57 protein-coding genes, 1 other RNA gene and 1 riboswitch (2 of these 59 running past the window's edge) are annotated in these 55482 nt (G+C 66.2%); of the genes, 41 read left to right on the forward strand and 17 right to left on the reverse strand.

Going from position 1 to position 55482, the window contains the following annotated elements; translation table 11 throughout:
* From C936_RS0108285 to C936_RS0108295, 3 genes are all read right to left on the reverse strand, one after another.
* A protein-coding gene (locus tag C936_RS0108285) for a Na/Pi symporter (RefSeq protein WP_018174748.1) crosses the window boundary here: on the reverse strand, positions 1-327 show its 5' portion. It extends 1344 nt beyond the left edge of the window; 327 of the gene's 1671 nt are visible here — the first part of the coding sequence; the start codon lies at positions 325-327; the stop codon falls past the left edge of the window.
* Between the two features lie 214 nt (positions 328-541).
* The gene (locus C936_RS0108290; protein ID WP_018174749.1) at positions 542-1933 is read right to left on the reverse strand and encodes a sodium-dependent transporter; all 1392 of its coding nucleotides are present in this window, start codon (positions 1931-1933) and stop codon (positions 542-544) included.
* A gap of 22 nt (positions 1934-1955) precedes the next feature.
* Positions 1956-3593 carry an alpha-D-glucose phosphate-specific phosphoglucomutase gene (locus C936_RS0108295; protein ID WP_018174750.1) on the reverse strand — a complete coding sequence of 546 codons (1638 nt, stop codon included), beginning with the start codon at positions 3591-3593 and terminating at the stop codon, positions 1956-1958.
* Between the two features lie 250 nt (positions 3594-3843).
* Between C936_RS0108295 and C936_RS0108300 the strand changes: the two genes are divergently transcribed.
* Positions 3844-4326 (forward strand): DUF1249 domain-containing protein, encoded by a 483-nt coding sequence (locus C936_RS0108300; protein ID WP_012982156.1) that lies wholly within the window; start codon positions 3844-3846, stop codon positions 4324-4326.
* 30 nt (positions 4327-4356) lie between these two features.
* Here C936_RS0108300 and fabA read toward each other — a convergent pair whose 3' ends face one another.
* Positions 4357-4869, reverse strand: coding sequence for a 3-hydroxyacyl-[acyl-carrier-protein] dehydratase FabA (fabA, locus tag C936_RS0108305; RefSeq protein WP_012982157.1), 513 nt, complete (start codon positions 4867-4869; stop codon positions 4357-4359).
* Between the two features lie 108 nt (positions 4870-4977).
* Positions 4978-5292 carry a hypothetical protein gene (locus C936_RS0108310; RefSeq protein ID WP_018174751.1) on the reverse strand — a complete coding sequence of 105 codons (315 nt, stop codon included), beginning with the start codon at positions 5290-5292 and terminating at the stop codon, positions 4978-4980.
* A gap of 194 nt (positions 5293-5486) precedes the next feature.
* Between C936_RS0108310 and C936_RS0108315 the strand changes: the two genes are divergently transcribed.
* The 9 genes from C936_RS0108315 (at position 5487) to mnhG (ending at position 13638) form a co-directional block, all read left to right on the forward strand.
* Positions 5487-6875 carry a hypothetical protein gene (locus C936_RS0108315; protein ID WP_018174752.1) on the forward strand — a complete coding sequence of 463 codons (1389 nt, stop codon included), beginning with the start codon at positions 5487-5489 and terminating at the stop codon, positions 6873-6875.
* A gap of 129 nt (positions 6876-7004) precedes the next feature.
* Positions 7005-7694, forward strand: a complete 690-nt coding sequence (locus C936_RS0108320) for a TIGR04211 family SH3 domain-containing protein (RefSeq protein ID WP_018138673.1) — start codon at positions 7005-7007, stop codon at positions 7692-7694.
* A gap of 220 nt (positions 7695-7914) precedes the next feature.
* Positions 7915-10218, forward strand: a complete 2304-nt coding sequence (locus C936_RS0108325) for a putative monovalent cation/H+ antiporter subunit A (RefSeq protein WP_018138674.1) — start codon at positions 7915-7917, stop codon at positions 10216-10218.
* Positions 10215-10640 (forward strand): Na+/H+ antiporter subunit B, encoded by a 426-nt coding sequence (locus C936_RS0108330; protein ID WP_012982162.1) that lies wholly within the window; start codon positions 10215-10217, stop codon positions 10638-10640. Before C936_RS0108325 ends, C936_RS0108330 begins: the two co-directional genes overlap by 4 nt.
* Complete coding sequence (locus C936_RS0108335) at positions 10640-10987, forward strand: Na+/H+ antiporter subunit C (protein WP_012982163.1); 348 nt, start codon at positions 10640-10642, stop codon at positions 10985-10987. Before C936_RS0108330 ends, C936_RS0108335 begins: the two co-directional genes overlap by 1 nt.
* A complete protein-coding gene (locus C936_RS0108340) occupies positions 10984-12489 on the forward strand; it encodes a Na+/H+ antiporter subunit D (RefSeq protein WP_018649001.1) in 1506 nt (501 codons plus the stop codon). The genes C936_RS0108335 and C936_RS0108340 overlap by 4 nt, the downstream gene beginning before the upstream one ends.
* Entirely contained in the window at positions 12486-12959 is a 474-nt protein-coding gene (locus C936_RS0108345; RefSeq protein WP_012982165.1) for a Na+/H+ antiporter subunit E, read from the forward strand. Before C936_RS0108340 ends, C936_RS0108345 begins: the two co-directional genes overlap by 4 nt.
* A 15-nt stretch (positions 12960-12974) precedes the next feature.
* Positions 12975-13250 (forward strand): cation:proton antiporter, encoded by a 276-nt coding sequence (locus tag C936_RS0108350; protein WP_018138677.1) that lies wholly within the window; start codon positions 12975-12977, stop codon positions 13248-13250.
* The gene (gene mnhG, locus C936_RS0108355) at positions 13243-13638 is read left to right on the forward strand and encodes a monovalent cation/H(+) antiporter subunit G (RefSeq protein ID WP_018138678.1); all 396 of its coding nucleotides are present in this window, start codon (positions 13243-13245) and stop codon (positions 13636-13638) included. Before C936_RS0108350 ends, mnhG begins: the two co-directional genes overlap by 8 nt.
* A 121-nt stretch (positions 13639-13759) precedes the next feature.
* On the opposite strand, the gene C936_RS0108360 is transcribed toward mnhG, so the two are convergent.
* Positions 13760-14212, reverse strand: a complete 453-nt coding sequence (locus tag C936_RS0108360) for a hypothetical protein (RefSeq protein ID WP_017925939.1) — start codon at positions 14210-14212, stop codon at positions 13760-13762.
* 199 nt (positions 14213-14411) lie between these two features.
* Here C936_RS0108360 and C936_RS0108365 point away from each other — a divergent pair, with 199 nt between their 5' ends.
* The 3 genes from C936_RS0108365 (at position 14412) to C936_RS0108375 (ending at position 17499) form a co-directional block, all read left to right on the forward strand.
* Entirely contained in the window at positions 14412-15080 is a 669-nt protein-coding gene (locus tag C936_RS0108365) for a metalloregulator ArsR/SmtB family transcription factor (protein WP_018174754.1), read from the forward strand.
* A 341-nt stretch (positions 15081-15421) separates the two neighbouring features.
* Positions 15422-16156, forward strand: a complete 735-nt coding sequence (locus tag C936_RS0108370) for an MBL fold metallo-hydrolase (RefSeq protein WP_026278824.1) — start codon at positions 15422-15424, stop codon at positions 16154-16156.
* 23 nt (positions 16157-16179) lie between these two features.
* On the forward strand, positions 16180-17499 hold the full coding sequence (locus tag C936_RS0108375; RefSeq protein WP_018648999.1) for an MFS transporter: 1320 nt from the start codon (positions 16180-16182) through the stop codon (positions 17497-17499).
* Between the two features lie 15 nt (positions 17500-17514).
* Here the strand turns inward: C936_RS0108375 and C936_RS0108380 are convergent, their stop codons facing one another.
* Complete coding sequence (locus C936_RS0108380) at positions 17515-17973, reverse strand: DUF6231 family protein (RefSeq protein WP_018174757.1); 459 nt, start codon at positions 17971-17973, stop codon at positions 17515-17517.
* Between the two features lie 103 nt (positions 17974-18076).
* On the opposite strand from C936_RS0108380, the gene C936_RS0108385 reads away from it, so the two are divergent.
* The 5 genes from C936_RS0108385 (at position 18077) to C936_RS0108405 (ending at position 23542) form a co-directional block, all read left to right on the forward strand.
* Positions 18077-18559 (forward strand): Crp/Fnr family transcriptional regulator, encoded by a 483-nt coding sequence (locus C936_RS0108385; RefSeq protein WP_012982173.1) that lies wholly within the window; start codon positions 18077-18079, stop codon positions 18557-18559.
* 17 nt (positions 18560-18576) lie between these two features.
* Positions 18577-19365 carry a YdcF family protein gene (locus C936_RS0108390; RefSeq protein ID WP_018648998.1) on the forward strand — a complete coding sequence of 263 codons (789 nt, stop codon included), beginning with the start codon at positions 18577-18579 and terminating at the stop codon, positions 19363-19365.
* A gap of 26 nt (positions 19366-19391) precedes the next feature.
* A complete protein-coding gene (locus C936_RS0108395; protein ID WP_018648997.1) occupies positions 19392-21428 on the forward strand; it encodes a hypothetical protein in 2037 nt (678 codons plus the stop codon).
* A gap of 86 nt (positions 21429-21514) precedes the next feature.
* Complete coding sequence (locus C936_RS0108400; protein ID WP_038038620.1) at positions 21515-22147, forward strand: YdbL family protein; 633 nt, start codon at positions 21515-21517, stop codon at positions 22145-22147.
* A 36-nt stretch (positions 22148-22183) separates the two neighbouring features.
* The gene (locus tag C936_RS0108405) at positions 22184-23542 is read left to right on the forward strand and encodes a YhjD/YihY/BrkB family envelope integrity protein (protein ID WP_018648996.1); all 1359 of its coding nucleotides are present in this window, start codon (positions 22184-22186) and stop codon (positions 23540-23542) included.
* Between the two features lie 23 nt (positions 23543-23565).
* Here C936_RS0108405 and C936_RS0108410 read toward each other — a convergent pair whose 3' ends face one another.
* Both C936_RS0108410 and C936_RS0108415 read right to left on the reverse strand, forming a co-directional pair.
* Complete coding sequence (locus C936_RS0108410) at positions 23566-24180, reverse strand: YceI family protein (RefSeq protein ID WP_018174761.1); 615 nt, start codon at positions 24178-24180, stop codon at positions 23566-23568.
* Positions 24177-24953, reverse strand: a complete 777-nt coding sequence (locus C936_RS0108415) for a CDP-alcohol phosphatidyltransferase family protein (protein WP_018138687.1) — start codon at positions 24951-24953, stop codon at positions 24177-24179. Before C936_RS0108415 ends, C936_RS0108410 begins: the two co-directional genes overlap by 4 nt.
* A gap of 110 nt (positions 24954-25063) precedes the next feature.
* Between C936_RS0108415 and C936_RS0108420 the strand changes: the two genes are divergently transcribed.
* From C936_RS0108420 to C936_RS0108440, 5 genes are all read left to right on the forward strand, one after another.
* On the forward strand, positions 25064-26041 hold the full coding sequence (locus C936_RS0108420; RefSeq protein WP_018174762.1) for a zinc-binding alcohol dehydrogenase: 978 nt from the start codon (positions 25064-25066) through the stop codon (positions 26039-26041).
* 31 nt (positions 26042-26072) lie between these two features.
* The gene (locus C936_RS0108425; RefSeq protein ID WP_018138689.1) at positions 26073-26471 is read left to right on the forward strand and encodes a 6-carboxytetrahydropterin synthase; all 399 of its coding nucleotides are present in this window, start codon (positions 26073-26075) and stop codon (positions 26469-26471) included.
* A gap of 3 nt (positions 26472-26474) precedes the next feature.
* On the forward strand, positions 26475-27518 hold the full coding sequence (locus tag C936_RS0108430; protein ID WP_018138690.1) for a glycosyltransferase family 4 protein: 1044 nt from the start codon (positions 26475-26477) through the stop codon (positions 27516-27518).
* A gap of 1 nt (position 27519) precedes the next feature.
* Positions 27520-28320: a hypothetical protein gene (locus C936_RS0108435; protein WP_018174763.1), complete on the forward strand. Its 801-nt coding sequence runs from the start codon at positions 27520-27522 to the stop codon at positions 28318-28320.
* Between the two features lie 523 nt (positions 28321-28843).
* Positions 28844-29086, forward strand: coding sequence for a hypothetical protein (locus C936_RS0108440; RefSeq protein ID WP_017925927.1), 243 nt, complete (start codon positions 28844-28846; stop codon positions 29084-29086).
* 86 nt (positions 29087-29172) lie between these two features.
* Here C936_RS0108440 and C936_RS15190 read toward each other — a convergent pair whose 3' ends face one another.
* Positions 29173-29964, reverse strand: coding sequence for a hypothetical protein (locus tag C936_RS15190; RefSeq protein ID WP_018138693.1), 792 nt, complete (start codon positions 29962-29964; stop codon positions 29173-29175).
* On the opposite strand from C936_RS15190, the gene C936_RS0108450 reads away from it, so the two are divergent.
* The 7 genes from C936_RS0108450 (at position 29963) to C936_RS0108480 (ending at position 35423) form a co-directional block, all read left to right on the forward strand.
* The gene (locus C936_RS0108450; protein WP_018138694.1) at positions 29963-30676 is read left to right on the forward strand and encodes a hypothetical protein; all 714 of its coding nucleotides are present in this window, start codon (positions 29963-29965) and stop codon (positions 30674-30676) included. The two genes, C936_RS15190 and C936_RS0108450, sit on opposite strands and share 2 nt — an antisense overlap.
* Positions 30677-30890: 214 nt before the next feature.
* Positions 30891-32480, forward strand: a complete 1590-nt coding sequence (locus tag C936_RS0108455; RefSeq protein WP_018138695.1) for a dynamin family protein — start codon at positions 30891-30893, stop codon at positions 32478-32480.
* 86 nt (positions 32481-32566) lie between these two features.
* Complete coding sequence (locus C936_RS15025; protein WP_018138696.1) at positions 32567-32710, forward strand: hypothetical protein; 144 nt, start codon at positions 32567-32569, stop codon at positions 32708-32710.
* A gap of 116 nt (positions 32711-32826) precedes the next feature.
* The gene (locus C936_RS0108465; protein ID WP_018138697.1) at positions 32827-33297 is read left to right on the forward strand and encodes a DsrE/DsrF/DrsH-like family protein; all 471 of its coding nucleotides are present in this window, start codon (positions 32827-32829) and stop codon (positions 33295-33297) included.
* A gap of 205 nt (positions 33298-33502) precedes the next feature.
* Positions 33503-34396, forward strand: coding sequence for an aldo/keto reductase (locus C936_RS0108470; RefSeq protein ID WP_018648995.1), 894 nt, complete (start codon positions 33503-33505; stop codon positions 34394-34396).
* 25 nt (positions 34397-34421) lie between these two features.
* On the forward strand, positions 34422-35114 hold the full coding sequence (locus C936_RS0108475; protein WP_018138699.1) for a DUF6064 family protein: 693 nt from the start codon (positions 34422-34424) through the stop codon (positions 35112-35114).
* Positions 35115-35147: 33 nt separating this feature from the next.
* The gene (locus C936_RS0108480; RefSeq protein ID WP_018138700.1) at positions 35148-35423 is read left to right on the forward strand and encodes a cupin domain-containing protein; all 276 of its coding nucleotides are present in this window, start codon (positions 35148-35150) and stop codon (positions 35421-35423) included.
* Between the two features lie 323 nt (positions 35424-35746).
* On the opposite strand, the gene C936_RS0108485 is transcribed toward C936_RS0108480, so the two are convergent.
* The 4 genes from C936_RS0108485 to ssrS all read right to left on the reverse strand — a co-directional run bounded on the left by C936_RS0108485 (position 35747) and on the right by ssrS (position 37772).
* Positions 35747-36424 carry a glutathione S-transferase family protein gene (locus C936_RS0108485; protein ID WP_018138701.1) on the reverse strand — a complete coding sequence of 226 codons (678 nt, stop codon included), beginning with the start codon at positions 36422-36424 and terminating at the stop codon, positions 35747-35749.
* Between the two features lie 4 nt (positions 36425-36428).
* Positions 36429-36893 (reverse strand): EVE domain-containing protein, encoded by a 465-nt coding sequence (locus tag C936_RS0108490; protein ID WP_018138702.1) that lies wholly within the window; start codon positions 36891-36893, stop codon positions 36429-36431.
* Positions 36894-36925: 32 nt separating this feature from the next.
* Entirely contained in the window at positions 36926-37561 is a 636-nt protein-coding gene (locus tag C936_RS0108495; protein ID WP_038038657.1) for a 5-formyltetrahydrofolate cyclo-ligase, read from the reverse strand.
* Between the two features lie 25 nt (positions 37562-37586).
* Positions 37587-37772, reverse strand: a non-coding RNA gene (ssrS, locus tag C936_RS14610) — 6S RNA.
* 226 nt (positions 37773-37998) lie between these two features.
* On the opposite strand from ssrS, the gene C936_RS0108500 reads away from it, so the two are divergent.
* Entirely contained in the window at positions 37999-39165 is a 1167-nt protein-coding gene (locus C936_RS0108500; RefSeq protein WP_018138704.1) for an aldo/keto reductase, read from the forward strand.
* 148 nt (positions 39166-39313) lie between these two features.
* Positions 39314-40903 (forward strand): DNA mismatch repair protein MutS, encoded by a 1590-nt coding sequence (locus C936_RS0108505; RefSeq protein WP_018648994.1) that lies wholly within the window; start codon positions 39314-39316, stop codon positions 40901-40903.
* 15 nt (positions 40904-40918) lie between these two features.
* Here the strand turns inward: C936_RS0108505 and C936_RS0108510 are convergent, their stop codons facing one another.
* The 3 genes from C936_RS0108510 to fnr are packed head-to-tail and all read right to left on the reverse strand — an operon-like array spanning position 40919 to position 42745.
* Positions 40919-41488 carry a DUF2058 domain-containing protein gene (locus tag C936_RS0108510; protein ID WP_018138706.1) on the reverse strand — a complete coding sequence of 190 codons (570 nt, stop codon included), beginning with the start codon at positions 41486-41488 and terminating at the stop codon, positions 40919-40921.
* Positions 41489-41535: 47 nt separating this feature from the next.
* A complete protein-coding gene (locus C936_RS0108515; RefSeq protein WP_018648993.1) occupies positions 41536-42021 on the reverse strand; it encodes a TIGR02444 family protein in 486 nt (161 codons plus the stop codon).
* The gene (fnr, locus tag C936_RS0108520; protein WP_018138708.1) at positions 42014-42745 is read right to left on the reverse strand and encodes a fumarate/nitrate reduction transcriptional regulator Fnr; all 732 of its coding nucleotides are present in this window, start codon (positions 42743-42745) and stop codon (positions 42014-42016) included. The genes C936_RS0108515 and fnr overlap by 8 nt, the downstream gene beginning before the upstream one ends.
* A gap of 230 nt (positions 42746-42975) precedes the next feature.
* Between fnr and C936_RS0108525 the strand changes: the two genes are divergently transcribed.
* The 9 genes from C936_RS0108525 to C936_RS0108565 form a co-directional block, all read left to right on the forward strand.
* On the forward strand, positions 42976-44214 hold the full coding sequence (locus C936_RS0108525) for a cyclopropane-fatty-acyl-phospholipid synthase family protein (RefSeq protein ID WP_018138709.1): 1239 nt from the start codon (positions 42976-42978) through the stop codon (positions 44212-44214).
* 110 nt (positions 44215-44324) lie between these two features.
* Positions 44325-46223, forward strand: a complete 1899-nt coding sequence (locus C936_RS0108530; RefSeq protein WP_018648992.1) for a hypothetical protein — start codon at positions 44325-44327, stop codon at positions 46221-46223.
* A gap of 45 nt (positions 46224-46268) precedes the next feature.
* A riboswitch (cobalamin riboswitch) is annotated at positions 46269-46518 on the forward strand.
* A 142-nt stretch (positions 46519-46660) separates the two neighbouring features.
* Positions 46661-48478, forward strand: a complete 1818-nt coding sequence (locus C936_RS0108535) for a TonB-dependent receptor domain-containing protein (protein ID WP_018174772.1) — start codon at positions 46661-46663, stop codon at positions 48476-48478.
* A 3-nt stretch (positions 48479-48481) separates the two neighbouring features.
* Complete coding sequence (locus C936_RS0108540; RefSeq protein ID WP_018174773.1) at positions 48482-49036, forward strand: cob(I)yrinic acid a,c-diamide adenosyltransferase; 555 nt, start codon at positions 48482-48484, stop codon at positions 49034-49036.
* A gap of 124 nt (positions 49037-49160) precedes the next feature.
* Positions 49161-53630, forward strand: a complete 4470-nt coding sequence (locus tag C936_RS0108545) for a cobaltochelatase subunit CobN (RefSeq protein WP_018174774.1) — start codon at positions 49161-49163, stop codon at positions 53628-53630.
* Between the two features lie 136 nt (positions 53631-53766).
* Complete coding sequence (locus C936_RS0108550) at positions 53767-54210, forward strand: MotA/TolQ/ExbB proton channel family protein (RefSeq protein ID WP_018174775.1); 444 nt, start codon at positions 53767-53769, stop codon at positions 54208-54210.
* Positions 54207-54497 (forward strand): DUF2149 domain-containing protein, encoded by a 291-nt coding sequence (locus C936_RS0108555; RefSeq protein WP_018138715.1) that lies wholly within the window; start codon positions 54207-54209, stop codon positions 54495-54497. The genes C936_RS0108550 and C936_RS0108555 overlap by 4 nt, the downstream gene beginning before the upstream one ends.
* 52 nt (positions 54498-54549) lie before the next feature.
* Entirely contained in the window at positions 54550-55164 is a 615-nt protein-coding gene (gene cobO, locus C936_RS0108560) for a cob(I)yrinic acid a,c-diamide adenosyltransferase (RefSeq protein ID WP_018648990.1), read from the forward strand.
* Positions 55161-55482, forward strand: the 5' portion of a protein-coding gene (locus tag C936_RS0108565; protein ID WP_018174777.1) for a cobyrinate a,c-diamide synthase. It continues 971 nt past the right edge of the window; 322 of the gene's 1293 nt are visible here — the first part of the coding sequence; the start codon lies at positions 55161-55163; its stop codon lies off the right edge, out of view. The genes cobO and C936_RS0108565 overlap by 4 nt, the downstream gene beginning before the upstream one ends.

A 55482-nucleotide genomic window follows, 5' to 3' on the forward strand; every position in this document is an offset into this window, starting at 1 on the left:
CGCGGCGATCAGGACCAGCAGCGAGGTGCCCAGGTTGGCGTAGTTGATCACCGGCTGGGCACGGCGGGCGTCGAGTACGCCGGCGGTGACCAGCGAGATCAGCACAAAGATGACCGCGTGGATGCTTTGTGTAATCGCCCCGCCGACCAGGCCGAGGAACGCGGCCGCCCGGTTGGAGCCCGTGGCGCGCCCGACCAGTGCCCGCAGGCGCTGGTCCGCGAGCTGGCGCAGGTGCTCGCTGATCAGGCGTATGCCGACGAAGAACAGGCCGAGCCCGGCAAACAGCGTCGCCGCGATCTCGAAGGTGATCATCCACTCGCCATTCATCCGCGCATTCTAACGGGGCCTTTTGTGGTCTGCGTCCGCGTCCGTGAGGTGGTCGTGACAAGGAACGCCGGTAACGGCAAAGGGGAACACCCTCAGCCAGGCCGAGCAGTCCGATGGTGGTCCCCCATCCGGTGGCCCCGGTGCTCGGGGTGGCGGTGGTTCCAAGGGCGGCTCCGTAATCAGGGTTCCGCGCGGGGTGCCGGGACGTGGTCGTTTAGGTCAATGGCAGGTGGTTGACGATCACCGAGTTCTGCCAGAACAGGGTCAGCAGGACGATCGGCGCGATATAGCGCAGGATCAGACGCCAGATATGAAAGGCTAGTGGTGGCCGCCCCAGCTCGTCGCGTGTGATCCTCACCGGCAGGATCCAGCCGGCAAACAGTGCGATCAGCAGGCCGCTGACCGGCAGCAGGATGTTGATGGCCGTGTGTTCCAGCAGGTGGTAGAGCGTCGGCAACTCGCGCCCCAGCACGACCAGGTCGATCTGGGCCCAGCCGGCCCCGGTAAACGAGAACATGGTGATCAGGCTGAAACCCCAGATGCCCAGCGCGCTGCCCAGGGCGGCCTGCAGGTTGGAGATGCCGAAGTGGTCGTGCAGCAGGTGCACGAATACCTGGACGTTCGCGATCATGGTGCTGAAGGCCGCCAGGCTTAGCGTTACGAAGAACAGCGTCGTGAGCAGGACCCCTGCCGGGATCGCGGACAGGGCCAGCGGCAGGGCCTCGAACATCAGGCCGGGCCCGGCGGCGGGATCGAGGCCATAGCCAAAGACCACCGGGAAGATCGCGACCCCTGCGATCAGTGCGATCACGGTGTCGGCGATCGCAACCCCGATGGCCGTGCCGGCGATGGAGGTTTTCCTGGGAAGATAGGCGCCAAACATCATCAGCACGCCGGCTGCCAGGGTCATGGTAAAGAACGCGTGCCCGACCGCGATCAGCAGGCTGTGTCGGTCGAGGGCGGAGAAGTCCGGGCGGAACATGAAGTCCAGAGCGGTTTCGGCGTCGCCGACCCAGAGACCGCCAACCATGGCGGCCAGCAGCAGCCCGAACAACAGCGGCATCACCAGTGCTACACCGCGTTCCAGCCCGTTGCGTAGCCCCAGGGCCACAATCGCGAAGGTCGCCGCAAGGACCAGCGTAGTCCACAGCAGCATCCCCGAAAGCGACGTCTGAACGCCTTCGAAGATCGCGATGACCTCGGGCGCGTCTACCCCGGCGAAGGCCCCGCTGGCGGCCCGTGGCACATAGGAGAAGACCCAGCCGGTGACCACGGCGTAGAAGGTCATGATCACGAACAGGGCGATGATCCCGATCCAGCCGACCATCTGCCAGGCGTCGCGGACACGCGCCTCGCGGGCGACGGCCAGTGCCGCGTATCCCGGAGACCGGCGACCGCGCCGCCCGATCATGACCTCGGCCATCATGATCGGGATGCCGATCAGCGCAATCGTCAGCAGGTACACAGCCAGAAAGGCGCCGCCGCCGTTCTGGCCGAGGATGTAGGGAAACTTCCAGATGTTGCCGAGCCCGACCGCCGAGGCGGTGGCGGCCAGCACGAACGCATAGCCATGCGTCCAGCGCTGCCGGGTGGCGACGATGTCCATCAGCGGTGGACTGAAGGTCGGGTCAGGTAATCACATCGGGTTGGTCGCGCCCGGTCAGGCCCGGCAGGTCACCCAGCCGCACGGCAGCCTCGATCAGCGGACGCAGCAGCTCCTGCGGCTCGCGGTCCAGGTGCTCCGGGTGGGTCTCGTACTGCTCGATGTAGATGCGCAGGGTCGCTCCTTCAGTGCCAGTCCCGGAGAGGCGGAACACGATGCGCGCGCCGCCCTCGAACAGGACCCGCAGGCCCTGGTGCTCGGTCACGCTGCCATCCACCGGGTCGCGGTAGGCGAAGTCGTCCGCCTCCGTGACACGCATGCCGGCGAGCGACTGCCCCGGGAGGCTCGAGAGCTGTTCGCCGATGCGCGCCATCACCTGTTCGGCGCGGGCGGTGTCCAGCCCTTCGTAGTCATGCCGCGTGTAGTAGTGGCGGCCGTAGTCGCGCCAGTGATCGCGCACGATCTCTTCCACCGACTGGCGGCGGGCGGCCAGCAGGTTCAGCCAGAACAGCACGGCCCACAGGCCATCCTTCTCGCGCACATGATCGGAGCTGGTGCCAAAGCTCTCCTCGCCGCACAGGCGGATGCGGCCGTCGTCCAGCAGGTTGCCGAAGAATTTCCAGCCGGTGGGTGTCTCGAAGCAGGGGATGCCGAGCGCCTCGGCGACCACGTCCACCGCCTGGCTAGTCGGCATGCTGCGCGCCACACCCTTCAGCCCGTCGGAGAACGCGGGGATCAGGTGGGCGTTGGCCGCCATGATGGCCAGGCTGTCGGACGGCGTGACGAAGAAATTCGGGCCCAGGATCAGATTGCGGTCGCCGTCGCCGTCGGAGGCCGCGCCAAAGTCCGGCGGGTTGCGCCCGTACAGGGCCTCGCACAGCTCGCGGGTATGGGCCAGGTTCGGGTCCGGGTGGCGTCCGCCGAAATCGGCCAGTGGTTCCGCACGCAGCAGGGTTTCGGCGGGGGCGCCCAGGCGGTTGATCAGGATTTCCTCGGCGTAGGGTCCCGTGACCGCATGCATCGCGTCGAAGCGCATGCGGAAAAAGTCCGAGCGCAGCAGTTCGCCGATGCGTTCGAGGTCGAACAGTGTCTCCATGTGGTCGGCGTAGGCACCCACGGGGTCGACGACCTCGATCGACATCTCGCCGAGATGGGTGGTGTGCAGATGATCGATATCGACGTGCGGCGTGCCGCTGGCGATGCGGTAATGGGTGAGCGACTTGCTGTGCTCGAAGATGGCATCGGTGACGCCGGGCGGTGCGGGCCCGCCGTTGGCCGTGTTCAGCTTGACACCGAAGTCTCCCTCCGGCCCTCCGGCGTTATGGGAGGCCGAGAGGATGATGGCGCCGGTGGCACCGCGCGAGCGGATCAGGTGGCTGGCGGCCGGGGTCGACAGGAGTCCGGCATAGCCGATCGCGACCTTCTTGACGTCGTTGGCCGCGGCCATGCGCAGGATGGTCTGGATCGCCTCGCGGTTGTGGAAGCGGCCATCCCCGCCGAGGATTAGCTCCCCTTCGCACAGGCTCGGGTGTGCCTCGAAAATGCTCTGGATGAAGTTTTCCAGATAGTGAGGCTGCCGGAACTGCCGTACCCGCTTGCGCAGGCCCGAGGTGCCGGGCTTCTGGTCGTTGAATGGCCGGGTCGTGACGACACTGATATCCATGAAGTCGTGAGTCCTTTTAGGTTGCACGCCGGGGATTCTCTTCTGGTTTGACGGTACCAAAAAGGGCTCGGGGTGTCCCGTGCCGGGCGAAGGGTTTGCGCATGGTTTTCGACACCCGCTGCGTGCCGCGCGCCTCGGAAGCGATGGATTCGGCTTGTATCGAGGCGGAAAGTCGATCGTGCAGAACCGGACATTATTCCTTGCGGGTACATTGGCCTGTGGTTGCCCGGGGGCTGTTAGACTGCGCGGCATGTTGCTGGATACCCGCACCCCCGCCCACCTCGAGCCGCGCCCGGTGACCTTCGCGGCGCTGATGGAGATGTACGAGGAGAACTACCTGTCCATACGGCGTCTGTGCCCCGAGTTGCACTGTCAGCCGGTGCACTCGGTCTCGCGGGTCGAGGGGGCGCTGGATCTGCATCTGGAGGTGCTGGAGCGCACGCGGTACACGACCACGCTGCGACTGACCTATGCCTTTGCCGGGCGCGATGAACCGCGCCTGCAGCCGGATGCCCGGGTGCGCCTGTTCCACGATGCGCGGCAGGCCGAGGTGCTGGGGCGTCACTGCCGGCGCAGCGGCGAGGACCTGGTGATCGACACGATCGCGGGGCACCCGGGGCTGGGCTGCCGCTGGCGGCATAACCGCTTTCTGTTCAAGTGGCTGCGCTACTGCCTGCGCCAGGGCCACCGCTTCTACCCGGACGCCACGCCCGCGCCGCTGGCGACGGACTAGTGCCCTGCCGGAGCAGGCTTGCCGGTCAGGTCAGAAGTTTTCGGTGGAGGTAAACAGGCCCACACGCAGGTCATGGGCCTCGTAGATCGGCCGGCCATCGACCTCGACGATGCCGTCGCCAATGCCGAGCACCAGCTTGCGCGAGATCACCCGCTTCATGTCGATGCGGTAGGTGACCTTCTTCGCGGTGGGCAGGACCTGACCGGTGAACTTCACTTCGCCCACACCCAGGGCGCGGCCGCGGCCGGGGTTGCCCAGCCAGGCCAGATAAAAGCCGACCAGCTGCCACATCGCGTCCAGCCCCAGGCAGCCGGGCATCACGGGATCACCGGGGAAGTGACAGGCGAAGAACCACAGGTCTGGATTGATATCCAGCTCGGCGATCATCTGGCCCTTGCCATGCTCGCCGCCATCGCTGTTGATCTCCAGGACGCGATCCATCATCAGCATGTTGGGGACCGGCAACTGGGCGTTGCCCGGGCCAAACATGTCGCCGTAGCCGCAGGCCAGGAGTTCGTCGCGATCGTACTGATTTTTCTGCATGGGGGGCGTCGCTCGGGGAAAAGCCCGGTATTGGACCGAAACCCGCGCCTAAAAGCAATTGTGCCGGGCGAGGGCGCTGGCCGCCGGGCGGCGCCAGAGACGCAAGAATCAGGCGTCGGACGGGTAGCGCAGCAGCTCGGCCAGGGTGTAGAAGCGCGACCCGCGCAGGTAGCCGGCCTGGATGTCGGCCACCAGGGCACCGGGGCGGCCCTCGGCGTCGCGCTCGGCGATCCAGGACGCGGGCAGGGTGTCTAGGATGTGCGTGCAGGCCAGTCGACCATCTTCCAGGTGGCTGGCATGCACCTCGCCCGTACCTCGATGACGGAACGCGGGCAGCCAGCCGGCGGTGAAGCCGGCATCCAGCCAGCCGGGTTGTTCCGTGCGTTCTGGGCCGGCGATGGGAAGCAGGTCGGTCTGCAGCATTGGGATTCTCCGGAGATTTACCCTCCCTATCGGCGCGCTTGTCGCAAACTTGAGCCAGGGGGGCGCGCACCGGATGGTTGGATCGGCCATAATCGCGGCGGGGAGAACCGGCGACAGGTGAGTGCCGGTTGCAAGCAGGGTAGGTGTGGGGCCCGGCGTGTCCGGGCGACAGGCAGGACCGACGAGGGGGTGGCGTGGCGATCACAATCCTGATGGTGACTCTGGCGATCGTGGTCGCCATCGTGCTGCTGGACTGGGCGCGGAATCCGGTGCGCACGGTGCTGCTTGCGATCACGGGCGGGCTGGTCCACCTGGTATGTGCGCTGCGCCGGCATCTCGTACATGTGCGGGATGCCGTGACCGGTTGGCATCGCCGGTATCTGGCACGGCTGGAGGCCGATCGTATCCACGGGGCGGTGGAGGCCCTGGAACGTCGGTATGCCCACCTGGTGGGGCATGACCTGGCGCAGATGCCGCAGCTTCGCCAGGAGTCCACTGAAACCTTGCGCGCCCTGCGCGAGGCCTACGAACGGGACGAGACCCGCCTGCTCGAGGAACCCGCCTGGGTAAGCCGTCTCGAGGCACTGGCCAGCACCCCCGTCAGTGATACCCCGCAGAGTCAGCGTCTCGCGCAGGATCTCCAGGAGACGATCCTGCGTATCGCGCGGCTGGGCATGGAGGAACACCGGCAGCTGGCGCAGGGCATGCTGGCCGCCCGGCGGCGGCTGGAGAGCCCGGTGGATCAGCTGGTCGGCCGTCTGGAGGGTCTGCAAAGGCGTCTGGGCGACCTGCAGCGTCAGGGGGGCCGCCTGGACCACGCCCTGACGCGCTGCGAGCAGACCGAGCCTTCGATCCGCCATCAGATGCCTTCGTATATCCAGGCCGTCAGCCAGGGTTTGCTGGGCCTGCTGGGGCTTGCGCTGACGGTGCTGGCGGTCACGGTGTACCACCAGCTCTTCGGGCCGCCGTTTGACGGGCAGTTCCCGGGTGCCGAGGACGCGGGGCCCGGGACGCTCTCGGATCGGATCATTGCGCTGCTGCTGGGGATTGCGCTGGTAAGCGGGTGGCTGCTGGCCGAGAGCCGCGGGGCGGTCCGGCTGCTGCCGCAGGCGGTGATGGAGCGCGACAACTGGGCCCGAATGGGCCTGGTGGTCACGGCATTGCTGGTGCTGGCCGCCGTGGTGGTGCTGTCGGGCCTGGCCGGTTATCACCTGGAGTGGGTCCGCTATCGCAACGATTTGCTGGAGACCCTGATGGCCGGGGAGGTCGCGCCACCGCCCACGCTGTACTGGACCGAGCAGATGGTTGGTGCGGCGGTCGGGCTGGTGGTGCCGCTGGTGGTGGCGCTTGCGCCGCTGTGGCTGGTCTCCCTCCTGCAGGCGATACGGGTGCTGGTCGGAGGGCTGCTCGGCATCCTGCTGGCGCTGCTGACGGGTGTGCTGCACCTGCTTGCCGTGATTGCATTGCAGCTGCGCAGGCTGCTGCCGGCCCTGTTCGAGCTGGTCACATTCCCGGCGCGCGCGGTGCGCGAACGGCTCGCGGACCGTTCGACGTCGGCCCGGGATGCGGATGCCGGAATGTGACGCGGATCACCCCGCAGGCGGTGCGTTGCCGCGAGCCACGAATGCCACTGTAGAATGCGCCCCCGGCCATGCAGGCGACGTTGACTCCATGGTCGGATCAGGCAACCAGGCGAGAGGCAGGACATGGGCATGCAGATGCAGCGGGTGATGCGCGGACTTACGGTATCCGGGATTCTGATCCTGGGCGGCTTGACCGCGACGGCAGTGATGGCCGAGACCACGCGTTTCGTCAGCGACGAGCTGGAGGTCGGGGTGCGGAATGGCACCGGGCCGAACAGCCGCATTATCAGTTCAGTGCGCTCGGGTCAGGAGGTCACGGTGCTCGAGGAGAGCGGCGATGGCCATACCCGTATTCGCCTGCCCAGCGGCACCGAGGCCTGGATCCTGACCCGTTACCTGCAGGACGAGCCGCATTCCCGTGAGCGCCTGGAAGAGGTCGAGGCCGAGCTGGCCGAGATTCGCTCGGGTGCGGACGACCAGGAAGGCCGGATTGCCGAACTGCTGGATACCCGCCGCGAACTCGAAGCCGAGCGCGATGGCCTGGAGACGCAGGTGGCGGACATGGAGTCCGAGCTCGAGGAGCTGCGCGACGTCGCGGAACGGCCGCAGGAGATCCAGCGCGAAAACCGGCGCCTGGAAAGCGAGCTGGTAGAGGCCCGTGATTCCGCGGACGAGTATCGCCGCCAGGTGGAGGTGATGCAGGCCGACAGCCAGCGGCGGTGGTTCATGACGGGTGCGGCGGTGACGGTTGGCAGCCTGATTCTTGGCATTATCCTGACGCGCATCCCATTGCGCCGCCGCCGCAGCGACTGGTACTGATCCCCCCTTCCGTCTCCGGGGTTGCCCGGGGACGCGCGCCGAAACGTGCCCCCATACGCGTTTCTTGCGTGCCGGCGATCGAGCCATTAGGCTTTCGCAGCTGTTTTGAAGCCGTCGCCGGTGGTCCTTGGTGGCGGACGCAACTCCAGGAGCGTGATTCCGGGCAGGTCGTACGGGGTCACGCGGATAACGCCCGACGCAAAAGGACTCAGCTGGCCGGATGCTCTACGCAATTCTGTCAACATTCCTGGTGGCCGCGATCGCACCCGCGGTCCATCGTGTCACCGGTCGCGCCAGCGGCTGGGTGCTGGGGCTCCTCCCGGCGGCGCTGTTCCTCTATTTCCTGAGTTTCCTCCCTGCGGTCTCCGCCGGCGAGTCCATCGTGCTCAGCTGGCCCTGGCTGCCGGGGCTGGATATCCACCTGTCGTTCCTGGTGGACGGCCTGTCGCTGCTGTTCGCGCTGCTGATCTCGGGTATCGGGTTCTTCATCGTCACCTATGCCGGGCGCTATCTCGAGGGGCACCGCGACCTCGGGCGCTTCTACGTGATTATCCTGGCCTTCATGGGCTCCATGCTGGGGCTGGTGCTGGCGGACAACCTCATTGCGATGTTCGTGTTCTGGGAGCTGACCAGCATCACGTCCTATCTGCTGATCGGCTATAACCACGAGAACGCGGACGCCCGGAAGTACGCACTGCAGGGCCTGATTGTCACGGTCGGTGGCGGCCTGGCGCTGCTCGCCGGGATCATCATGCTGGCGATGGCCGGCGGCTCCTACGAGCTCTCCGAGATCCTGGCCAACGGCGATGTCGTCCGCGAACACGCGCTGTACCTGCCTTTACTGATTCTGATACTGATCGGGGCCTTTACCAAGTCGGCCCAGGTCCCGTTCCACTTCTGGCTGCCGCGTGCGATGGCCGCGCCGACGCCGGTCTCCGCCTATCTGCACTCGGCCACCATGGTGAAGGCCGGGGTGTACCTGATGGCGCGCCTGAATCCTTCGCTGGGTGGGACCGATATCTGGTTCACCACGCTCGCGCTGTTCGGCGCGATCACGATGTTCACGGGCGTCTTCCTGGCCTTCCGCAGCACGGGCGTGAAGCAGGTCCTGGCCTATTCCACCGTGATGGCGCTGGGCACGCTGACCATGCTGATTGGTATCGGCACCGAGACCGCGCTGATGGCCGCGATGGCCTTCCTGCTGGCGCATTCTCTGTACAAGGGCGCGCTGTTCATGGTCGCCGGCATCCTCGACCACGAGGCTGGGGCCAAGGACTTCCTGCAAACCGGGGGGCTGCGCACCGCGCTGCCGATCACGGCCGCCTTCGCGATTCTTGCAGCGTTGTCGCTGGGTGGGGTTATTCCGCTGTTCGGCTTTGTTGCCAAGGAGCTGATGCTGGAGTCGGTGCTCGAGGCACCGGGTCTGGTGGGTATCCTGACGCTGCTGGCGGTACTGACCGCGATCCTCGGGGTGGCGGTCGCCGCGATCGTCGGCATCCGGCCGTGGTTCGGGGCTCGGGTGGAAACACCCAAGACCCCGCACCACGAGGCACCGCCGGCGATGCTGGCCGGCCCGGTCGTGCTGGCGAGCCTGGGACTGATCTTTGGCCTTGGGCCGGGGCTGGCGGACGACGGGCTGGTCAACGCCGCGGCGGCGAGCGTGCAGGGCGCGCCGGTGGATGGTTACCTGGCGCTGTGGCACGGCATTAACTGGCCGCTGGCGATCTCCGCGTTCAGCCTGGTCGCGGGTGGTCTGCTCTACTGGCGCTGGGAGCAGGCGCGTCGGGCCCTGGCCTGGGTCGATCGGGCCGCTGAATACGGCCCGGAGAAGGGCTACTTCAAGATGATGGATGGCCTGGTCTGGATCTCCGAATGGCAGACCCGGGTCCTGCAGAACGGCTATCTGCGCTACTACGTGATCGTGATCGTCGCGATGACCGCGGGCCTGGTCGGAGTGACCGCGCAGCTGTTCAACGTGAGTGTCGGCACGGCGCACTTCGAGCGCCTGCAGATCCACGAGATGGCCATTATCGCCATCCTGGTGGCGTCGATGCTGTTCGCGGTGCTGACGCGCTCGCGTCTGGGCGCCGTGGCAGCGCTGGGCTCTCTGGGCTTTACGGTCGCCCTGGTGTACGTGCTGTACAGCGCGGCCGATGTGGGGATCACCCAGGTGCTGGTTGAGACCCTGACGGTAATCCTGCTGGTGCTGGTGCTGTTCCGCCTGCCGGGTTTCCTGAATCTGTCGTCTACCGCGCTGCGGCTGCGCGATGCCGGTATCGCGCTGGTCACCGGCGGCATGATCACGCTGCTGATGCTGAGCACAATGGATGCGCGCCTGTTCGACTCGATCTCGCAGTACTTCATCGAGGAGTCGGAGCCCTCGGGCTATGGCCGTAACATCGTGAACGTGGTGCTGGTGGACTTCCGGGCACTGGATACGCTGGGCGAGATCTTCGTGCTGGCCCTGGCCGCGATCGGGGTGTACGCGATGATTCGCTTCCGTGCGGAGGACCACCGCCGATGAACATGCACTCGCTGATCCTGCGCACGGCCGGGCACTTTCTGCTGCCGCTGCTGCTGCTGTTCTCCGTGTTCCTGCTGCTGCGCGGCCACGACGAGCCGGGTGGCGGGTTTATCGGTGGCCTGGTCGCGGCGGCGGCGATCGTGTTGTACCTGTTTTCCATGGACATCCGCTCCGCGCGCAAGGTGCTGCGCGTGGACCCGCGCGACCTGCTGGGTGCCGGCATGGTGCTGGCGGTCGTGAGCGCACTGCCCGCGGCCTTCCTGGGGCAGGCGTTCTTCACGGCCCAGTGGTGGGAATTCACGGCCCCGGTCTTCGGCGAGATCAAGCTCTCTACCGTGCTGATCTTCGATATCGGCGTCTATCTCGTCGTGATCGGGTCGGTGCTGACGATCATGCTCAACCTGGCGGAGGCAGAAGACTGATGGAAGTCGTCATGGCCTTCGTGGTCGGCGGTATGTACGCCGCGGCCATCTACATGATGCTCCGGCGCTCGATCGTCAAGCTGGTGATCGGCCTGGTGTTGCTGTCGAACGCGGCCAACCTGCTGATCTTTACGCTGGCCGGCATGCTGCCGGGCGCGCCGCCGCTGATCCCGCCGGGTGCCACGGTTCCTGAAGGGCTGTCGGCCGATCCGCTGGCGCAAGCCGTGGTGCTGACCGCGATCGTGATCGGCTTCGGCGTACTGGCATTCGCCGTAGTGTTGATACATCGCGCCTACGAGGTGGTGAAGGTCGATGATCTGGACCAGATGAAGGACACGGATCGATGAATATGTCCGTTGCCCTTCCGGTCATCATCCCGCTGCTCGCCGGCGCGCTGTCGGTGATGTTCTGGCGCTCGCATTTCGCGCAGCGTGCGCTGGGCGTGCTCGGCACTGGCGCCATGCTGGCGGCCACCGTCTGGCTGCTGATGGAGACCTGGGAGAACGGCCATGTCGTGATGGAGATGGGCTCCTGGCCGGCGCCGTTCGGGATCGTGCTGGTCTCCGACATGCTGGCGGCGATCATGGTGGTGCTGACTGGCATCATCGGCTTTGCGACCGCGATCTATTCGCTCTCGGGCATCGGCAAGATGTCGGAGAAGTTCGGCTACTACCCGTTGCTGCATCTGCTGCTGGCGGGCGTGAACGGCGCGTTCCTGACCGGCGACATCTTTAACCTCTATGTCTGGTTCGAGGTGATGCTGGTCGCGTCGTTTGCGCTGCTGATCCTGGGTGGCGAGCGCTCGCAGATGGAAGGGGCGATCAAGTACGTCACCCTGAACCTGCTGTCGTCGATGATCTTCCTGACTGCGATCGGCCTGACCTACGGCCTGACCGGCACGCTGAACATGGCGGATATCGGCGACAAGCTCTCCACGGTGGAGGACACCGGGCTGATCACCGTGATCGCGATGCTGTATCTGGTCGCGTTCGGGGTGAAGGCGGCGGCGTTCCCGTTCTTCTTCTGGCTGCCGGCCTCTTATCACACGCCGAAGGTCGCGGTCTCCGCGCTGTTCGCGGGCCTGCTGACCAAGGTTGGGGTGTACGCGCTGTACCGCGTGTTCACACTGATCTTCAACCAGGATGTGGACTACACCCACGAGATCCTCCTGTGGGTGGCCGCGGCCACGATGCTGACCGGCGTGCTTGGGGCGGCCGCCCACTACGAGTTCCGGCGCATTCTGTCGTTCCACATCATCAGCCAGATCGGTTACATGATCATGGGTCTGGCACTGTTCACACCGCTGGCACTGGTCGGTGGGGTGTTCTACATCATGCACCACATCATCGTGAAGGCGAACCTGTTCCTGATCAGCGGGATCACCTTCGTGATGAAGGGGACCCATGAGCTCAAACTGATGGGCGGGGTCTACCGGACGAACCCGATGCTGGGCGTGCTGTTCCTGATCCCGGCGCTGTCACTGGCGGGTCTGCCGCCACTGTCCGGGTTCTTCGCCAAGTTCATCATCATCCGCGCTGGCATCGAGGCCGAGGCCTACTGGGCGGTGGGCGTGGCTCTGCTGGTGGGTCTGCTGACGTTGTATTCGATGATCAAGATCTGGGCCGAGGTGTTCTGGAAGGCGCAGCCGGAGGGCGTTGAGGGCGAGCTCCGTGATGTCAGTTCGGGCCCGATGATCTGGATGTGGGTGCCGGTGATTATGCTGGCGCTGATGACCGTGGCCATTGGCCTGTACGGCGAGCCGATCTACCAGATGGCGGCGATGTCCGCCGAGCAGCTCCTGGATCCGTCGCAGTATATTGAGGCCGTGCTGGGAGAATCACGGCAATGATCGCGCTGACCTGGAATATCGCGCTGGCCCTGATCTGGGTGTTCCTGACCGGGAACTTCACAGGGGGCAATCTGCTGATCGGGTTCTTCCTCGGCTATGTCCTGCTGGCGTTCGCGCTGCGTGACAAGCCGGCCTTCGCGAGCTACGCGCGACGGGTGCCCAAGTTCATCGCCTTCATTGGGTTCTTCCTGTGGGAGCTGTTCCTGTCGAACCTGAAGGTCGCCTACGATGTGATGACGCCGACGCACCACATGGTGCCGGGCGTGATTGCCTTTCCGCTGGATGCGCAGACCGATGGCGAGATCACGATCGTCGCGAACCTGATCTCGCTGACACCGGGCACCCTGAGCCTGGACGTCTCGACCGACCGGAAGGTGCTCTACATCCATGTAATGTACCTGGAAGACCGCGATGCGGTGATTCGGTCGATCAAGTATCTGGAACACCGGGCCCTGGAGGTCCTGCGCTAGGCGCGGGGGACACAGATGTTCGAAATCGCCATCATCGTGGCCAATGTACTGCTCAGCATCTCCCTGGTGCTGGGGTTCTGGCGTCTCTATCTCGGGCCGACGCTGCCCGATCGCGTGGTGGCGCTGGAACTGATCGCGTCCCTGACCATTGGCTTTATCGCGGTGTACGTGATCTCCAGTGGCCGGACCCCGTTTATCGACGTGGCGATGGTGCTGGCTCTGACCGCCTTCCTCGCCGCGGTCGGATTTGCCCGCTATCTCGAGAAAGGGGGGCACCGCGAAGATGATTGAGCTACTGACGGCGTTGTTCCTGGTGTCCGGGGCCGCTTTCATGGTGGTGGCCGCGCTGGGGCTTGTCCGCATGCCGGATTTGCCGATGCGCCTGCACGCCACCACCAAGGCGGGTGTGCTTGGGGCCGGCCTGATGATGGTGGGGGTCGCCGTCTATTTCGGCGACGGGGGCGTGACCACCCGCGCCGTGGCAGTGATTGGTTTTCTGCTGCTGACGGCCCCGGTGGCCGCGCATGCGATCGGCCGTGCAGGGTATTTTGTCGGGGTGCCGTTGTGGGAACACACACGCTCCGACGAACTCAAGGGTCGCTACGACAACAAGACCCACACCCTTGCCTCGCCCCCGGAGATGAACGAGTCCTCCTCGGACGACGAACCCCGACGCTAAGTCCGACCTGGCTGGCATCGTGGTCGGTCAGCCATAAAAAAGCCGGGACGCAAGGTCCCGGCAATGGGCACAGTCGCAGGAGAGAAATACGACTGGAGGTCACTCCGCCATCAGTGCAGGTTCAGGCCGCCTGATGGGTTTCCTTCGCCTCGCGAGCGGCCTTGGCCTCTTCCGGCGAATAGGCCGCGCCAGACCAGAGCATTTCGTAGGCAATCTCTTCGTTACCGTTTTCGCACAGCTCCAGGACCTCCTGGAACAGCGGCTGGAAGGTCTCGCTGCGATGCGAGGCTTCGTGTTCTTCGAAGCTGCGCCAGAAGGTGATGATCAGCGCCTCCTTGTCCTTCATCGGGCTCTCCACGGCCTGGCCGATGGTCGAGCCCTCGTTGGAGACGGCGCCGGAATTCAGCGCGACAAAGCCGCCGACGAAGCCGGTGTCCGAGTGATAGGTCTTTACGTTCTCGCACAGCATGGCGACGCGCTCCTGCAGGTCGTCGATGCTGTACTCCGGCTTCAGGATCACGCGGTTGATGGTGACGACGCCGTCGGCCGGGAAGTTGTGGATCAGCTGGCTCATGGTTGTCCTCCTTTCGGGAACGGGTACCCCTCGGTTGGGGCACGGCTTGTTGGTTAGTTTGTTACCAACTGCTGATGAATAGTTCCTGAGTAATCTAGTCAAGAAAAAATTCGGTGCAACAAACCCGCGTTCCTGTTCAGGCCTTGCGCGTCAGGGCAGGGCGGTCTACCTTGCCGACTTCCCCATCAGGAATGCGTTCATGTCTGATCGCGAACTGAAAGATTTGCTCTATGACCAGGTCGCCCGGATCGGCAAGGCGGCGTCCAGCCCGAAGCGGCTGGAACTGATCGAGATCCTGGTGCAGGGGGAGAAGAGCGTCGATCAGCTCGCGGCGGATGCCCAGATCAGCGTCAAGCTGGCCAGTGCCCACCTGAAGGACCTCCGCCAGGCCTGCCTGGTGGAGTCCCGGCGCGATGGACGGCGTATCTTCTACCGGCTGGCAGACCCACGTGTGGCCGATTTCTGGGTCGTGCTGCGCGAGCTGGCCGAGAGCCGCTTGCTGGAGTTGCAGGGCGCTGTGCGCGACATGGCGGCCAGTGCCGGCGACATGGTGCCGCTAGGTGGCCAGGAGTTGCTGGAGCAGGCACGCAAGGGTGAGTTGATCGTGCTGGACGTTCGCCCGGACACCGAGTACGCCACCGCGCATCTGCCGCACGCCCGCTCCATCCCGCTGCGCGAGTTGAAGCAGCGTCTGGACGAATTGGCGCCGGATGTCCCGGTCGTTGCCTATTGCCGGGGACCGTACTGCCTGATGGCGCGCGATGCGGTCGCGATCCTGGGCGAGCACGGCTTCCGCGCCGTCCGGTTGGACCACGGTGTCGCCGAATGGCGCCATCAGGGTCTGCCCCTGGAACAAGGGAAACACTGATCAGTCTTTCCCCGGGTCTCTCAGACCGCTGAGCCCACCTCGGCTGGCGGACCGCCCGCCAGTTCGTTTACTCCCACAACAGCGCCTCCAGCGGAGGCCTGTGGGCTATGTGCAATCGGACGTTCGTCCGTGTGCTGCGGTGGAGCCCCATCCGCATACGCCAGCACGTATTTGACATCCCTTCGGCCGCGGACTAGGTTACGTTCTAACGAACGTTAGAATGAATGCTGTGTCAGGTGGATTCCGTTCGATTGTGGGGCGAGGTTCCCGGAACGGAACCACTCGATTCCCCATTCTCGGCGATCTCTGGCCGTCATCATGGATGATCCAGGAGGTGTCTCATGTTTTTCCGTCAGTTACCGACTACAGAATCTTCATTGTCGTATCTGTTTGGATGCGGGTCGCTCGGCAAGGCGATTGCTGTGGACGTCGTCGAGGGTGACCAGGAGTGGTTCCTGGAGCAGGCACGCCAGATTGGCGTCGAGATCACGCACGTGATCGATACCCATGTCCATGCCGATCACTATTCCGGTGGTCGTGATCTTGCAGAGCGCACCAGCGCGAAGTACTGCCTTCATGAATCGGATCGCGAGGTGGTCGAGTTTGATTTTCATCCCCTGCGCGATGGCGACCGGATCGAGGCCGGTAATGTCGAAGTAGAGGTCCTCCACACGCCGGGCCATACGGAGGACAGCGTGTGTCTGCTGGTGACCGACAAACGTCGCGGCGGGCAGCCCTGGTTCGTGCTGACGGGGGACACGCTGTTTATCGGGAGCGTCGGGCGACCCGATCTGGCCGGGCAGGAGCGCGAGATGGCCGGGCGGCTCTACGACAGCCTGCATCAGCGGCTGCTGGGGCTGCCGGATGAGCTCGAGATCTATCCGGGCCATTACGCTGGAAGCGCCTGCGGCGCGGGCCTGTCGGGCAAGCCGTCCTCCACCCTGGGTTTCGAGAAACGCTTTAATCCGGGGCTCGCATTCAGCGATCGCGATGCGTTCGTCGACTTCCTGACGAGTGATATCCCCCCGCGACCGGCGGGCATGGACGCCTATGTAGCCGCCAATATCGCGGCCTGAGTGGCGCAAGACAAGGAACTCTGATGAGCGATCCATCCAGGGCCGCCCAGGCCTATGAACACCTGACCCACGGGATTCGCGAGAACCTCGGGCAGTTTGGGCAGCAACTGATCCAGGTCTTCTTCGTGGGCCTGACGATCGGGATGATGCGCACCGTCATCCCGGCGCTGGCCGAGGACGAGTTCGGCGTGGCCGAGGGCTCGTTCATGCTGCTGACCGCGTTCGTCGTCGCGTTCGGCGTGGTCAAGGGCGTGCTCAATTTCGTTGCCGGGCGGCTGTCCGAACGCATGGGGCGCAAGACCGTTCTGATGCTCGGCTGGATGGCGGCCATCCCGATCCCGTTCATGATCCTCTACGCGCCATCCTGGAGCTGGATTGTGGCCGCGACCGTCCTGTTAGGCGTGAATCAGGGGCTCGCCTGGTCGATGACCCAGACCGCGAAGATGGACATCACCCGGGGCGACGAACGCGGCTTCACGATGGGCATGAACGAGTTCTCCGGCTATGTCGGGGTGGCCGTGGCCGGGATCGTGACCGGCTATATGGCCGCTGCCCTCGGGCCGCGCATGGGGGTGTTCGTGTTCGGCATAGTCGTGATCGCGATCGCGGTCCTGATGACTGCACTGTGGGTGCGCGAGACCCTGGACTGGGCCAAGGCCGAGGGGGCCCGGCATGCGGCCGGGCAATCCACCGGGCCACAACCGCGCTATCCCAAATCGATCGCCGATACGCCGACCACCTGGGAGGTGTTCACGCTGATGTCCTGGCGTGACCGGCGCATGGCCGCGTTCAGCCAGGCGGGCCTGGTGGAGAAGTTCGTCGATGCCCTGGTCTGGGTGTTCTATCCGGTGTTCCTGTATCAGCAGGGGCTGAGCCTGGCCGCGATTGGCTGGGTCGTGGGGATCTACGGCTTTGTCTGGGGTGGCTCGCAGTTCGCCACTGGCAAGCTCTCCGACCATGTGGGGCGGTTGCAGCCCATCGTTTGGGGTATGTGGATTTGCGGTGCTGGCGTGGCCCTGACGCTGCTCGGCGAGGGGGTCGTCTGGTGGTCGTTCGCGGCGGCCGTAACCGGCCTTGGGATGGCGCTTCTGTATCCCAATCTGAGCGCGGCGGTCGCCGATATCGCCCATCCGAACTGGCGCGGCTCGGCGATCGGGACCTACCGCTTCTGGCGGGACCTGGGCTATGGCATCGGTGCACTGGCCCTGGGGGTCGTCGCCCACATCGGCGGTTCGGTCACCTGGGGCTTCTGGTTCGTGGCCATCGCCATGTTCCTGTCCGGTGCGCTGGTACTGCTGTGGGGGGAGGAGACCCACCCGCGGCTGAACCCCGAGAAGGATTAGGCACCCGCCGCGCGCCTACCAGCGCGCCTTGTCCCACATGCCCGGGTTGGCCCAGAAGCGGGCATTCAGCCAGTCGGGCGTCAGCTTGTAGTCATACAGGCTGGTGCGGTAGACCGCATGATCCGGCGCGGCGGATTCGGCGTCCGGGTCCCGGCGAAAGCCCAGCGCAAGAAACTCGTTCAGCCCCCAGCGTTCATCGTCCAGCCGATGCAGGATCAGCACCTCGTCCGCCCAGCGATCCCGCAGCCCGCCGAGCAGGTTCTGGCCGGTCGGCCTATCCAGCGCGCTGAGGGTGTCCAGCAGCAGGACCAGTGGCACGCGGGATTCGGGCGGGTGTTCGAGAAAGTCCTCCACGGTGATCTGTTCCAGCCCCGGTGGGCTGTCCGGTGGCTTGGCCCCGGCCGCGAGCAGAACAGCCCGGCCCTCGCGCAGGCGGCGCGGCAGATGTCGGCGCAGGGCATCAATGTCGATCAACGCAGGCCTCCTTGGTAATTCCCGTCGCCTGTGCCGACGGCGTGTTCGTTATACTCTAAATGACTCCCACTGCTACTGCGGACCCGTTAGAAGGAAGCCCCTCATGTCCAAGGAACTGCTGACCGAATTCCTCTCCAAGCACCCGATCTCCGCGTCCCTGACGCCTGCGGAGGTGGAAGTCCTGCTCGAATACCTGGAGGTGGTGGAGACCCACCACAAGCAGGTGATCGCGGATATCGGCGAGGTGGGCGAGTCGCTGTTTTTCGTGGTGAGCGGGACGGCCGCGTTGTATCACGACGACGGCAGCCAGGAGATCGAGGTGGGCCGCATGCAAACCGGCGAGCTGGCCGGGTCGATGTCGTTCTTTGACCGGGTGCCGCGCGGCGTGCGCATGCGTGCGCTGAGCGACAAGACGCGGCTGCTGCGCCTGTCGCGCTCGATGTACGACCGCCTGCGTGTGGAGAACCCGTATATCGCGGTGAACCTGCTGGAGTTCGCGATCATCAGCCTGGATCACCTGATCCGCCGTGTCTCGGAGGACGTGGCGACCTACGCCCACTACCTCTACTCCCCGGGCAAGAAGTAAGCCCCCCGGGACCGCCCATGCTCGCGTCCCTGCAAACCATTGCGGAACACCTGCTGTTGCCGCCGGGGCTGGGTATCGCCCTGACGGTGTTGGGCGTGCTGTTGTGGCGGGCCGACTGGCGTGGTGGCCCGCCGCTCCTGGCGCTGGGGCTGCTGGCGCTGGTGCTGCCCAGCCTGCAGGTCGTGGCACAGCCCCTGGCGGATACCCTCGAGCGCGAGGTGCGCGACAGCGTACTGGCGACCGGGCGGGCGGATGCGATCGTCATCCTGGGCGGTGGCCGCTGGGTGGGGCGCGCGGAGGACGCCGGACACGACGCCCTGAACCCCCGCACCCACGAGCGTGTGCGCGAGGGCGCGCGGCTGCATCGTGCCACCGATCTCCCCATTGTGGTCTCGGGCGGGGTACCGAGGGCCCTGCCCGGGCGGCGCTCGGAGGCCGAACTGATGGCCGCGACCCTGCAACAGGATCTCGGTGTCTCGGCACGCTGGCTCGAGAACACCTCGCGCAACACCTGCGAGAATGCCACGCATACACGCCAGCGCTTGCAGGGGCAGGGCGTGGATACCGTGCTGGTGGTGACCCAGGCGATGCATCTGCCGCGGGCCCTGGAGTGTTTCGAGCGCGCCGGGTTCGACGCCTACCCGGCGCCCGCCGGTTTCCGCGGTGCCACCGGTGACCCGCGTAGCCTGCGGGACTTCCTGCCCACGACCGAGTCTATCGAGACCTCGCGCTTTGCCCTGCGCGAGTGGCTGGCGCGGGCGGCATTGCCCCTGCGCGAGCGTCAGCGCGGCAGTTCGGGAGACTGAGGCCCGTGCCCCGTCCGGTGCGCTGGATGCTGGCGGGGCTTTGCGCGGGCGGCATCGTGGCGATGCCGTTTCCAGTGCTGGCCGAGTCCGATGTGTCTTTTGGGGCCGATCTGAATATCGAATCGCTGATGCACGAGGCCCTGAGCGCCGAGGGGCTGAGCTCCCGCATTGGCTGGCGTGACGGGCGCCTGAGCCTCGAGCTGCGTGCCGAGCGCATCGAGCTGCCGGAGCCGGTGGGCACCCTGACGGCCGCGCGGGTGGAATGTACCGAGCTGCGCCTGACCCGGCGCGAGGTGGCCTGTGACGACGCGCGTCTGTGGGGACGCTCGGGCGACCTGCGACTGGACGGGCACCCCCTGTCGCTGGCCTGGGGCCGCGACAGCGGCGATCTCCGACTGGCTGGGGACTGGCCCGGTTGGTTCGGCGGGCGCGGGAGCCTGCGCGCGGATTTCGCCCCCGAACGCGGCTGGGATGTCGATGCCCGGTTGCGAGGATTGGATCTCCAGGCGCTGGCCGCATTCGACCGCTTGCCTCTGGAACTCCCCGTCGCCGTCGACGGGGGACGGGCGGACCTCGATCTGCGGTTGCGTCCGGATGGCCGGCTCACCGCACGTCTGGGGTTGGAAGATGTTGCGTTCAGCGATCCGCTGGGCCTGCAGGCCGGCGAGGAACTGCGCGGCCAGGCGCAGTTGTCCGGGGACGGCACGCGCTGGGACCTGGATCTCGCCCTGGAGGGTGGCGTGATCTACATCGACCCGTGGTTTGTGGACCTGGACGACGAGGGGCCGGTGGAGATTTCCCTCAATGGGTTGGAGGGGGACCCCGGGCCCCTGACGTTCCGGATGGATGTCCTGGGTCTGCGCTACGGCGCTGCGCTGGAGGCTCGCGGCGAGGCGGTGGCCTACGATCCGGAGGCGGGGCTGGATGGCGTATTTCACGGGCGGGTCCATGCGCTCGCCCCGGTCTACGATTCCTTGTTGGCGCCCTGGCTGGCCGGGACGGTACTCGGCGATCTGGCCACCGGGGGGCAGATCGCAGGGCATGTGGAGCTGGCGGGCTCGCAGCCCCGGCGCGCGGATCTCGAGTGGGCGGAACTGGATGCCAGCGACCGGCGGGGGCGTTTCGGCCTGGCCGGTGCGCGCGGGGCACTTGACTGGTCGGCGGACGAGGCGGGCAGCCCCGGGACCTTCGCGTTGGATGCCGCGCACCTGTATGGGCTGCCGTTCGATGCGTTCGAGGCGCAGGTCCGGGCCCTGCCAGCCGGCATGGAGCTGCTGGCCGAAACCGAGATCCCGATCTTCGATGGCGGGTTGCGGGTCGGGGCCTTCGAGTTGCGCCAGACCGACGCAGGACCGGATGTGCGCTTCGAGGGTGGTATCCGCGCGATCAGTCTGGAGCCACTGACCGAGGTGCTGGGCTGGCCGCGATTCTCCGGGCGGTTGGCCGGCATGATCCCCCGGGTGCGCTACGAGCGGGGGGATCTGAACGTGGATGGCCGTTTGCTGGTCCAGGTGTTCAACGGCGAGGTGGTGTTGCGCGATGTGTATATCCACGACCTGCTGGGCTATGCCCCGGAGCTGGGCCTGTCGGCCGAGATCCAGCGGCTGGATCTGGATCCGTTGACGCAGGCGTTCGACTTCGGTCGCGTCCAGGGCCGTATCTCCGGGCATGTGCGCGATCTGGTGATGGTGGACTGGTCGCCGGTGCGCATGGATCTGGAGTTGATGACGCCGGAGCGTGATCGCGGGCGCCGACGGATCAGCCAGCGGGCGGTGGAGAACATCACCGAGCTGGGCGGAGGGCTGCAGGCCGCGGCTTCGTCGGTCTTCCTGCGGGTGTTCGAGAACTTCAGCTACCGCCGTCTCGGGTTTCGCTGCGAGTTGCGTGGCGAGGTCTGCACCGCCTCCGGCGTGGCCGACCGCCCGGATAGCGGCTTCGTGCTGGTGCAGGGCGGGGGCATCCCGCAGATTCAGGTGATTGGCTACAACCGCCGGGTCGACTGGCCCGAACTAATCAACCGCCTGGCGACCATCCAGGCCGGAGAGGGCCCGGTGGTGCAATAAGCGGCTTGGCGTTTGGTTGCCGTTCAGGGTGTTGGTGTAGATTGGGCATCATGCGGGTTGAACCGCCTCGACAAGGGAAGTACGGCATGAAGGCTTTATGGAGTGTTCCGGGATTGGCGCTGGTGTTCGCTCTGATGGCGGGCTGCGTGACCATCAATATCTATTTCCCGACGGCCGCGGCCGAGGAGGCGGCGCGCGCGATCGTGCGCGACGCGCTGCAGGTCGAGGAGGGTACCCGGGAGCCGGAAGCGTCGTCTGAAGCCGAGCCCGGTGCGATGCTGATGCCGCGCAACAACCCGGCGAACGCCAACCTGCCGGTGCTGGCCTGGGTGCTGGATCGACTGGTGAGCCCGGCCTCCGCGCAGAGCCCCGACCTGCAGATCCAGACCCCCGCGATCAACCGTATCCGCGCCTCCATGCGCGAGCGGGCGCCGCAGCTCGCGCCGCATTTTCGCAGCGGGGCAATCGGCTTTGGGCGCAACGCCGATGTGGTGATCCGTGATTTGTCCGAGGTTCCGCTGCGCGATCGCAGTACCGTGCAGCGGCTGGTGAGCGAGGAAAACTCGGACCGCGACTCGCTTTACCGCGAGATCGCGCGCGCGAACGACCGCCCGGACTGGGAAGACCGGATTCGCGAGACCTTCGCCCGGGTCTGGGTGGAAGAGGCGCCCTCCGGTTACTGGTACCAGGACCGCAACGGCCAGTGGCAGCAAAAATAGCCCGCTCATGAGCCTGCCAGGCACAGGGAGTGGTTCGTGCCGGCGCTGACGCTGGCCGAACGCATCGAGGCCCAGCGCCAGCGTCTGGTATCGCTGGTGCAGGATACCGACCTGACGCGGCTCCCGCGCTGGAAGGCCCTGCTGCTCGGGATCGTGCGGGGTGCGGGCGCGATCGTGCACGAGGCCAAGGAAGGCCAGCTCACGCTGCGCGCGATGAGTCTGGTCTATACCACGCTGCTGTCCATCGTCCCGCTGATCGCGTTGTCGTTCTCCGTACTCAAGGCCTTCGGCGCGCACAACGCAGTCGAGCCGGTGGTGCTCGGGTTTCTCGAGCCGCTGGGGGAGCAGGGGGTCGAGATCGCGAACAACGTGATCGAATTCGTCGACAACATGCGGGTCGGCGTCCTCGGTTTTGTCGGTCTGCTGTTCCTCGTCTACACCGTGATTGCGCTGGTGCAGAAGATTGAACTGGCGTTCAACACCATCTGGCGGGTCGAGAACAGTCGCAACTTCGCCCAGCGCTTCTCCAACTACCTGTCGGTGATCCTGATTGGTCCGCTCCTGGTGGTCTCCGCCCTGGGCATCACCGCGACGGTGATGTCCACCACGGCCATGCAGACTCTGGCCGGGATCGAGCCGTTCGGCACGCTGATCACTGGCGCCTCGCGCATGGTTCCGTATCTATTGATCATGGCCGCGTTCACTTTCATCTACGTGTTTGTGCCAAACACTCGAGTACGGTTGTTCCCGGCCCTGGTTGGGGCTGTTGTGGCCGGCTTGCTGTGGCAGAGCGTGGGCTGGGGGTTCGCGACCATGGTGGCCGGTTCCACTCGCTATGACGCGATCTATTCGGGCTTCGCGATCATGATCCTGTTGCTGATCTGGATCTATCTGGCCTGGCTGATCCTGCTGATCGGGGCCAATGTGGCCTTCTACGTACAGCACCCCGAGTACATGACGGTGCGCGGCCTGCGCCTGCGCCTGTCCGGCGCGGCGCGTGAACGCATGGGCCTGCATCTGATGCAGCAGGTGGGTCAGCGTTTCCTCGACGGCCGCTCGCCGCCAACACTGGACCATGTGGCGCATGACCTGTCAGTGCCGGGCAATGCCCTGGGCGAGGTCGCGCAGGCGCTCGAGTCAGCGGGGCTGCTGGTGCGTGCCGGTACCGATGCGACACGCTATGTGCCGGGGCGGGACCTGGAACGCATCCGGGTGGAGGAGATCCTGGAGGCCCTGCGCCAGGACGCGGATGCCCGTGCCCTGCGCCGCCTGGCGGGCGATCCGGCGGTCGAGGCCACGCTGGAGGAACTGGAGGCCGCACGCCGTGACCGCCTAGACGGCCGTACCCTGCGCGACCTGCTGAACAGCGAGGGGGCCGCGCCGGCCACCACCTGAGCGCCGGCGTCCGGCGCCGGGCTTCACTGGCGCTGGGCCTCGAACTCGATGATCAGTTCGACTTCGTCTCCCACGATGTCGCGCGTCAGGCCGTAGGTCATGCCGAAGTCCGAGCGGTCGAAGCTGCCGCGCATCGAGGCCCCCAGCACGTAGGGTCGGCCGAACATCCCGCCGAGCGGAAACGGATAGCGGCCCACCTTGTTGATCGTGACGTCCAGGGTGACCGGCCGGGTCTCGCCCAACAGTTCCAGGTCGCCGGTCAGACGCCCGGTATCATCGCCGGTGGGCTCGTACTGGGTGGCGGTGAAGCGCATCTCCGGATATTCCTCGACATTCAGGAAGTCATCGCTGCGCAGGTGGTCGTCGCGTTCCTCGTGGTTGGAGAACACGCTGTCGGTCTGCACGACGAAATACCCCTCACGCAGCTCCCGCGTCTCCGGGTCGAAGGTGAATTCGCCCTCGGCTTCCAGGAACATGCCCAGGACCTTGGCGTAGCCGGCATGATCGACCAGAAAGCCGACCGCGAAGTGCTCCGGGTCGATCTCCCAGCGATCGGCCTGGGCCAGCGCGGAAACGGGGAGGGCCAGGGCCAGCAGACCGGCCAGGAGCAGGGAGCGTGGGGTGCGGGCGTGGATCATGTCGAACCTCCGGGACGATGACGGTGTAGCCAGTGGATGTCGGTGGCGAACGAGCTGGTCAGGGCCGCAAGCCCCGCCAGGGCGACGGCGATCGCCGCCATCGGGGGCAGGCTCGGGAGCAGGGCGACCAGGAGTACGCCGGTCTGTAGTACGCAGACCGTCTGGCGCCGCCGGCTCGGGGGCAGGTCCGCGCCCAGCCAGGGCCAGATGCGCTGCGCACCCAGGAACAGATAGCGCATGGCACCGATCAGCACGACCCAGGCCCCGACCGCGGTCATCCACCAGACCAGAATCGAGAGGACGAGGATGATGGCCGCGTCCAGTTCCATGTCAAAGCGGGCGCCGAAGGCCGTGCGACTGTTTGTGCGGCGGGCAACGGCACCATCCACGCCGTCCAGGATCAGGGCCGCTCCGGCCAGGCCCAGGATCCACAGCATGACAGTGGTACCGGGGACCGCGCCCGAGGTCAGGACGAGCGCCCCCAGGGGCGTGGCGATGGCAGCACGGGCCAGCGTTACACGGTTGGCCGGGCCGGGTCCGCGGTGCGCATCGGTCAGACCGCCCTGCGGAGTGTTCAGGACCAGCATCAGCCCCAGCAGGATCCAGATCCCTGCGTGTGCGACCAGCAGGGCGGCCACGGCACCGATCTGCCAGCCCAGCAGTGCGGAGAGTACGAGCCCGCCCGCGCCGGCCAGCGCCCAGTCCCGCGCCCAGGTGCGCAGGCCCGTGCGCGCGCGTTCCGGCCAGCGGTTGGAGCTCAGCGTGGAATCCATGGCTCGAGTGTAGTCGCCTCGGGGAAACACGGTGGAAACGCCCGCGAGTTGCCGGGAATCACGACCATCGACCACACTGGCCCTATGTTTGACGATGATCGAACCGCTCCGTGAGCGCTCCCTCTGCCACCGCCTTCTGGGTCATCGGACCGGGCCAGGGCGAGCTGCGTGATGAGCCCCTGGAGGCACCCGGTGTCGACGAGGTGCGGGTGCGCAGCCGCTATTCCGCGATCAGCCGCGGGACCGAGTCTCTGGTGTTTCATGGCCGCGTCCCCCCCAGCCAGTACGCCGCGATGCGCGCGCCTTTTCAGGCGGGCGAATTCCCGGCGCCGGTCAAGTACGGCTATATCAGTGTCGGCGACGTCGTCGAGGGCCCCGGGGCGGGGCAGATGGTGTTCTGCCTGCACCCGCACCAGTCCGACTATGTTGTTCCGACCCAGGCTGTAGTGCCGGTGCCGGCGGGCGTCCCGGCCGAGCGTGCCGTGCTGGCGGCCAACATGGAGACGGCGATCAACGCGGTCTGGGACAGCGCCGCCGGCCCCGGGGATCGCATCGCCGTGATCGGCGCGGGTGTGGTGGGCCTGCTCGCCGCCTGGTTGTTGCGAAGGATTCCCGGAACCGAGGTCTCCGTGATCGACCCCAACCCTGCGCGCGAAGACATCTGTGCCGCACTGGGCCTGGCCCTTCTGGCCCCGGAGCAGGCCGCCTCCTTGCAGGACCTGGACCTCGTGGTGCATGCCAGTGGAAACCCGGCTGGCCTGCGCCAGGCGCTGACCTTGGCGGGTGTCGAGGCGCGGGTGGTGGAGATGAGCTGGTACGGTGACGCAGGCGTGGATCTGCCGCTGGGGGAGGGCTTTCACGCGCGTCGCTTGACCTTGCGCAGCTCGCAGGTCGGGCGCATCCCGCCCGAGCGGTCGTCGCGCTGGGATTACCGTCGCCGGCTGGCGCTCGCACTCGAACTGCTCGATGACCCGGCGCTGGACGGCCTGATTACCGGTGAGGATGCGTTTGCCAATCTCCCGGCCGTGATGCAGCGGGTGACAGGGCCAGAGGCGGACCGTACGCTGTGCCACCGAATTCGCTACTGATCCTGCTCACCCAAACGCGCAAGGAAACCGCATGTACAGCCTGAATGTCCGTGACCACTTCATGATCGCCCATAGTTTCTCCGGCGACACGTTTGGTCCGGCGCAGAACCTGCACGGCGCCACCTATGTGGTGGACGTGACCTTCCGCCGCGTGGCACTGGATGCCGATGGGCTGGTGGTGGATATCGGCCGGGCAAGCGAGGTCCTGCGGGCCATCCTGGCCGAGCTCAATTACCAGAACCTCGACGATCGTGAAGACTTCCGTGGTCAGAACACGACCACCGAATTTCTCGCTCATGCGATCCACCAGCGCGTGGCGCAGGCCATCGCCCAGGGGGAACTCGGCGAGTCGGCCCGGGGACTGGACGCCGTCGCGGTGACGCTGCACGAGTCCCATGTGGCCTGGGCGAGCTACGAGGGCGCTCCCTGAGATATGCCCGAGCTTGGTTTCGTGGTCCCGGGGGCACTGGACCAGCCCACGGGCGGGTACCGCTACGACGCGCGCATGATCGCCGGGCTGCGCGAGCAGGGCTGGCGGGTCGAGCTGCGCGAGCTGGAGGGCGAGTTCCCCGGGCCTGATGCGCGCGCGGAACGGGCCCTCGAAGAGGCCCTGGCGAGCTTTCCGGATGGCATGCGGGTGCTGGTCGACGGACTGGCCGCGGGTGCGCATCCCGCCACCTTGCGGCGTCACGCAGGGCGCCTGCGGCTCGTCTACCTGATGCATCACCCGCTGGGCCTGGAGGCGGGGCTTGCGTCTGCGCGCTCCCAGGAACTCCTCGAGTCGGAACGTGCGGCCGTGGCCCTCGCCTCGCGGGCGGTCGTGACCAGTGACTACACGCGGGCGCAGGTGGCCGACTGGGGTGTGCCGTCCGAACGCCTTTGCAGCATCCCGCCTGGCGTGGAACCGGCGCCGCTGGCCCGTGGCCCGGAGGATGAGGTGCCGGTGCTGTTGTGCGTGGCCGCCTGGGTGCCCCGCAAGGGACAGCTCGAGCTGGTGCGCGCGCTGTCCGGCCTACGCGATCGGTCCTGGCGGGCCGAGCTGGCTGGTGCCATGGATCGCGATCCGGACTACACGGCCGCTGTGCGTGCTGCCATTGCCGAGAGTGGTCTGGATGCGCGAATCTCGGCCCCGGGAGTGCTGACACACGAGGGCTTGGCGGAGCTCTATGACCAGGCCTCGATCTTCGTGCTGCCGAGCGCCTACGAGGGTTTCGGCATGGCCTTTACCGAGGCAATGATGCGCGGCCTGCCGGTCGTTGGGACCACGGGGGGCGCCATCCCCCAGACCGTGCCGGAGACTGCGGGCCTGCTGGTGCCGCCCGGGGACGTGGAGGCCTTGCGCCGGGCACTGGGGAGTCTGCTGTGCGACGCCGAACAGCGTCGGGGCATGGGCCGCGCGGGTCGCGCGCATGCCGAGTCTCTACCGGGCTGGACGGAGGGTGCCCGTCGTCTGGCTCTGTGGCTGGAGGTGGCCTGAGATGGCCGAGCGCTTTGCCGGAGACTGGCTGGCTCTGCGCGAACCGGCGGATCATGCGGCCCGGCCGGAATCCCTGCTCGGGCCCTTAAACGACGCGCTTGCGGGGTGCAAGACACCCCTGCAGGTCTTGGATCTAGGTAGCGGGGCCGGTTCCAACCTGCGCTATCTGGCACCGCGCCTGACCGGGCCGCAGAACTGGACCCTGGTGGATCACGACGCCGACTTGCTGGCGACGATCTCAGCGCCGGACGGGGCCGTTACCGTCACCCCGCAGGTGCTCGATTTCTCGGGTGCCCCACCCCCGGTCCCGCCGGATGCAGGTTTGGTGACGGCCTCCGCCCTGCTGGATCTGGTCTCGGCGAACTGGCTCGACCGCCTGGTGATGACGCTGACCGAATGGCCGGTCCCGGCGCTGTTCGCGCTCAGCTACGATGGGCGTATCGAGTGGAGTCACCCGCATGCGGCCGACGAGCGCGTGCGTAATGCGGTGAATCGCCATCAGCGCACGGACAAGGGCTTTGGCCCGGCCCTGGGGCCCGAGGCTGCGGCTTATTGTGCTCGAGCCTTGACCGCCAACGGCCTTCGCGTGATCACCGAGACCAGTGACTGGCAGCTGGGGCAGGGCCAGGCGGCGCTTGCGGCTGCCCTGATCGGAGGCTGGGCGGAGGCGGCGGCCGAGATGGAGCCGCAGGGTCGTCCATTGTTCCAGGACTGGGCGCGTTCCCGAGTCAGGGATATCGCGGACGGGCGGGTGCATCTGAGCGTTGGGCACTGCGATATGCTGGTGTTAGGGAAACACTGATCTGCCCTCGTGTAATTGGCGGGAGTAACTGCGGCGATTGTGTTGTCACACGCCTTGAGGAGAACGTGCAGTTCGCCGGAATCCCGCATGGCGGTTGAATCTGGCGGCGCCTGGAGAAGGAGCCCAAAACATGAAACGACCACAACACTTTTTTTGGGGGTTTGCATGCGTTGCCGGCCTGCTACTGGCGGGGCCGGCGCTGGCCCAGGATGCAGATTCCGCGTCTGACAGGCCGGGTGCCATGCACGCGCCCACTATCCCCGGTCCCTATGGCTACCCGGGAATGCACGGTCAGGGTGGACATCCTGGCGGGCCGGGCATGATGCATCGAGAGGCGGTCCCGGGGCCGTATGGTCAAGGCCCCCGGGGGGCTGGCCATAGAGGCATGATGTACGGGCCCATGGGTTCGGGCCCCCATGGTTCCGGGCATGGCTACGGGCCTGGTTACGGCTATGGCTACGGGTACGGCTATGGTCCCGGTTACGGCCAGCGGCCACATCACGGTCCCTATCACGGCGGGCCGATGCAGTACGGCATGCCGTATGGCCCCGGCGGGAAGGAGCGCATGCGCGACTTTGACCCGGACTTCGATCCCGAGGACCGCGAGGCGATGCGCGAGCACATGCGCGAACGCCAGGCCGAGCACGAAAAAATGCGCGAAGCACACCGCCAGGCTGCGGAGCGCGCGCGCGAGGTCTATCGCGAGGAAATGCGCCGTCACCGCGAGGCCATGCAAGAGCAGCAAGACGACGCCAACGGATCCTGAACCCTGGCGCGACCTACGGGGGCCGGGCGTTCGTCCAGCCCCGAATTCACATAGTCAGCTCCGACGGAGGTTTCGTCATGAGCCAGTCACGCAGTCTTCTCAAGGCCGGGGTCTTTGGCGCCCTGATGGCCGTCCCCTTCGCCGTTTCCGCGCAGTACGCACCTGGCGACAACTCTGGCCTTGCGCCTTACTCCGGGCCTGCCGGTCTGGGTGAGCGCCCCGCCTTTGAGAGCGAGCGGGGCCACGGTCTGGATCAAGCCCAGGCACCTGGTGGTGGTTCGGGTGGCGACCCGGGTGGCCCGGCTGGCGGTGCCCCTCCGGGTGGCGAGCCAGGGGGTCCCCCGGGTGGAGCGCCTCCGGGCGGTACCCCGGGCGGTGCACCGCCGCCTGGGCAGGACCGAGGCGGAATGCCGGGGCAGGGCGAACCGCCGCAGCAACGAGACCCGCAGCAGCGCGATGTCGAGCCGGGCGAGCCCCCGGGCGCGCGTGATCCCCAAGGTCGTGACCCGCAGGGCGCGCCGCCAGGACAAGGGCCGCAGGGCCAGCCGCCCCAAGGGCAACCGCCTCAGGGCCAGCCTCCGCAGGGTCAGCCACCTCAGGGCCAGCCTCCGCAAGGGCAACCGCCCCAGGGCCAGCCGCCGGGTGGTCAGGGCATGCCCCCTCGTGATGCCGAGCCCCCGGGTGGGGCCAGCGGGGATGGCCCCGGCGATCCTCCCCCTACCGAGGGTGGTATGGGTGATGAACCGTCCTTTGACGACGACACTGACCTGACCCCGGAGATGAACGATTGACCGTTCCGGGCGAATAACGCGCGGTGCGGACCGGCCGCTACAGAGGATGTAGGATTGAACTGGAAGGTAAATCGAAAGGTGACGCATGGATAACGCAGACAAGCCGCGAAGCTTTATCAACCGCTACTTCATCGTGATCGTGATCGTGCTCTGGTTCATCGCCTGGTCGGCACGTGACGTGCTGGCCCCGAGCGCCGAGGCGGTCCCCGAGGACGAGACCGCCGAGCAGGCCGACGCAGTGCCCGCCGACGATGCCGATGCGCAGGACGAGGCAGCCGCGAAGGATGAAGCCACGGAGGACGATGTTCGCCCTGGCCCGGCCCGTGAACTCGATGACGAGGGGGACCCCGATCCCATGACCGGGGCTGCGCATGATCAGCCGTACGTTCAGGAGGACGCGGAGGATGAGGCGGCTGCCGACCTGGCTACCGAGCGCGAGCCCGCGTTCGAAGGTGATGCAGCGGTCGAGGTGGACGCCGAGCGTGCCGCGCAGTCTGCCCAGGCGGCTCTGCAGGCTGGGCGTGATGCCTACTGGCGTGCGGGACCGCGCGCGGCGGTAGCGGTACTGCGCGAGGGGCTGGAGGCGCTGCCTAAGGATTCGGTGCAACGTGCGGATCTGTATGGCGAGCTCGGCAACGCGTTGTTTGCCATGCGCGATTTCGGGGCCGCGATGGATGCCTGGGAAGGTGCCCTCAAGGTGCTGCCCGAGAGCGAGCGGCAGCGTATGATCGAGCGCCTCGCCCCGGTTTACGACCGTCATCATGAGGAGGGTGCGGCGCACCTGGATGAGTATCGATAGAAGAACGTGAGCCAGTAAGCGTTTCTTCGGCGTTTTCGAACCTTTGTGAGGGAAACGCTGGATCGCCAGCGTTTCCCGGGGTCGTAACCCATACCGCGGACCACACAGGCGTGGGCGCAATGGGTATGATGAATGGAGCCAATTCACATCGCGGAGGCGTCCGGGCACGGAGTAGCTGTGTCTGCCGGGTGGCCGCCGCCGCAACGGAGTCCCCATGTTTAATCGTCCTGGTCGCCGCGTGCGCAAGCAGCTCAAGCTGCTGAGCGATCGCCTCGCCGAAGAAAATCCAGTCCTCAAAGGGGTTGTCGACCCCTTCCGTGATCTGGATCGAGTCGGCTACGCCTCGGGACTGTTGAATCCTCAGGAGGATTCTTACGCCTTTACGATCTCCTGGTGGCCGATGATCGCGGTGCTGGGCACGTTCTCGTCGGGCAAGTCGACGTTCATCAACGAGTACGTCGGCACCACCGTGCAGCGCAGTGGTTCGCAGGCGGTGGACGACAAGTTCACCGTCATCAGCTATGGCGGCAGCGAGCGGGTGCAGGAGCTTCCGGGGTTGGCGCTGGATGGTGATCCGCGCTTCCCGTTCTACCGCGTCTCCGACGAGATCGAGCGCATTACCGATGGTGGTGGCCGCACCGTGGACCATTTCCTGGCGATGAAGACCGCCAATTCCGAGCGCCTGCGCGGGCGTATCCTGATCGACTCGCCCGGGTTCGACGCCGACGAGCAGCGTGCGACGATCCTGCAACTGACCGACCACATCATCGATCTGTCCGATCTTGTGGTCGTCTTCTTCGATGCGCGGCACCCGGAGCCGGGCGCGATGCGCGATACGCTGGAGCACCTGGTTAATCGGGTTGCCGAGCGCAACGACTTCAACAAGCTGGTGTTCGTGCTCAACCAGATCGATACCACCTGGCGCGAGGACAACCTGGAGGAGGTCGTCTCCGCCTGGCAACGTGCGGTCGTTCGCCAGGGGAATGCCACTGGCCGTTTCTACTGCATGTTCAACGAGAGCGCCGGGGTCGAGATCGGCGACGAGCAGGTGCGCGAACGCTACGAGGAAAAGTCGCAGCGTGATCGCGCGGAGATCCACGAGAAGATCCAGGAAATCAGCTCGTCACGCTCGTATCGTATCCTCGGCTCGCTGCAGGCGATCGCCGAATCCATCGAAATGGATGCGTTGCCTGCACTGCGAAGGGCACTGGAGCGGTGGCGGCGGCGGGTGTTTCAGTTCGATGCCGCCATGTTTGCGGTGATTGCCGTGATCCTGGGTGTGATCGGGTACAACACGGCGGGCGGATTCGGGCCCTGGATGGACGGTTCGGCCTGGGCGTCGATGGGCGAGCACCCGATCTGGACGTCGACCGGCATTGTTGTATTGGTCCTTGTGCTGGCCGGGCTCCACTTCTTTAACCGCCGCTGGATCGCCCGGCGCATCGCGCGCACGCTGCCGACCGAGTCGGCCGCCGGTAACTGGCGGGCGGCTTTCGAAAAGAACACGCGCCCGTGGCGCTGGATGCTGCGTCGCGCACCGCTGGGCCTGGGACGGCGCAAGATCGGCCGCCTGCATGCGTTGCGCGATCGCGCCGAGGCCTATATCCAGCGCCTGAACAACCAGTTCGTCGATGCCCGGCCCGTATCGCGTACGGGGGGCCGAGCCTCGGCTGCCGATGTGCATCGCTCGGCAGAACAGGCACAATCGGATACTGTATCGGAATCGACCGGTGATGCTGTACATCAGTCAGCGGCCGCCGAGACGCCAGGGGACCTGACCGCGGAGCGCCCCGAAGCGCGTTAGTCAGGAGGACGCCGCGGCGTTTCCTTGTTTAGTCCGCGATGCATGGTTTCCTCGTCGGGGGGCGAGGGCCATGACGGAGTATCACCATGACGGTTGTCGCCTGGATGCTCTTCGCGCTGGCCATGATTCTGGTCCCGATCTCGGTCTGGGGCAGTTTGGCAGCGCTCGGGGTATGTGCGGGGTGTGCATTGATCCGGGACTGGCGCAAGGCGCGCCTGGCCTCGAAATAGCCAGCCCGCACTAGATCGAAATATTGGGGTCGCACGGGGCGGCCCCGATCCACAGGGGGGTGGGGTTACGCGCAGGGGGCTGTGGCGGACCATCCTCCACCACCAAGGAGGAGTGAATGAGCGATACCAAGAAATTGGCCATCATTGCGACCAAGGGCAGTCTGGACTGGGGCTATCCCCCGTTCATTCTGGCCTCGACCGCTGCCGCGCTCGGCTATGAAGTCGAAGTGTTCTTCACCTTTTACGGGCTGCAGCTGCTGCGCAAGAAGATGGATTTGCAGGTCACGTCGCTGGGTAACCCGGGGATGCCCATGCCTATGCCCATGCCGGTCATGCTCCAGGGGCTGCCGGGCATGCAGCGCATGATGACGACGATGATGAAAAAGAAGATGAAGGCGAAAGGCGTCTCCGATCTCGAGGATTTGCGGGAACTGTGTCAGGAGGCCGAGGTGCGCATGATCGCCTGCCAGATGACGGTGGATCTGTTCGATATGGACACCAGCGAGTTCATTGACGGCATCGAGTATGCCGGCGCCGCCGCGTTCTTCGAGTTCGCCGGCGAGTCGGACATCTGTCTGTTTATCTAGGCGGATGTGAAGCCCCGGGCGGCCCGTCCGCCTGTCCCGGCCCCGCGGCATCTGCCCGGGGCCGTTTTCGTTCTGGCAGGCCAAAATACTCCCGTGCCGGAACTTCTGGCGCGTTCGGCGGGACCACGTGGGTAAGGTTCCGAAGGATAGCCGTCGCATGGCGAGAGTCCCGAATCAGAGTTCGCGCCGGTCGTTTCTGCAGTGGATGGCCGGTTCGGCCATTGCCGCCGGTACCGGCTGGCCGCTCGCAGGCGCGGCCGGCGAGGGACGCGAACCGAACAGGAAGGCGATTCCCTCCTCGGGCGAGGAGATCCCCGTGATCGGCATGGGCACCTGGATCACCTTCAACGTCGCGGATGACCCGGATGCCCTCGCGCTGCGCACCGAGATTGTCGATACCTTCTTCCGGCGCGGCGGCGGCATGATCGACTCCTCGCCGATGTACGGGCGCGCGGAGGCGGTAGTGGGGCACTGCCTGCAGGAGCTGGGCCACCCCGAAGGGCTGATTTCGGCGACCAAGATCTGGACAGGTAGCACCGGCACCGGGCGCAACCAGCATGCGAAGTCGCTGGACCTGTGGGGCGTGGATACCCTGGATGTGCAGCAGGTGCACAACCTGCAGAACTGGGAGGCGCATCTGGAGACGATGCGCGAGAAGCGCGAGGCGGGCGAGATCCGCTATATCGGGGTGACCACCTCCCACGGGCGCCGCCACAACCAGCTGGAGCGCATCCTGGAACGCGAGGACCTGGACTTCGTACAGCTGACCTACAACATCCTCGACCGCGAGGCGGAGGAACGCCTGCTGCCGCTGGCCCGAGAACGCGAGGTGGCGGTCATCGCCAATCGCCCGTTCCGCCGCAAGGAGCTGATCAAGCGCTTCGAGAGCGAACCACTGCCCGATTGGGCGGGGGAGATCGACTGCGAGAACTGGCCGCAACTCCTGCTCAAGTTCATCGTCTCGCACCCCGATGTCACCTGTGCGATCCCGGCGACCTCGGTCGTGGAGCACATGCGGGAGAATATGGGAGCCCTCTACGGCCCGATGCCGGATGACGACATGCGCCAGCGCATGATCGAATACGTCGAAGCACTTTAAGTCTCAAAGTTTACCGGGAGTGCGGATGCTGCCATTTGCCGCCGAAACCCTGCTGTCGATCTTCGGGCAATACAATCGCGCCATCTGGCCGCTGCACGGGGTCGCGGCCCTGATGGTGCTCGTTACACTGGCGCTGGCCCTTGTAGGCGGGCGCGGGGCCGGACGCGTCGTGGGCCTGCTGCTCGCTGTGATGTGGGTCTGGATCGGGGTCGTGTTCATCGGGGGTGTGCTTGCCGAATTCCATTTCTGGGCGGGCCGGCTGGCGGGCGTGTTCGTCGCGCAGGGCCTGATGCTCCTGTTCGCCCTCACGCTGCTGGGGCGCCACGGCTTTGGCTGGCCGGGTGGTGTGGCCGGCCTTGTCGCGATCGTGGTGATGGCCTATGCCATGGTCGGCCATGCCCTGCTGGAGGTCCTGCTCCTGGGGGTGTCCTGGGCCCAGGCCCAGTACGTGGGTGTCGCGCCGGGACCCACCATGCTGTTCACCCTCGGCATCCTGCTGCTGGCCCAGCCGCGCCCGTCGCTGATCCTGGCAATCATTCCCTTCCTCTGGACCCTGGTGACCGCCTATATCGCCTGGGAGCTGGGCATTTGGCTGGAGTATCTACCGGCCGCGCTGGGCCTGATCGCTTTCGTATTGTTGCTCGTTCGCCGGCTTTACCCGGGCGAGAGGGGCCTGTTTCGCTCCGATACTTTTGGCGCCCGGTCGCGGTCCCGTTAGGCTTGCCATTTCCCCCAGACAGAGGAGACCGTCATGTCCATCGAAGTGATCCATCGGCCGGAGCAGGACCATCTGGAACGCCTCGGCGTATTCGACTGGCCGGTCTGGGAAAAGGAGGTCTCGACCTTCCCCTGGCACTACGACGAGCGCGAGGTCTGCTACATCCTGGAGGGGCAGGTGACGGTCACCCCGGACGGTGGTGGCGAGCCGGTGACGGTCGGTGAGGGCGACCTGGTGACCTTCCCCGAGGGCATGGACTGCACCTGGGAGATCCACCGCGACATCCGCAAGCACTACCGCTTCGGCTGAGTGTATCGTCGCAGGTCCGACACGGACGCTACGACGTGGTGTGTCCGGTGGAGCGTGCTTGCGCACGAATGCAGGGCCTTTTCCAAACGGCGTAGGGTGCCGTTGAGCGTAGCGAAACGCGCCATTCCCCACGCCTTGTCCGACCCCTGATGCGTTTCGCTGCGCTCAACGCATCCTACGAGTAGGCGGTTGGTCGAACAGCGTTGCGAATCAGGTCGGTCAGTGCGTCTTGCCGGCCTTTGTGGGGTTCGCCGGTGCCTGCAGATGCGCCGGTGGTGAAATCAGGTTTCGTGTTCGCGGCCGAGGCCGCTCCCACAGGGCCTTCAGCGGGCGAGCCACTGGCTGTCGAGGCGGGTGCTGAAGGTTTCTTCGACGCGGCGCAGGTAGTAGAGCATGTCGACGGGCAGGTTGATGCCGTCGTGCATTTGCAGGGGGTAGAGGTCGGCGGCGATTACGCAGTCGGCGATGGAAGGGTGGCCGAGATAGAAGCGACTGGCCGCCAGGTGCTTCGCCAGTTCCGGCAGGCGGCTCAGTTTCGCGAGCTGGTTGTAGCCGTCGTAGCGGTCGTTGGCGAGTTCTTCCAGCGACAGGCCGAAGCGGTGCTGCACCTGGGCCTTGTAGTCGGCCAGGGTCTCGGCGCTCTCGCCGATGCCGTGGAAGCCCGGCGCCAGCGGGGCGTACAGCCGATCGAGCACCACATCGACCTTGCCGCGCCAGTCCACCAGGGCCTGCCAGGCATCCTCGGGGATTACGCCTTCCGCCAGGGGCTCGCCGGTCGGGAACAGGTGGTCGATGTCGCGCAGCGCCGTGAGCGTGTCGGTTACCAGGGTACCGTCATCCATCTGCAGGACCGGCGACTGGCGGGCCACGCCCAGCTCGAAGAAGGTCTCGTCGTCGAACCAGTCCAGCGCGACGGTTTCGAGCTCCACACCCTTGTAGCCACAGGCCAGGCGCAGGCGGTCGGCCTTTGCGTCGTGCGGGAAGTGGTAGAGCGTGGCCACGCGGCTACTTTCCGCGCTGGGCGTGGCTCAGGATGAAGTCCCACTGCTCCTGGGTGATGGGCATGACCGACAGGCGGTTGCCGCGGCGGACCAGCGGGCAGTCCTCGAGCTGCGGCTGCCGCTTCAGCCAGTCGAGGGTGATGATGTCGCCGAACTTTTCCTCGAAGGCGACGTCCACCCGCAGCCAGCGCGGGTTGTCCGGGTCGCTCTTCGGATCGTAGTGCGGGTCCTCGGGGTCGAAGGCGCAGGAGTCCGGATAGGCCTCTTTCTCGATGCGCAGGATGCCGACAATGCCCGGCGGCTTGGCGTTGGAGTGGTAGAAGAAGGCCAGATCACCCTTCTTCATTTCGTCGCGCATCATGTTGCGCACCTGGTAGTTGCGGATGCCGTCCCAGGGCTCCACGCCCACGCGTTCCAGGTCATCGATGCTGAACTCGTCGGGCTCGGATTTCATCAGCCAGTAGGCCATGCGGGCTCCTCGTGCCGGATCGGGCGTGTGGGTCAGGTGTGCGTATTGTGCCGCGCGCGGCGGGGCAGCGCATGCCAGCCGTCCTCGGTGACCACGCCGTCCAGCGGGACGTCCCATGGCTGGCTGGGCAGGGCCTCGACCCCCTGCAGGGCATGGGCCACGCCGATCAGCTTCGGGCGGTGGATGCCGAAGCGGCGACGGGCGAAGTAGCGGTCGTAATAGCCCGCGCCCATGCCCATGCGGTTGCCGGCATGGTCGAAGGCGACCAGCGGCAGCAGGACCACCTGCATCTCGCGGCGCCAGATGCGCGGGGCATCGGGGCAGGGCTCGGCAATGCCGAAGCCGTTCTGGCAAAGCGGCACGTCTGGCCCCCAGGCGTGAAAGTGCATGCGCCCGGGGCGTTTGGCATCCATCACCGGCAGGGCGATGCGGGTGCCGCGCCGGGCCAGGGACACGGTCAGGGGGGTCAGATCCACCTCGCCGCGCAGGCCCCGATAGGCACCGATGCAATGCGGTTGCCAGCGCTGGAACCAGCGCAGCAGGTGATCGCAGATCAGGGCGGAATGAATCTCGAGCCGCTCGTCGGACAGCGCGGCGCGCTCGCGGCGCAGGCGCAGTCGTAGCTGGCGCAGTTCGTCAGGCGTGAAGGAGGTCTCGTCCCTGGACATACGATCCGCAAAATAATGAGGTGGACGCGCCCCGCGGGCGCCGAAGTGACCATCGACCTTGAACCAGAGGTTCAGGTGGGAGAAGCCTCCGAATCTTAAGGCTTTCCGCTCGATGACGGACATGCGCAACGAAACGGAAGTGCTCGGTCCCGTGGTGAAGAATTAAGGCTCAAGGGTACCACCAGGCCACTTTCGCACGCCGCAGCGACGCGTCCGCCACCATTATGAACCAATCCCCCGGGGGTGTGCGCAACCATGATCACATCAGGGTTGCACGATCCACCCAGGACGGAATCCGGCCGCTTGGGAGACTCGCCGGTTTGGATGGGTTTTAGCAATCACGCTCGGGTGACGTAGGATTCGCGTTTTCCGGATGGATGCGAGCGGGCGGTGCGCGATCGAGTACCGGCCTTCTCCGGACTGTGCAGAGGAGCTCTATGGAATCGCCGCAGAAACTGATCCCGGGATACGCCAACGCCAAGGCGACGCGCCGGTATGCGGAGCACTACATCGCCGAGGGCAAGGCCGCCGAGGGCCACTACAGCGAGTTCTCGCGCGCCAAGATGCGCCTGTCCAGCCTGGGCATTGGCACCTTTGGCGGCGCCGCCACAGCCGAGGTGGATGCCGCGATCTCCGCCATCGTCGCCCGCGGGCTGACCGAAGGCATCAATGTCGTCGACACCGGTGCCCACTACCGCTATGGTCGTTCGCTGGCGGCCGTTGGGGCAGGCGTGCGTACGGCCCTGGAGGCTGGGGTCCCGCGCGAGGCGATGTTCCTGATCTCCAAGGGCGGATTCATGACGCTGCGCGGCGGGCCGCCGGACGACATGGATGCCTGGTTCCAGCGGGAGATCGAGTCCCAGGGCATGGGTACCCGGGACGATCTCGCCAAGGGCGCGCACCTGCTGACGCCAGAGTACATCCACTATCAGATGGAGCTGTCGCGCTCGCTGATGGGGGTCGAGACGCTGGATGCCTTCGTCATTGATCAGCCCGAGGTCCATATCCACGAGATTGGCAAGGAGGCGACCAACCGCAAGCTGGAGCCAGTGTTCCAGATGCTGGAGCGGGCGGCGCGGGAAAAGAAGATCCGCGCCTACGGGATCTCCACGTTCGAGGGCTTCCGCGAGGAGACCGATGCCGCCGTGTTTCAGTCGCTGACCTCCATGCAGGGGCTGGCCGAACGTGCGGCCCAGACCGTGACCGGCGACGACCACGCCCGGCACCACTTCAAGATCGGGATGCTCCCGTTCAACCAGGTGATGCTGGAAGGCTTTACCCGCTTCAACACCGCGACCGGGCAGGGCAATGTGGCCAGCCCGTTGCAGGCCGCGCACCAGCTGGAGGTGTACATGTTCGCCTCCCACTCCATGCTGAAGGGACACCTCGCCCAGCAGTCGGTGGAGGTGGTCGAACAGCAGCTGGCGAACCTGCCCAATCCGGCGCAGCGCGCGATGCAGTTCAACCGCTCCACGCCGGGCTTGGGCACCTCCCTGGTTGGCATGAGTACGCCGGAACACCTGGACGACATGCTGGCGGTGATGCGCGAACCGCTGCTGGAGAAGAAGGCCTACCTCGGGATGTTCAAGAAGGCCGAGGAGTGAGCCGAAGCCTGGTCTCCCCCTTGCGGGAGCCGGCTTGCCGGCGAAGCCCCGCCTGCATCCGGCTTTGGCAGGGGCTTCGCGTGCAAGCACGCTCCCACAGGGTCCCGAGCTCCGGCCATGGTAGAGAATTCATGCACAAGGGTATGTCATGCAGGTTGATCTGAAGGCCCTCGAATTCCCCGCGATCCAGCGTCTGCTGGAGCGCCTGACCGCGACGCCCTACGGCGCGGATGCCGCGCGCGGGCTGGAGCCGGCACCGAATCTGGATGCGGCGCGCGCACTGCAGACCGCGGTGACCGTTGCGCGCCAGCGTCTGGATGCCGGGACCCTGCCGCGTCTGGGGCAACTGCCGGACGTGCGCGCGGCGCTGCGCCAGGCGTCCAACCCCGGGGCTGCGCTGCCGGTGCAGGCCCTGCACAACCTCCAGACAATCATGCGTCAGGCCCGCGAGCTGGCGGATCAACTGGCGGACACCCCCGAGATCTATCCGGCGGACCTGAACAAGCTGTATCCGCCCGAGGGGCTGGAAGAGCGCCTGTCGGCGTGCCTGAACCCCGGCGGGTCGCTGCGCGAGGACGCGAGCCCCGCGTTGATCGAGGCCTTCGAGCAGCGTGGGCGCCTGCGCTACGAGGTCGAGGCGGTGGTGAAAAAGCGCCTGGCGGCCTCCGATGTCGCGCAAAAGGGCGAGGACGCGCTGAAGGTGCAGTGGCACCAGGAACGCGCGGTGATGGTGCTGCGTGGCGAGGCGGCCAATGCGGTCAAGGGTGTGCGTCGCGGCACCGCGATGGGCGGGCGCGACCAGATCGTCGAGCCGATCGAGGCGGTGCCGCTGAACAACCAGTTGGATACGGTCAACAGCCAGATCAATACCGAGCAGCAGCGCCTGCTGCGCGAGCTGACCGACGTGGTGCGCCAGTATGGCGAGCCGCTGGAACTGATGCTGACCGCACTGACCTGGATCGACCTGGCATCCGCCGCCGCGCAGCTATCCGCACAGATGAATGCCCATGCCCCGCGGTTGGAGGCGGAGGCCGGGGTGGAGCTGATCGAGGCCTACCACCCGCTGCTGCTGTTGCAGTTCGCCGAGGGCAACGGGCCGCAGCCGGTGCCTCTGTCGATCCGGCTGGATGGCGAGCAGCCCCTGTTGCTGATCACCGGGCCGAATACCGGCGGCAAGACGGTCGCGCTGAAGACGCTCGGGCTGCTGGTCACCATGGCCTGGTGCGGGCTGCATATCCCGGCCGAGCAGGACTGCCGCATCGGGCGCTTCGATCAGGTGATGGTCGATGTCGGCGACCATCAAAGCCTGTTCCACCACCTGTCCACGTTTGCCGGCCATGTGGAGGTTCTGAAGCGGATTCTTGATCACGCGGGGTCAGAGACCCTGATCCTGCTGGACGAGCTGGGTACGGGCACCGACCCCGACGAGGGCGCGGCACTGGCGATGGCGATGCTGGACGAGTTGCGTGCGCGTGGCACGCGCGGGATTGTGAATACCCACCTGGCGCCCCTGAAGGACTATGCCGCCCAGCATGCGGGCATCGTGAACGCCTCGATGCAGTTCGATGCCGAGACGCTGTCCCCGACCTACCGGCTGCTGATTGGCGAGCCGGGTGTGTCCTTTGGTCTTACGATTGCCGAGAAGAACGGGCTGCCGGCCCAGCTGGTTGCCCGTGCGCGCGAGCATTTCGCCGAACTCCCCACCGCCCAGGCCGGGGGCGATACCGGCAAGGCGTGAGCCCCGAGCGAGGCGTTACCACATGAGGTCGTCGGGGACGACGTAGTCCTTGTACGGGTCGTCGGGATCGGGCTCGGAACCGCCGCTTTCCTCGGCCGGGATAACCAGCGGCCATTCGGCATCCCGCTCGCGGATCTTGTCCGCTATATCGCGCGGGATTACGCGGAACCCCTTGCTCGGGTGCAGCTCCAGGCCGGCCAGCGCCGCGCGGCCGTCGACCAGGCGCTTGCGGGTGTCCTCGGTCACCGGCAGGTGGCGGACCTGCCCGTCGAACTGGAAGTGATAGTCGATCGCGGCGTCGCCAGTGGGGATCGGGGCCAGGTGCTGGTTCACCAGCTCGCGAATCTGCGCCCGGCGCGCGCGGCGTTCGGCCTTTTCCTGCCGTTCCTGGTTCTTCTCCCGCGAGCGTTGGGCCTGCTCGGCCTGACGAGCCGCAGCGGCGCTAGCCTCGGCGTCGGCGGGCTTGCCCTTTTTCTTTTTCGGTTGTGTCTTCTGGGCCTTGTGCTTCTGGCTCTTGGCCTTGCGCACCTGTTTTTCGTCCACCAGCCCGGCCTTCAGGAGCTGATTGCGCAGATCGTCCGACATGCCGCTTGCCTGTAGAAAATGTGTCGGGAGGATAGCCCGAACCTCTGCTATGTGCAGCCGACGTGTGTAAGTTCGGGTAATCCGTCCAGGATCTCGGTCATGGGAAGGGTGGGAAACAGCAGGTGTAAACGCCGCGCAAGATCGGGAGTCGCAGCGGGATTGCCCAGCGCCTGCGTGCGCTGACACAGTCGCATCGCAGCCGTGCGCTCGCAAGCCAGCTCCAGCCCTTTCACGGCGTCGTACAGGGCTTGGCGTTGTCGCTCATCGGGGCTGTTGGGCTTGAGACGGCGGCGCAGGGCGCGCACGCGCGAGGTGGTTTGCTCCCGCCAGCGCGCGGCGGCCTGCATCAGCGCCTGCCAGTCGTGTGTGTGTACTCGCCGTGGGTACCACAGGGCGAACAGGGCGAGGATGGCATCGACCTCATGGGCGTCCTGCCAGTTCAGCAGGCGTTTCCGTGCGGGGGCGCAGGCCCATATCCGCAGGGCGAAATCCCAGAAGCAGTCGAAGTCGTGTGGCCGGGCGGCCTCAGGCACTACTGGCGGCGGGCGTAAAGGTCACGCCGGCGGTGCTGCGCAGGGTCGTCGGCTCGAGGATCTCGAGATCCCGGGTGTGCAGGTTGATTACCCCCTGGTTGCGCAGCTGTGTGAACAGGCGGCTGATGGTCTCCTGGGTCAGCCCCAGGTGGTTCGCGATGTCGGCGCGCGACATCGGGAGGTAGAAGCGCTCGGTGGACAGGCCCCGTGCACGATGCCGCTCCGACAGGGTGACGAGGAATGTGGCCAGGCGCTGCTCCGCCGTGCGCTGCCCGAGCAGGGCATGCAGGCTTTCGTCCTGAGCCAGCCCCTGGCTCATCACGTTCATCATGTGCTGGCGGAATGTCGGAAGCCTGCCGGCGAGGTCGTCCACATGGGTGTACGGGACTGCGCAGACACTGGTGGATTCGAGGGCGACCGCGCTGACCGGATGTTTTCTGGAGTGGATCGCATCCAGCCCCAGCAGATCGCCTGCGAGGGCGAAGCCGGTGATTTGCTCGGTACCGTCGTCGCCGATCAGAACGGTCTTCAACGCCCCGGTGCGTACGGCAAACAGGGTGTCGAAGCGCTCGCCCATGCCGAACAGCAAGGCCCCCTTTTCGATCGGACGGCGTTGCTGCACGATCTCGTCGAGTTGCCAGAGTTCGTTTTGTGGCAGCCCCATCGGCAGACAGAGCTGGCGCAGGGTGCAGTGTTCGCAGGCTTGGGTCGGGCGCAGTGTCATGTGCTCAGGTTAGCGGTTTTGCCATCGGTGAGGGAAGGTGTGTGAGGCCCCCGTGAGGGAAGGTGTGTGAGGCCCCCGTATAGAGGTTGCCCGTATGAGGAATTCCGGTATTGTGAGTGTGGAACCTTTTGGAGTGGCAGGGATCAGCCAATTCAGAGGCTTGCGGCGGAGCGAGTGCGATATCTAGACTCTGTTTAATATAGCAGGCGATTCGCATGGGAAGGGACGCAATGATCGAACGGATGCTGAACGAATACATGCACCACGGCACGCTGATCCTGCGCGAGCCGGACGGGAGCGAGCGCCGTTTCGGGCAGGGGGCACCCGAGATCACGCTGCAGGTCCATGATCGGGCGGCCCTCAAGCGCATCGCGCGAGATCCCGGGTTTCAGCTGGGCGAAACCTATATGGACGGGCTCTGGTCGCCGGGTCCCGAGGGCATCCGGGTGTTTCTGGATGTGGCCATGCGCAACTTCGCGCCCAGATTCCAGCGTCGTGTGCACCCGCTGGTGTGCATGTTTCGCGCGGTCCTCGAGCAGGGCAACCGTATCGCGCGCAGCTACCAGAACATCTCCCATCATTACGACGTGGACGAGTGGCTGTTCCGCCGTTTTCTCGACGAAGGCATGTTCTACAGCTGTGCCTATTTCGAGCGCCCGGACATGACCCTGGAGGAGGCCCAGCAGGCCAAGTGCGCGATGCTGCGCAAGAAGCTGGTGCTGGAGCCCGGTCAGCGGGTGCTGGATATCGGCTGCGGCTGGGGTGGGCTGGCCTTTCACCTGGCCGAGAACGCCGATGTCCAGGTGGACGGAATCACCCTGTCCCGGGAGCAGCTGCGAGTGGCCCAGGCCGAGGCGAAGCGCCGCGGGCTGGACGATCGCGTGCGCTTTTTCTATCAGGACTACCGCGAACACGACGACCAGTACGACCGGATCGTCAGTGTCGGCATGTTTGAGCATGTCGGCGTGCCCAATTACGGCACGTTCTTCCAGCGGGTGAACGACCTGCTCAAGGACGATGGCGTGGCCGTCCTGCACACGATTGGCCGCCAGGGGCCTCCGGGGACCACCAACCCCTGGCTGAGCAAGTACATCTTCCCTGGCGGTTATACCCCGGCACTGTCCGAGGTGATGGAGGCGTTGGAGCCGACCCCGCTGCATACCACCGATATCGAGTTCTGGCGGCTGCACTATGCGGAGACGCTCGCCGAGTGGTATCGGCGGTTCCAGAACATCCGTGCCGAGGCAGTGGGCCACTTCGACGAGCGCTTCTGCCGCATGTGGGAGTTCTATCTGGCCAGTTGCGAGGCGACCTTCCGCTGGTGGCGCCAGGTGGTGTTCCACATCCAGGTGGCCAAACAGCAGGATGCCGTGCCGCTCACCCGCGACTATCTGTATGCCGACGAGGCGCCCAAGGTGGTTTCGACGCCGCCGGGGGAGGCGGCAGTCCGGGGTCGCAGTGCTGCGTAGGGATTGCGGACTACTTCCTGGCTCCCTGAACATTTTTTCCTGACCGGGCACCCGCAACCGGTCTGTTTTCCCTACACTTCACGGAAACGCTGAGGGGGCAGGGACGACGCGTGTTTGGCAGGTTTCGCAAGCGGCAACAGCGGCAGGAGGCCCCCCAGGCCGCCAGTCCGAGCCAGGACCATGTGCTGATCGAGGCGGCCGGACGCAGCCGGATCACCGAGGTCGCGGCGACCGCGCGCAAGGTGCCCTGGTCGCTCAACATGCTGCAGCTGCTGTGGGCGGCCGGCCCGGTGACCTTCCTCGCGATGCAGGGGGGCTATTTCCTGGGCTTTGGCCACGCCGCCCCGGCCCAGAATTTCATCTTTTTTGCCGTCTACACGCTGCTGTTCGGGGTGATTGGCCTGCTGGCGCGGTTTATTGCCGATGCCACGCGGGGCAAGCGGCAGGAGCGCTCACGCGATCAGCTGCGCAATACGATCGACTTTTTGCCGGACCTGCTGTTCGTGACCCGCGACCTGGCGATGGCCGAGATGGCGCCGGACATGCGGCGACGCAAGGCCGCCGAGGTTCTGCTTCATGAGGTGGATATCTCGCCGGAAGGCGTCGCGGTCGCGGTGCGCGAGATGACCGGCGATACCAGCCTCGCAGCAGCGGCCGAGCAGATCGAGATCTACCGTCGGCTGGGGCTGCGCTCGCGCGTCGCGGATCTGGTGGATGCCACTGCGGATGCTCGTCTGGCCGCGCTGGAAAAACTGCACCACGATGCCTCCGAACTGGCGGATCCGCTGCGCGACCGGCTTCAGGGCGTCGCGCCAACCCGTGAGGATGGCGTCCGGCGGATCGATCAATTTCTGGACCGCCTGTTTTCAGCGGCGGACTCGGATGACCTGTCGCGCTGCACACTGGATGATACGCAGGCCATGTTTGTACTGGCCTTCGAGATGGTCAACGGGCGGCAGATCCGGCGGCTGAGTTTCGAATGGTCGGGTGGTTGGCGGTTGGGGCATGCGCTGGATCGGCTGGAGTATCAGGGCAACCGTTTCCGCGTCGCTCAGGCGGGTGTGATCAGTCGCCTGCGCTCGCTCGCGATGTTGCTGGCGCAAAGCCCGGCCAGTGGCCTGGATCCGCAGGTCCTGCGTTCGCCGACTCTGGGTATCGGGCGCGAGGTGCTGGATGCACTTTCGCAACTGGAACAGTCCCGCCCCGCTGTGAATTCGCCGGAAGGCCGCCTGCTGGGGCGGGCGCTGCGTCATGTCGAAGACCTGCGCGCGGCGCGGGACCAGCTCATGCAGGCGCAGAGTCGCTATACCGCCGCGGTCGAGCGCTGGGAGGCGCTGCGACGACAGCAGGTCGAGAGAAAGGGGCAGCAGAGCTGGTTCAAGCGCAGTGCGCGCGGTATCCGCGTGAGCGAGGAGGTGATCGAGCTGGCGGACGACCAGAAGCTGCGCCTGGCCGACCGGTTCTGTGAGTACCTGTCCGAGCTCGGCATCCGGCGCGAGGGCGACCTGTTCTACTTTGGTGGGCACCCACTGGATGCGGACACCGCCAAGCGCATCGGCATCCAGCTCGCACTGATTCTGGAGCCTCTGGTCGACCTGACCAACCCGAGTATCCAGCGCGCGATCTATGCGAATCCCGCCGCCTATCTCGGAGGCCTGTACGTCGGCATGAGTGCGGATGCCAAGGCGGGGTTGGGTTCGGCGATGGTGCGTATGGTGCGTCAGGATCTCAGCCGTATGGCGGAATGGCTGGCCCTGCGTCTGACGCGCATCTACCATCTGCCGCTGTCCGACTCCATGCGTGATTTCCTGGTACGGCAATATGGCGCCAATCCCGACCGCCTGGAGATGCTGGCCGCCCATCCGGTGGAGGAGGGCGCGCAGGCGGCGCCGGTGGCTTTGCGTGCCGAACGGTCGCCGGAATTTGACGCCATGCTGCAGGACAAGTCCTGGGGGCGGTTGCTCAAGAGCGGCGCACGTTATGTGCAGGCCGAGGCCCAGCGATCCTGACGCCGCGCATTTCCCGGGTCTGGTAATTTCTTGACCAACTGTGTAGGCTTTCGTGCGTTTTCTGGTGCCCCTCGGCGTGTCTCGCCGAGGGGTTAAACGGGAAGTTCGGTGAGCCCGCTACAGGTATCTGGATGCCTGCGGACGAATCCGACGCTGCCCCCGCAACGGTAATCGAGCGAGAGGCCATGACGGCCTCTGATGGTCGCGGCACACGCCACTGAACGGAATCGTTCGGGAAGGCGCCGCACCGGAACGCTCGTCAGCCCGGAGACCGGCCAGGGAATGATCGCGCGGCATGCGGCGGGCATGCGAGGCGGATGATCGGGCCTGGTCGCATAGCGGCTGTGCCCGGTCCCCCTCGTGTCTCTCTCCCCCCTGCCTGCGTGGTCCCGACGAATTTACGGCGTGCGGGCGGCTCGCCGGGAGACACGGACGACATGAAACGCACAGCACTTTCCACGGCCATCCTGCTGGCCACCACCCCGGTCCTCGCCGAGACGCCGGACGCCGATTCCGAAGCGCACACCCTCGACGTGGTCCAGGTCACGGCCGCGCGCGTCGCGCAGACGGTCGACGAGACCCTGTCCTCGGTCACCGTCATCGACCGCGAAGAGATCGAGCGCCTGCAGCCGCAGCAGTTCACCGACCTGCTGGAGGGCCGCGCCGGGATCGAGACCTCCCAGAACAGTGCGTTTGGCAAGACTACTTCGGTCTATACGCGTGGCACGAGTTCCGACCACACCCTGCTCCTGATCGACGGCGTGCGCATGGGGTCGGCCACCAGTGGCGGGGCAAGCTGGCAGTTCCTGCCACCGGAGGAGATCGAGCGCGTCGAAGTGGTGCGCGGACCGCGTACCAGCATCTACGGCTCCGACGCCATTGGCGGCGTGGTGCAGGTCTTTACCCGCGAGGGCCAGAAGGGGCCGCCCAGGGTCAACGCGTTTGTCGGGGGCGGCAGCTTCAACACCTGGGAAACGGGTGTGGGCGTCGCCGGCGGAACCGAGAACACGAACTACAGCTTCTCGCTCAGCCATTTCGAGACCGACGGCATCAATGTGCAGGATGACGTTGGAGACGATGACCGTGACGGCTACGACAACACCTCGCTTGCGACCAAGGTGACCCATCGTCTTGATAACGGTGCGGAGGTCTTTGGGAATGTCTTGTATTCGGAAGGCTCAACCGAATTTGACACTGATTCCCAGTTCTCGCCGGACTCCTCGGACTTTGTGCACGCGGCTTTGCGGGCTGGCTTCCGTATTCCGGTTACACGGCAGTGGGAGACTGAACTGTCGGTCGGCCACAGCCGGGACGAGTCGGAGAATTTTCTCGACGGTGAATTTTTCTCCCAGTTCGATACCCGTCGCGACACGATCGACTGGCGCAATGATATCGATATAGGGGATCGCGTGTACCTCGTGACTGGCATTGATGCGCACGAGGACCGCGTCGAGAGCGACACCGATTACGATGAAGGGTCGCGTTACAACGTTGGAGCTTACTCCGTGGTGCAGGTGGATCTTGGGCGCCACGATCTCGAAGGCAGCCTGCGCTACGACGACAACGAGCAGTTCGGAGACAAGACGACCGGCCAGGTCGCATGGGGTTTGCAGGCTTCGGAAACGGTTCGGTTGCGAGCTTCCTACGGAACGGCATTCAAGGCACCGACGTTCAATGATCTCTACTTCCCGGGCTTCGGGAACTCCGATCTTGATCCGGAGACTTCCCGCACGTTTGAACTCGGCGCGCGCTATTCCAGTGGTCCGTACTATGCCGATGCCGCCGTCTTCCGGACTGATCTCGACCAGATGATCACCTTCGATCCCGTCGCATTTCGGGCAGAAAACGTGGACGAAGCCCGGATTCGCGGCATCGAACTGGAAGGCGGTTACGAGGGAGCCCAATGGGTCTCTCGCGCCTCCCTGACCTTCCTGGACGCCGAAGACCGGGAGACCGGAAACGAATTGCGCCGCCGCTCGCCCGTGACAGCGCGGGTGGATCTCGATCGCCAGTTCCAGCGTTTCTCCGTAGGGGGATCGGCTATCGCCAAGAGTCGCGCCTATGACGATCGCGACAATCAGGAGCGACTTGCCGGCTACGGCCTGCTCAATCTGCGTGCGAGCTATCAGATTGCGCCGGAATGGCAGATTCAGGCGACGGTCAATAACGTGTTCGACAAGGACTACGAGACCGCCGGAGGGTACAACCAGCCGGGTCGGGCCGCTTTCGTCAAGCTGCGCTACCAGCAGAGGTGATGCATGGGTAATCGACTGTCAAAGATTGCGACCCGCACGGGTGACGAAGGCCGGACTGGCCTGGGGGATGGCTCGCGGGTGGATAAGGACAGCCACCGCGTCGAGGCGTTTGGTGACGTGGACGAGCTGAACAGTGTCGTGGGCCGGGTCCTGGTCCACGATCTCCCGGAAGAGGTTCGGCGCGTGCTGGCCCTGGTTCAGCACGAGCTGTTCGACCTGGGGGCGGAGCTGGCGGTGCCGGGGCATCAGGCGCTACCGGATGCCTCTGTCGAGCGGCTCGATGTCGAGCTGGAAAGCTTCAACGCCGATCTGCCGCCGCTCGAGGAGTTCATCCTGCCGGGCGGTGGCCCGGCCACGGCCGACTGCCATATCGCCCGTACGGTATGCCGCCGTGCGGAACGTCGTCTGGTGGCGGTGAATCACCATGAGGCGCTGCGGCCGAGTTCACTGGCCTACATCAACCGCCTGTCGGATCTTCTGTTCGTGCTCTGCCGTGTGCTTGCACGTCACGAGAACGGCGCGGAAGTCCTCTGGCAGCCGGCCAACAAACGCGGCTGATTGCATCTGCCGTTGCCGGTTTTCGGGTGCCGTTTCCACGGCACCTTCCTGCGTATAACGGATTGGCGACGCCACCATTGCACCGGTGGCGTCGCCCCATCGAATTTTCTTCGGGGTTTGTCGCATGTCCTTCTGGAAACGCAGCCTGGTCCTGCTGATCGTCGGCCTGTGGAGCACGCCCGTATGGGCAGGGCCCCAGATCGTCGGCATCGTCTCCGAGCGCTCGGCCCCCGAGGTGGCCGCCGGTGCGCATCGATTCCTGGAGGCCGTGCCGGATGCCGAGGTGGTGCTGCGCACGCCTGAGCAGCTGGCGGACAAGTCGGACTCGTCAATCCGGGCGTTGTGGCGCGATGCCGACGCGGTGCTCGTGGCAGCGGTGTTCGGGGACCAGGCCGGTCGTCTCGAACGTCTGCTGCGCGAAGAGGCACCGGCCGAGTCAGCGCCGATCCTTGCAATCAACAGCGAACGGCGCCTGACCGCGCTGTCCCGCATCGACGGCCAGGCGGTTCTGGAGGAGCTGGACGAGGAGGCCCGGACCGAACTGACCGAGAACCCTGAAGCGGGCGAGGATCCGCGCGAGCACCTGGCTCGGCAGCAGGAGCGCTTCTCAAACCAGGCCGACTGGCTAACCGGACGTGCGTTCTATCAGGGCCGCACACCGGAGAACATGGAGGGTCTGATGCGCTGGCTGGCCGCTCGGGGCGGGCACTCGATTGACGTGCCGGAACCGGATCCGCGCGAGACCATCCGCTATTACCGGGATGGCCAGTCGGTGGCCGACCCGGGGGATCTTGGCCTGGATGCCAGGCCGGCCGTGGCCGTGCTGGACCTGGATACCGGTGACCGTCCCGGTGACCGCGAGCTTCTGGATGCGACCTGCGAGGCGCTGGAGGCCCGGGATACCCAGTGCTTCGCGGTCCTCGCGCGCTGGGGTGGGGCCAGCCGCGAGGCAGTCGAGAACCTCGCCGCATCGGCGGCACCCGCCGAGCTGAGCGGGATCGTCAGCCTGCAGGACTTCGTAGTGGGCGGCGGTGGCAACCGCGAGGCGGTGGCCGAGGCCTTCGCCGAGCTGGATGTCCCTGTGGTCAAGGGGATTCGTCTGGCGGACGTGAGCGAGACCGAGTGGCGGCTCTCGCACGAGGGCATCCCCTGGGACAAGGTCCACTATCACGTGGCCATGCCGGAATTGCAGGGCGCCAGTCAGCCGATGGTGCTGGCGACCGCGGGCGAGCCCACGCAGGACGAACGCACTGGCGTGCGATTGGCGCTGCCCGAACCGGTGGGCGAGCGGGTGGAGGCCCTGGCCGACCGGATGCAGCGCTGGAACCGGCTGCGCCAGCTGGACAACACAGACAAGCGGGTCGCGGTCGTGTACTACAACCATCCGCCCGGTCGCCAGAACATTGGCGCCGACAAGCTGGATGTCCCGGAATCACTGCTGGAGATCTTGCAACGGCTGGAGGCCGCCGGGTATGACCTCGGGGACGAGGTGCCGGAGGATGCTGAGGCCCTGCTGGACATGATCCAGGACCGGGCGGTGAATCTGCCGGAACAGGCGGACGCGCTGGACGCGATCGCCGGCCGGGTCGCCTCGCTGGATCGAGATCAGTACCAGGCGTATTTCGACGGCTTGCCTGCCGCGGTGCAGGCGGAGCTGGTCGACGGACCGATCGGCTACCTGCAGGCGCGTCTGGAGGCGGCCAGGGACGCGGACAAGCACGAACTGGCGGAGGCCGCGCTGGACAGCGGTGTCGGCGATCTACGGCATATGCTCGAGAGCTACCCGCACGACGCCCAGGAACGGGCGCTGGACCTGCTCGCCCAATACGAGGCCGCCTGGGAGGCCACGCTGGCCGGTGAAGACGAACACGAAACCACCGAACAGCTGCGCAAGGCCCTGGTGCGTACAGGCATCCCGGGTCTGACCGGATGGGGCGAGCCGCCGGGCGAGGCCATGACGCGCGACGGCGAGATGCTCTTCCCCGGCATCGAGTTCGGCAACGTGTTCATCGGCCCGCAGCCGCCGCGCGGGTGGGAGGTCAGCGAGCGCTTGCTGCATGCGAACACGACCTTCCCGCCGACTCACCAGTACGCCGGTTTCTATCACTGGATTCGCGAGCACTTCGAGGCGGATGCGCTGGTCTACGTCGGGCGTCATTCCACTCGCGAGTTCCTCCCGCGCCGCCGCGCGGGTCTCGCCCCGGACGACTACCCCGAGATCCTCGGCGGTGACCTGCCGATCATCTATCCCTACATCGTCGATGGTGTCGGCGAGGGCATCCAGGCCAAGCGGCGGGCGATGGGCGTGATGATCAGCCACCTGACGCCGCCGCTGGCGGCCACCGAGCTCTACGACAGCCTGCTGGAACTGCGCCAGCTGGTGGAGACCTACGAGGCCGCGGCCCAGCCCGATGCGGCCACCCGCTCGCGCGCCGCCCAGACGCTGCGCGAGCGTATCGACGAGCTGGGCCTGACCGAGACCATCGAACGCGAACTGGCGCGCGGCCATCACCATCACGGCCACGACGACGGAGATGGGCACCACGATGACCACTCCGACGGGCATGAGCAGGACGGTGGCCATGGACATGACGACCATGGCAGGGACGATGATCATGGGGATGACCACGGGCACGACCACGGGCACGGTGACACTCCGCTCGCGGAGATGGATGAAGAGCTGCTGGTGCACGAGATCGGCCACTACCTGACCGACATGCAGGAGGACCAGATGCCGCTGGGTCTGCATGTGTTCGGTCGCGACTGGTCGGACGAAGCCGTGGACACGATGCTCGAGTCGATGGCCGGGGATGGTGAGGCCGGTGACGACTGGGACGCCAGGCTGCGGGGTTCGCCCGCCAGTGAACGCGCCCATCTGCTGGCCGCCCTGGAGGGTCGGTTCGTGCCACCGGGTCAGGGCAACGATCCGATCCGCACGCCGGATGTACTGCCCACCGGGACAAACTTCCATGCCCTGTCGGCGGACCTGGTGCCAACACGAATCGCCTGGGGCATCGGTCAGGAACTCGCCGCGGATGCCCGCGAGCACGGTGATCCGGAAGCGGATGGCAGCGAGGCCATCATCCTCTGGGCCTCCGACACCGTACGTGACGAGGGGGTGATGATCGCCTTCGGCATGGACATGCTTGGAATCCGGCCCGCCTGGAACAGTCGCGGGATCGTCGAGGGCCTGGAGCGCATGGATCTCGACGAGGCCGGGCGCGACCGTCGCCGGGATGCCCTGTTCACCACCTCCGGGCTGTTCCGCGATCTCTACGAGGACCAGCTCGTGTGGCTGGACCGGGCCGCACGGCTGGCGCTGGATGGCGCCTCGGAGACCATCCTCGAGGAGCACCCGGAACTGGAAGAGGCACTGGAAGCAGCCCTGGCTCCGCTGGCGGAGGATCTGCGCGATCCCGGCGGCGAGTCGTTGGCGCGTAATGATGTCGCCGCGCAGTGGGTGGAGGACACCGAGGCCTTGCGCGCGGCCGGACTGGACGGTGCCGCCGCCGGGGAGCAGGCCGCGTGGCGCGTGTTCGGCACCGCACCGGGGGCGTACGGCGCCGGGGTCAACCGCCTGGCGGACCGTTCCGGCGCCTGGGAGGATCGCGCCGAACTGGGCGCGGCCTACCTGCGCCGCATGGGGCATGCCTACGGCACAACGGCATCCGGCGATGCGGCACACGAGGCGTTCGAGTCGCGCGTGGCCGGGGTCGGGCGCACCTATCTGGGCCGTGCCTCGCACCTGTACGGGCTGCTGGACAACGACGACGGCTTCGATTTCCAGGGTGGGCTGTCCACTGCCGTGGAAAGCCTGCGCGGCGAGGTGCCGGACAACCGCGTGCTGCAGCATGCCGACCCGGACAACCCGCAGGTGGAGACGCTGGGGCGCGCGCTGATGCGCGAGCTGCAGGGGCAGAACCTGAACCCGCAGTGGATCGAGCCGCTGATGGATCACGGTTATGCCGGGGCCCGCACCATGGCCCGCGACTTCGTCGACAACCTTTGGGGCTGGCAGGCCACCAACCCCGAGATCGTGCGCTCCTGGGTCTGGGACGAGGTGCACGACATCTACCTGCAGGACCGGCACGGACTGAGCGTGGACGAATTTCTCGCCGACGGCCACAACGTGCATGTGAAGACCCACCTGCAGGCCGTGCATCTGGTGGCAGCCAGTCGCGGGTTCTGGGAGGCCGAGCCGGAGGTACTGGACGCCCTGTCCGAACGCTTCGCCGAATTGGTTGCGGAACACGGCCTGCCGGGCAGCGGGCACACGCGCCCCGACCACCCGATGCTGGACGAGGTGGCCGAGCGCCTGGAGGACCCCGAACTGCGCGAGGCCTTCGAGGCCGTGCGCGCGTCCGCGCAGATCGATCGTGCACAGGCGGAGGCCGACCCCAGTCGTGTCACCGAGATCCAGCCGCTGGAGGACCCGGACGCCCGGGAGATGCAGGAGATGCCGGAAGCGGCCGAGGCCGAGAGTGGCCAGGAGACCGGCGACGAGGCAGCCGGCATGCCCTGGCTTCCCTGGCTAGTCGCCGCCGCGCTGTTCCTGCTGCTGATCGGCGGTATCGCCGCAGGCCGCCGCCGATAACCGCCGCTTGGGCATCTCCTGTAGGAGGCCAGCCCCCTGGCCGATGGGCCGCCGGATATACCCCATCGGCCAGAGGGCTGGCCTCCTACACAGGAAGGTGAGAAGCGCTGAACAAAGGTTAGTGAGGTAAACGCGAATGCCGTTCTCGATCACGATGGAACTGATGGATACCGTAGTGCGCTGGCTGCTGGAGCCGGTGATTGTCGGCCTGCTGGTGCTGGTGGCGGTCGCCGTCTGGGAGCTTGGGCTCGCACTGGGCGAACGCTCCGGCGGGGTGCGCCGGCTGGAGGCCACCGGCGATGCCGAGCGCCTGGCCTACCGCGCACGGCGCCGCATTGACCGCGCGGATCTGCTGGCACGCATCGGCCCGATGCTCGGGCTGATGGGGACGCTGATCCCGCTGGGTCCAGGGCTGGCCGCGATGGGCCGGGGCGAACTGGAAATCCTCGCTCAGGCCGTTACGGTGGCGTTCAACACCACGGTGCTGGGGCTGCTGGTTGGCATCCTCGGTTTCCTGCTCGGACGCCTCCGGCGGCGCTGGTATGACGCCGCGATGGAGCGCCTGGAGGCGGCGGCATGAGGGTCCCGCACTACCGCGCCAGCCGCTTCGATGCCCCTGACGAGGAACCAATGGGGCCATTGGCCAACCTGGCCGACATCATGCTGGTGTTCGCCGTCGGCCTGATGGTGGTGATGGCCGCCTCGGGGAGTGGCCTGGAACCGGCCAGCGGCGGCGCCGAGATCGAACCAGGGCGCGAGATCCCGGACCCGCCCGAGGGTGCCGGCGAGGCCGGCTCCGGCTTCGAGTCGATGGGCCAAGTCTACCGTGACCCGGAGACCGGACGAATGATCCTGATCGGCGAGTAGGCCCGCCCCCTGCGCACCCCGAACAAGCAATGAACTCAAGGAGTACATCAACATGACCGACGACACCGAAGCGGCACGCGCCGAACGCCACGCCCAGCGCATGGCCCGCAAGAAGGAGATCGTGGATCGCAAGATTGCCGAGGCCCAGGAAGAAAAGGGCGTGTTCCTGATCCTGACCGGAAACGGCAAGGGCAAGAGCTCCTCCGGCTTCGGCATGGTCGCGCGCGCCCTGGGGCACGGCATGCAGGTCGGCATCGTGCAGTTCATCAAGGGTCAGTTCGCCACCGGCGAGGAAGCCTTTTTCCGGGGGCAGGACAACGTGCAGTACCACGTGATGGGCGAGGGCTACACCTGGGAGACCCAGGACCGCGAGAAGGACGTGGCGGCGGCCCGCGAGGCCTGGGCGCATGCCCGCGACATGCTGCGCGACCCGAACGTCGACCTGGTGCTGCTCGACGAGTTGCACATCGCGCTGAAATATCAGTACCTGGATGTGGACGAGGTGCTGGAAGATCTCGCCAATCGCCCGCCGATGCAGCACGTGATCACCACCGGTCGCGCCGCGCCCAAGGGCCTGATCGAGGCGGCCGACACCGTGAGCGAGATCGGTGTGGTCAAGCACGCCTTCCAGGCCGGCATCAAGGCGCAGAAGGGGATCGAGCTGTGAGTGTGAGCTGCCCCGCCGCGTTCGTGGCGGCCCCGGCCTCGGGCCAGGGCAAGACCACCATCACCGCCGCCATCGCCCGTTACCACCGCAACCAGGGTTTGCGAGTGCGCGTGTTCAAGACCGGCCCCGACTTCCTCGACCCGATGATCCTGGAACAGGCCTCCGGGCATCCGGTCGACGCCTTGCATCTGTGGATGGTCGGGGAAGAAGCCTGTCGAGCGATGCTGTACGAGGCGGCCCAGGAGTCCGATCTGATCCTAGTGGAAGGCTCGATGGGGCTGTTTGACGGGGATCCGTCCGGTGCGGATCTGGCCCAGG

The organism is Thioalkalivibrio sp. ALJ4 (assembly GCF_000377225.1).
Lineage (GTDB): Bacteria > Pseudomonadota > Gammaproteobacteria > Ectothiorhodospirales > Ectothiorhodospiraceae > Thioalkalivibrio.

Bases quoted from the DNA above. Each gene is read 5' to 3' on its own strand.
- C936_RS0108435 (WP_018174763.1), top strand. From the start codon at position 27,520: ATGGCCGAGCGCTTTGCCGGAGACTGGCTGGCTCTGCGCGAACCGGCG.
- C936_RS0108535 (WP_018174772.1), top strand. From the start codon at position 46,661: ATGAAACGCACAGCACTTTCCACGGCCATCCTGCTGGCCACCACCCCG.
- C936_RS0108390 (WP_018648998.1), top strand. From the start codon at position 18,577: ATGCTCGCGTCCCTGCAAACCATTGCGGAACACCTGCTGTTGCCGCCG.
- C936_RS0108505 (WP_018648994.1), top strand. From the start codon at position 39,314: ATGCAGGTTGATCTGAAGGCCCTCGAATTCCCCGCGATCCAGCGTCTG.
- C936_RS0108510 (WP_018138706.1), bottom strand. From the start codon at position 41,488: ATGTCGGACGATCTGCGCAATCAGCTCCTGAAGGCCGGGCTGGTGGAC.
- C936_RS0108455 (WP_018138695.1), top strand. From the start codon at position 30,891: ATGTTTAATCGTCCTGGTCGCCGCGTGCGCAAGCAGCTCAAGCTGCTG.
- C936_RS0108350 (WP_018138677.1), top strand. From the start codon at position 12,975: ATGTTCGAAATCGCCATCATCGTGGCCAATGTACTGCTCAGCATCTCC.
- C936_RS0108385 (WP_012982173.1), top strand. From the start codon at position 18,077: ATGTCCAAGGAACTGCTGACCGAATTCCTCTCCAAGCACCCGATCTCC.
- C936_RS0108290 (WP_018174749.1), bottom strand. From the start codon at position 1,933: ATGGACATCGTCGCCACCCGGCAGCGCTGGACGCATGGCTATGCGTTC.
- C936_RS0108480 (WP_018138700.1), top strand. From the start codon at position 35,148: ATGTCCATCGAAGTGATCCATCGGCCGGAGCAGGACCATCTGGAACGC.
- C936_RS0108395 (WP_018648997.1), top strand. From the start codon at position 19,392: ATGCTGGCGGGGCTTTGCGCGGGCGGCATCGTGGCGATGCCGTTTCCA.
- C936_RS0108525 (WP_018138709.1), top strand. From the start codon at position 42,976: ATGATCGAACGGATGCTGAACGAATACATGCACCACGGCACGCTGATC.
- C936_RS15190 (WP_018138693.1), bottom strand. From the start codon at position 29,964: ATGCGTCACCTTTCGATTTACCTTCCAGTTCAATCCTACATCCTCTGT.
- C936_RS0108375 (WP_018648999.1), top strand. From the start codon at position 16,180: ATGAGCGATCCATCCAGGGCCGCCCAGGCCTATGAACACCTGACCCAC.
- C936_RS0108470 (WP_018648995.1), top strand. From the start codon at position 33,503: ATGGCCGGTTCGGCCATTGCCGCCGGTACCGGCTGGCCGCTCGCAGGC.
- C936_RS0108555 (WP_018138715.1), top strand. From the start codon at position 54,207: ATGAGGGTCCCGCACTACCGCGCCAGCCGCTTCGATGCCCCTGACGAG.
- C936_RS0108550 (WP_018174775.1), top strand. From the start codon at position 53,767: ATGCCGTTCTCGATCACGATGGAACTGATGGATACCGTAGTGCGCTGG.
- C936_RS0108345 (WP_012982165.1), top strand. From the start codon at position 12,486: ATGATCGCGCTGACCTGGAATATCGCGCTGGCCCTGATCTGGGTGTTC.
- C936_RS0108540 (WP_018174773.1), top strand. From the start codon at position 48,482: ATGGGTAATCGACTGTCAAAGATTGCGACCCGCACGGGTGACGAAGGC.
- C936_RS0108300 (WP_012982156.1), top strand. From the start codon at position 3,844: ATGTTGCTGGATACCCGCACCCCCGCCCACCTCGAGCCGCGCCCGGTG.
- C936_RS0108545 (WP_018174774.1), top strand. From the start codon at position 49,161: ATGTCCTTCTGGAAACGCAGCCTGGTCCTGCTGATCGTCGGCCTGTGG.
- C936_RS0108500 (WP_018138704.1), top strand. From the start codon at position 37,999: ATGGAATCGCCGCAGAAACTGATCCCGGGATACGCCAACGCCAAGGCG.
- C936_RS0108370 (WP_026278824.1), top strand. From the start codon at position 15,422: ATGTTTTTCCGTCAGTTACCGACTACAGAATCTTCATTGTCGTATCTG.
- C936_RS0108320 (WP_018138673.1), top strand. From the start codon at position 7,005: ATGCAGATGCAGCGGGTGATGCGCGGACTTACGGTATCCGGGATTCTG.
- C936_RS0108495 (WP_038038657.1), bottom strand. From the start codon at position 37,561: ATGTCCAGGGACGAGACCTCCTTCACGCCTGACGAACTGCGCCAGCTA.
- mnhG (WP_018138678.1), top strand. From the start codon at position 13,243: ATGATTGAGCTACTGACGGCGTTGTTCCTGGTGTCCGGGGCCGCTTTC.
- fnr (WP_018138708.1), bottom strand. From the start codon at position 42,745: ATGACACTGCGCCCGACCCAAGCCTGCGAACACTGCACCCTGCGCCAG.
- C936_RS0108330 (WP_012982162.1), top strand. From the start codon at position 10,215: ATGAACATGCACTCGCTGATCCTGCGCACGGCCGGGCACTTTCTGCTG.
- C936_RS0108310 (WP_018174751.1), bottom strand. From the start codon at position 5,292: ATGCTGCAGACCGACCTGCTTCCCATCGCCGGCCCAGAACGCACGGAA.
- C936_RS0108425 (WP_018138689.1), top strand. From the start codon at position 26,073: ATGTACAGCCTGAATGTCCGTGACCACTTCATGATCGCCCATAGTTTC.
- C936_RS0108335 (WP_012982163.1), top strand. From the start codon at position 10,640: ATGGAAGTCGTCATGGCCTTCGTGGTCGGCGGTATGTACGCCGCGGCC.
- C936_RS0108360 (WP_017925939.1), bottom strand. From the start codon at position 14,212: ATGAGCCAGCTGATCCACAACTTCCCGGCCGACGGCGTCGTCACCATC.
- C936_RS0108365 (WP_018174754.1), top strand. From the start codon at position 14,412: ATGTCTGATCGCGAACTGAAAGATTTGCTCTATGACCAGGTCGCCCGG.
- C936_RS0108450 (WP_018138694.1), top strand. From the start codon at position 29,963: ATGGATAACGCAGACAAGCCGCGAAGCTTTATCAACCGCTACTTCATC.
- C936_RS0108475 (WP_018138699.1), top strand. From the start codon at position 34,422: ATGCTGCCATTTGCCGCCGAAACCCTGCTGTCGATCTTCGGGCAATAC.
- C936_RS0108430 (WP_018138690.1), top strand. From the start codon at position 26,475: ATGCCCGAGCTTGGTTTCGTGGTCCCGGGGGCACTGGACCAGCCCACG.
- C936_RS0108490 (WP_018138702.1), bottom strand. From the start codon at position 36,893: ATGGCCTACTGGCTGATGAAATCCGAGCCCGACGAGTTCAGCATCGAT.
- C936_RS0108325 (WP_018138674.1), top strand. From the start codon at position 7,915: ATGCTCTACGCAATTCTGTCAACATTCCTGGTGGCCGCGATCGCACCC.
- fabA (WP_012982157.1), bottom strand. From the start codon at position 4,869: ATGCAGAAAAATCAGTACGATCGCGACGAACTCCTGGCCTGCGGCTAC.
- C936_RS0108440 (WP_017925927.1), top strand. From the start codon at position 28,844: ATGCAGTACGGCATGCCGTATGGCCCCGGCGGGAAGGAGCGCATGCGC.
- C936_RS0108400 (WP_038038620.1), top strand. From the start codon at position 21,515: ATGAAGGCTTTATGGAGTGTTCCGGGATTGGCGCTGGTGTTCGCTCTG.
- C936_RS0108415 (WP_018138687.1), bottom strand. From the start codon at position 24,953: ATGGATTCCACGCTGAGCTCCAACCGCTGGCCGGAACGCGCGCGCACG.
- C936_RS0108410 (WP_018174761.1), bottom strand. From the start codon at position 24,180: ATGATCCACGCCCGCACCCCACGCTCCCTGCTCCTGGCCGGTCTGCTG.
- C936_RS0108465 (WP_018138697.1), top strand. From the start codon at position 32,827: ATGAGCGATACCAAGAAATTGGCCATCATTGCGACCAAGGGCAGTCTG.
- cobO (WP_018648990.1), top strand. From the start codon at position 54,550: ATGACCGACGACACCGAAGCGGCACGCGCCGAACGCCACGCCCAGCGC.
- C936_RS0108340 (WP_018649001.1), top strand. From the start codon at position 10,984: ATGAATATGTCCGTTGCCCTTCCGGTCATCATCCCGCTGCTCGCCGGC.
- C936_RS0108295 (WP_018174750.1), bottom strand. From the start codon at position 3,593: ATGGATATCAGTGTCGTCACGACCCGGCCATTCAACGACCAGAAGCCC.
- C936_RS15025 (WP_018138696.1), top strand. From the start codon at position 32,567: ATGACGGTTGTCGCCTGGATGCTCTTCGCGCTGGCCATGATTCTGGTC.